A 57,236-nucleotide genomic window follows, 5' to 3' on the forward strand; every position below is an offset into this window, starting at 1 on the left:
ACCTCACGAGCGAAGCATCGACGCAGGCTTCGGCTCGCGCGCTCGAAGCGCAACTGCGCGACGACCCGCTCAAGCCCGAAGTTTCGGTCGTGCCGATGTACGACCCGGTGCGCGAGCAGCGCTCGCTGCGCGTGGAGCGCCGTCATCACGGCAACGTGAAGGTTTCGGTGATCGACGAGGAATTCCAGCTTACCGCCGACTATCAGCAGCTCGTGAACACGGCGAACACGTTCAAGGGCTTGATCGGCAAGAACGCCGTGATCAAGCGCGGCGAACGCAGCATGGCCGTGAACGACTTCAAGAGTGCGATGAAGTGGCTGATCGCGGACGCGGAGCGCAACGTGTCGAAGCAGCGCTACAAGGGTCTCGGCGAGATGAACCCCGAGCAGCTTTGGGAAACGACGATGGACCCGGCGGTGCGTCGTTTGCTGCGCGTGCAGATCGAGGATGCGATCGCGGCGGACGGCATCTTCACGACGCTGATGGGCGACGACGTGGAACCGCGTCGTGCGTTTATCGAAAGCAATGCGCTGCGGGCGGGGAATATTGATGTTTGATGGGGGATGGTGCTGCAGGGAAACGGAATTCGTGAGATTGGGGCGCCTTTCGTGAGACTGCGAAAGCGGAAATTGTGAGACTCCCCGGATCCGGACGGGAACCGGGGAATTGAACGGTGGGTCCTGACGATGCGGGCGGGAGAAACCCTGTCCGTATAATCACCGATCATGGAAACGACCATGTTCGGCTCGTTGTGGCCGGACAAACTCTCTAAGGTAACGATCGATATACGGCAGATCCGGCCAGTTGTTGTTAGGGCCATCACGACAAGGGGGATAGCACCGCAATGGCACGATGCACAGCACCAGTTCGAGGGCACCACTCGGCAGCCGCGCAAGCAGCCTGCCCTGCATGTAGTTCCCGCTATGGCGGGTACCGCAGCAGCTATGGTGGCGGGTACGACAGTGGCTACAGGTCGTCCTACTCCTCTGGCGGCGGGAGCAGCTACAGCAGCGGTGGCAGGTCCAGCGGAGGTGGCGGTTCAAGGCCGCGCTGGTCGCGTGCCGGTTCGTCCGTTTCGTACACGCCTGCTCAGGTGGCGTCTCTCACACCGGTTCGCGAGGCTGTTGAAAAAGAAGCGGCGGCGAAGCCGGACCTTCGGGATTGCTTCCTCTGCCACGCTTGGGATGACAGGCAGGGCGCCGCCAAGGAACTGCACGATTTGCTCCAGGCGGCTGGTGTCAAGGTTTGGTTCAGCGAGAAGGACCTTGGCCTTGGCGTGCCGATGATGCGAGCCATCGATAAAGGCTTGGCGGCCTCAAAAATTGGGCTCGTCTTGGTGACCCCTGCATTGTTGGCACGCCTTCCGAAAGAAGGCGTTGCCGATAAAGAGCTTTCGACCCTTCTGCAGGGTAATCGTCTCGTGCCCATCGTGCACGGCACTACGTATACTGCGCTCCGCGATGTCAGCCCCATGCTTGCTTCGCGAAGCGGACTTGACACGTCGGAAGACACGATGGCGGTGGTCGCAACCAAAATTGCCGAGCTGGTTGCCATCTGGAGCTGACAATTGGGGCCTTTCTTCGGCTGCTTACCTGGCAATGTTCACGTATGGGCCGAGAGCGTCAACGCTCGGCTCACAGCTTCATGAACGAGTACCGATTCTTTATGTTGGCATGAAAATACTTGCCCTTAGAATCTGCGTTCATAATGCCCTCGTACTCGCCAAGTGGAACGCCTGAGTACGAATAGACTGATCCACCATGGAACTCGATCTCCAAAATCTGACTGTCAACATCGTAGCCAATCGAAGAAATGTTGCTTGAGCTAACTGGTGTACGTTCCATGGTGTACCCGCCTTCCTGGTTGAAACACTATGTTTTCGAATTTGCCTTAGCCACGGCGTCATCCGCATTGGGATCTTGCTTACGCCAAGCCTCAACCAAAGGCTTGTAGTTTTCATTCGGCGCTGGCTCGGTCCAGCCGCCGCTTCTCACACGCTTCCCGTTTACGTCTTTTGGCACGACTACTACAGGATCTTCACTGTCCGGTCGATGGCCCTCTGAAGGACGGTCGATAATGGCTCGGATAGGCATATTGACTGCTTCGCCAACTATCAGGGCTTCTCCCGTGCGGAGGACAGGAAGCATTGAAAACAGCCCCTTAAGGTTGTCCGATGCACATGAAGTAACCTGCGCACGATCAGAATCATTCGTGAGGCGAAGTGCAATGACAGTACCGCATTGCGACAGAATCGTCGAGTCCACTTCCGATGGGCGCTGACTTACCAGCATCAAACCAACGCCGTATTTCCGTCCCTCCTTCGCTATACGCCGGGCGGCAGTGGCCGCGCGACTCTTCGATTGTGCGCTGAGATAGACGTGCGCTTCTTCCAAAACGACGAGTAAAGGTCTGCCGCGGCCACCTTCCTGCTTCAAGCGCCCCCAGAATATGGCGTCGTAGAGGATTCGTAGAATGGCTCCGACCATGTCGTCGACAATGGCCGTCGGAATGCCCGATAGATCGAAAACGGAAATGGGAGCATCAGCTCCGATCCAAGACGAAAGCAGCGTGTCGAGATCAGCCTGGGTCACCCCATCTTTAGACGCGGCCCACTCCCCCGGATTGAAAAGAAACTGCATGCGAGGATCACGAAGTTTGCCTTCCAACAGGTCAAGATGCGCCCTTGGTAAATCGCTGTAGAGTCCTTTGTAGACTTTGTTGGCACCAGCCTCCGTGGTTACTGGCTGAAATCGAGGGCGAACAAGACTGTCGGCATCACCAACGGCTTTCTGCGGGGGAGCACCATCTTCAATATAAGAGCGAGTAGCTTCTGTTTGATTTTGGTTGCTGCTAACCGTGTGAGTTGCGCAATGTAATGAATAGAGGTCATGCCAAAGCTGATACACGGAGAACGGCAATGGAGTGTCGACTGTCACAACAAGATCTGACAAGCCGTGCGGAGCACCGCCGGGCTTCGATGCCCTCTTCGCAGATAAAAGCCGATCCTGAAGCAGAGTCAGCGGCGTTCCAGATACCGGTCCCATTGCAATGGAAATGAATTCCTCTGCCGTCAAAGCCCAGAACGGAACGTGCAATTCCCGCTCTCCCGCTTGGGCATTTGCTCCCACGCGAAATACTCTAGCTTGATTGCCAAACGCTTTCGCATACTCACCATGCAAGTCGAACAGGACGACTCGCGTGGCCTTAAATTGCGTGGGCTCAGAAACAGCACCAAGAAGTTTGGCGACTGCGTTTGATTTTCCCGATCCCGTGCTGCCGACGACGGCCGAATGGCGACTTACAAGACGATTCAGATCTACATAGGCGCGAATAGATTCGGCGCTGGCGACACGCCCAACTGCAACGTAGCCATCGTCGTCACCCGGCGCGTAGACCGTCTTCAAGTCGGACTCTGTGACTACGTGTACGGAATCTCCAATCGATGGGTACTGCGCGATACCTCGCTCGAATTTTGTGCCGCGCCGTCCTTGCCCGACCAGTTCAACTCGCAACCACCGATTGCCAAATTGCGGCGCGAGTTCCGGGGGCCCTGGTGCGGCACCTGCTCCAACCTGCGATATCACTCCGTATAGATCAACGTATCCAGACGGAATCCGCACAAAGCCCCCGACTTGTCCCACGCGGTACGCTTCTCCGTTGACGAAAAGAAGGCCGCCCGGCGTACTGTCCGATAGCTTCACGCTGACGCTCGACCCGTTCACGTCCTCGACCGTACCAAGGCGAGACGGATCTGGATTAGGCGACTGGCTGTGTGTCATGACGATCTCCACCGCAAAGTTGTTCAAGGAAGAGACCGAAGTAGTGGAAATCTCCAAGACGACTGCGCGGGGACAGCATCTTTGAATCTCCTTCGCCCAATGCCTCTTCCAGTAGCCAGGGCGTATGTTCATTACCCCCAGTTGTCCCGGGTCGATAACCCCCGACACGCGTTCCAACTACAGCCCCATCCCAAGCGAGAACCGTCAGATTGCTCTGTTTCTCCGCGTACTCAACAACCCTCGGATGCTTGTCCAGTCCTGAATACATCAGTGCAAAGCATTGAGCATTGCGGTTACCTCGAAGCCCGTCGAGCAAAACTTCGTTCAGGTGGTCATCCAGGAAGGAATAGCCGCACACCACGAGCCTTGGTGCATCTTTCCCGTGGAAGAACGCCCGGAGTCGATCCAACATGGCGAGGTATGGCATCCGCCGGCTCTGATCATATTTGAGATGCGAAGGAAAGATCATCACTTTGCCGGCTGCCGCCTCGCGGGTAACGCGGACAACTCTGGTGACCTTGTTTCCGTTCACTATTTCTTCATTTTTTTCCCAATTGATCGAACCGTGAAGCTTCCATAGTCGCGTCCACCGCGCCGGTATCGTGTCATGTTCAATCGACGCCAGATCAAACCACGGCTCACGCGATCCTACGAAGCCGTCAAAATGCGGGAGCGAATGCTGCTCGAGAGCCTGTTCAAAGAGCAAATCATAGTTGGGCGTGAAAATCTCTGCGGGAGAATCCCTGTGAATGCCGCCAATCCACGACGCAAAACGATCGTATGCATTACGGTACCCCGGGAGCGATTTCTGCACTTCAACCAATATGAGGGCACACACTTTGTCGTCGAGTTCGCCCAAATCCTTCTTGCTCATCCCTAGAATTTCGGCACTGCCTCGACGATTGGCAAGTGTACGAAGCTCCGTCAGCACATCCTCGACGGTCGGATCTTGATCGTCCGCCGGCTTACATTCAGCGCAGAGCGCATCCCAATCGGCCTTGAACTTCGAGGTAGCGCCAGGCGCAGTGTCGACTGCATGGAGCCCATCCGCAACCCGCTTCGTTAGCTCGGCAACAGCAGGGATGAGAACGACACTTTTGCTACCCGCTGCGTCGTATACGCCAAGAGGGCACCCCGCACCTAAAAAGCAGCCGATGCGCTGTTTGTCGTCTTGAAGTACTTGCCGTAGGTTTCTCGCCTGTTGGCTGGCATCATGAATCGCAGGCAACAGAGGCGCTGCAGCAGGGGTAGCCGCCGCGGCTACCCCTGCGGTTGAATCTATACTTGCTTTGCTGGGCGTCACGGCGACTCGTCTCCTTGATTGTCCGCATCTGGTCGATTGCTCAATCTATTCGGTTTTGAGGGATTTTCATCCTTGAGTTCTGCAAACTTAGCTGCCATCGTTGGGTTACCCCGGGTCAGCCGCTTGATCGTCACGTCCTGTGCCTTGTCGTTCGCAAGACGAAGATTCCGATCGGTGCCGAGTAGAGCCTCCTTCGTCTTCTGCAGATGGTCGATTGATTTGTCGATCTCATCGATTGCTGTTTGGAATCGCCTGGAAGCAAGTTCGTAGTTTTTCCCAAATGCGGCCTTGAACGCCTCGAGTTCGGTTTCGAAGTTCGTGATGTCGATATTCTGCGCCTTGACGAGCGCCAGTTCCGACTTGTACTTGAGCGAGTTCATCGCCGCGTTTCGCAACAGTGTGATGATGGGGATGAAAAACTGCGGCCGGACTACATACATCTTCGGGTAGCGGTGGAACACGTCGACGATCCCAGTGTTGTACAGCTCACTGTCTGGTTCGAGCAGGGAGACCAGCACGGCGTACTCACAGCCTTTTTCGGTGCGATCTTTGTCCAGCTCTTTCAGGAAGTCTTCGTTCCTGTTCTTCGTCGCTGTGCGATCGCTCTCGTTCTTCATCTCGAACATGATCGAGACAATCTCCGTTCCGGCCTCGTCCGAATCACGAAAAATGTAATCGCCTTTGCTGCCCATACGCGCGTCGTTGTCTTTCTCGAAATAAGCACGCGGAAACGCTGTCGCCCGAATACGGTTGAACTCGGTCTCGCAGTGCTGTTCGAGCGTTTCGCCCACCATCTTTGTCGACAAGCGGGCTTTCATGTCGCGCAGGCGTTCGATCGCATCGTCGCGATCCTTGATCTGCGTCTCGTACTTGTCTTTCAGCGATTGCTCCGCGAGCTGCTTTTCAAGCGCAGCTCGCGCGAGGCCGCTTTTAAGGTCGTCGCGCTCCTTTTCGACGACGCTTAGGGCCTCAGTGATCGCGAGTTTCTTCGCAACTTCGACGGCGTCGAGCTTGGCCTTTAGATTTTGGATCTCCGCATCTTTCGTCGACGCAGTCCTCTGAAGTTCGCTCACGAGCCTCGCCTCGGCTAACTCGGACGTGGCAAGTTTGTCACGCTTGGCTTGCTCGAGCTCGTTCACGAGCGCGTCACGCTCTTTTTCTACGGCGCTTAAGGCTTCGGTAACGGCAAGCTTCCTTGCAACTTCTCCGGCATCGAGCTTGGCTTTCAATTCCTGGATCTCGGAGTCCTTGACTACGGCGACTTTCTGTAACTCGCTGGCGACCTTGGTCGTGGCAAGCTCAATGGCATTCCGCTTATCTTGCTCAGCCAACTCGAGTCGCTCGTGCAATTGTTGTTCGAACTCGGTATCGCGAACCTGCTTCAGGATGTCCGCGTACCCAGCCTCGTCGATCTTGAATGCTTTCCCGCAGTGTGGGCAGATAATTTCGTGCATGCCTACGTTCCTCTCGCTTTCCTCAGAATCTGCTTGTGTATCTCAGGCGCGGCCCTTTCGCGGCAAGCATCGCCACCTGGCGTCCGACCGGTCGGACCCAATATAAACCAGACCGTCGGGGCGGCAAACTAAATGCCTTATCTTGGCCCGCACAGGGACGTATGCGGTGCGTACACGTTAAAACAAATTAGGCCAACGTCCGACTGCCGCCGACTTCCAACGTCGGAAGTGACTTTCGAGCCTAAAAGTGAAATAAAGAAATTACTCTTTAAAATCAATTGGTTAAATGTTGACTCGATTCTGACTTTGATCTATGTTTGGCAAATCGTACGTCCATCCGCTGTCATTTCGCCATGTCAACGCCGATCGGAATTTACCTTCGAACCCTTCGACTGCAAGCTGGTTTGCGGCAGCAGGAGCTTGCTGACCGGCTTGGATATGACGCGTCACATGTTTCGAGCGTGGAGGTGGGGCGGAAAAACCCGTCTCAGGAGTTTCTGGAGCGTTTTGCTGCATCGCTTCAGCTTGCGGAGGATCAGAAAGCGGACTTGGAAAGGGAACTGTTGGATTCGCCGACGAGCATCCAGTTGATACCGGATTTGCCCACCGACGAGTACCGCATGTATGCAGAACTTGCCAGGAAGCTCGGGCGGCTGTCGCCCGGCCAAATCGCGACGATACGCAGGATTGCTGGGCTAGACGAGGAGATCAGGTCGCGCCCGACCTATCAGCCCTCCCGCATCAGACGTAGAACAAAAGAGGAGGCGCCAATGTAAAAACGGGACAAACCTCGCGGCCTGCCCCGTTGCGAGCCAGCGAACGACGCTAACTCGGTTGGCGCCTTTAGTATCGTTCGCCCCTCCGCGACAGTCAAGCCGCTTTTTCGCCGAAACATGGGAAGCGCGCGAGCTGCAAATGTCCGCGCAGGGACACTACTACGCCCGAATTTTGGCATTCCTCATGTGGACGTCGTAGAAGTGCGTCCCGGCGGATGCACTCGTCCTTCCCATGTCTCGCCACCCACAAGTCCGCTCGTCTTACGAGACGCGCGTGGCTTCTGTCGCAGGTGCAAACATGGACATCGAACCTCGCCTACGCGATACCAGCAGCAAAGCACGTACATCGGCCGCATCACGTCGTATCCCAGCGCGAAACCCTGTCACTCCATCCGGCCGTGGATTCCGGGCCAAATTCTTCTCAGCAAAGAACAATCGGCTTATCCGATGTGAAAGCCTTCTTGAATTCGACTGCCTTCATCTGTTTGAATTTGCTCGAGGCGTGGAGGGATTTGTCGAACAGCCGAAGACCATCCGATATCGACTAGGCAGCCAGTCACGAACGTACACGCCAGACTTCGCTGTCGATTGGACTGATGGCCGACGTTGGTTTATAGAAGTGAAGCCGGCTGAAGTACTCGCGGAGCCTCGCAACCAGGAAAAATTCGACCGGCTTTCGGATGTGTTTCAGAGCCACGGGGATAAATTCGTAGTTCTTACAGATCTCCAAATTCAAAGGCCAGTGAGGATAAAGCAAGTCAAGCGCTTACTCCAAGTTCGTTACGCGAAATGGCTGGATGGAACGGCCGATGCCGCCACTCCACTGCGCTTAGCGAATCGAACCATCGCTGAAGCATTGCGCGCTGGATCGTCCGGACGAGCGATCTTACATCGGCTTGCGTCGCGCGAGCTTGTGTGCTGCTTGGACGAAGAGATCATAGGTACGACGCTCTTGCTTCCCTTCGAGGAGAGTCACGATGCCGCGCTATTCGCTTAAGGTCGGAGAATTTTTCTCGCTGGAGCAGAAAACCTACCTGATCGAACATGTTATCGGAGAAGTTGTTCACGTCGTAACGGCAAATGATGGCAGCAAGTCGACCTACCTGGCTGACCTCCTGCTATTGCACTTTGCGGAAGGAAGGCTGAAGTTTCTAACCCGTGAGGAACTCGAATGCGGCGCGGCCGACTCGGCAACCAGACCAACAGTCGAGCGAAGCCTCTCAAATTTTCCATCAAGGGTCCAGCAACAGGCGCTCAGAAAGTGGAAATATCTGAACGCAATTTGCCCAGACGGTCGGCTGGGCTTCGCACGTCAGGAGCTTGCCGAAATGCTCCGTCGAGCTTGGACCGCACTCGGTCCGAACGACGGCGGCACATGCCCCCCATCTGTGCAAAGCTTCTACAGATGGAGAGCCAGGTGGGTATGGTCGAACTTCGATGTTCGAGCACTCATCGACAAGTGGGAATTACGTGGCCGCCGGCCGGAGGCCTTGCCCGACAAACTGTCTGAGCTAATCGATCAGGGTATCGAAAAGGTCTACCTCACCCCCCAGCGCGAGTCACTTCGTGAAACACTCGACTGGATCCAGTTGCAGATCGAACAGGAAAACAGGCGCCGAGCGCCAGTAGATGCTCTGCCACCTGTTAGCCGGCGAATGTTGAACCGAGCCCTTTCTCGCATCGACCGATACGCCGTCCTCAAAGCCCGTTATGGCGAGCGGTATGCACGAGAGGCAACGCGTATCTACGGGAAAGGTCCAGCGTGCACTCACCCTCTTGAGCGGGTAGAAGTCGACCATACGCCTCTCGATGTTCTGGTGGTTGACTCAGCGACGGGGCTGTTGCTGGGTCGTCCGTGGATCACGGTAATGATCGACTGTTATTCGAGGATGATCGTAGGCGTACATATCTCGTTCCGACATCCGAGCGTTCGCTCAGTACTTCGTTGCCTCAAGCACGCGATCTTGCCGAAATCGTATATGAAAGAGCGATTCCCAAAGGTCAGCGGGGAATGGAGCGCGTACGGTCTCATCCATGAACTTGTGTGCGACAACGGTCTTGAGTTCCATGCGCGAGATCTGGAGGCGGCGTGTGCAGAGCTTGGGACGCACGTTATTTACTGTCCCACTCGCTCGCCTCAGATGAAGGGCCGCATAGAACGCTTCCTGAAAACACTCAACTACGGGTTCGTCCATTTACAGCCTGGAACGACGTTCGCGAAATACGACAAGCGACACGCATATGATTCCGACTCAACGGCTGCTCTAACCTTGGAAGCTCTGCAAGAGTTTATTCATCGTTGGATTGTTGATGTCTATTCAATGACGTTCCATCGCAGCATCCAATGTACACCAAAGCAAAGGTGGGACGAGGGAGTGCAGATTTTCCCGCCCCGCCTCCCCCCTTCAGCAGATATCGTCAATGTGTACCTCGGGAATTGTCACAAGCGACGGCTTACCAAAAATGGAATTGAGGTTCACTCTCTCCAGTACACATCGCCGGCACTTCAAGATCTCCGCCGTCGGTGCGGCGACATAGAAGTTTCCATTCGAACGGACCCAGACAACCTAGGCTCCATCTTTATCTTGGACGAAGAGGCCCAGCGATACATAGAAGCAAAATCCACCTGGGCGAAGTACGCTGAGGGCCTAAGTGCCGAGCAGCACCGCTGGATATTGTCGAAGGCGCGCGGGGATTACGAGACGTTGCCAGTACGATTTGGGTTGATCGCGGCGAAGGATGCGTTGCGCGTCGACATGGCGCAAATCGTGGAGGCCGGGCGCTCAAGAAAACCAAAGCAAGCAAAAGCTCCCAAGGCCGACCGCGAGCTTATGGTCCAGCGTGAGGAAACAAGGCAGATACAGCTTCCTCTTGAGCCTGAATCAGACGAATCGACTCACGAGGAACGACCGCCTGAGGAAGTAAATGGAGATGGTGAGGTCCCGCTCTTTCCGGTCCGACGCGGGCCGGCACCGGCGCAAGTCCCGGAAATTGCCACTCACCCGATTCAATCCCCCGACCGACCAACAGTCACATCCTCACAGGAGAGCGCCCGATGAGCGAGCCCATGCATGTTGATGTGGACGACTGGCATCAGCCACTATCGCTTGTGCAGTCACCGAATACCGGTCTGGCTGATGGCACCCCGGAGCTTGTAGCTGGCGTTCGAAATACGCTTATCGAACACCCGGCGTTCGCGTCTGGAATCACAGCGATCCAACGATGTCATCGCATGGGGCGATTTGGCCTTGAGGAACCTGGGTGTCTTCTCATTACGGGTGTTGCAGGAAGTGGAAAATCAACGCTTCGGAAGGAATACGCAAGGCATTATCCGCGCCGGGAGGCCGACGAAGGGACGGAAATCCCAGTCCTGCACCTCGAGTTACCGGCGCAGCCCACGATTAAGAACGTCGCCGAACGTATTCTTCTAGAACTGGGAGATCCTCTATTCACGCGTGGGTCTGCCGAAGCGATGACATCGCGTATCGTGACATTGTTCAGGAACTGCCGTGTCGAGCTGGTGATGCTCGACGAGTTCCAGCATTTCATTGACAACTCTAGCGAAAAAATTGAAGCGCGAGTTGCCGACTGGCTCAAGCACCTCGTGAATATCACGAAAGTCCCATTCGTGCTCATGGGCTTGCGTCGTTGCCACCGCATTCTGCAAAGCAACGAGCAGCTGCGTCGCCGATTTTCACGGCAGATCGAGCTTAAGCCTTTCGGGAATTCGGACAAGAGATCGAGACGCATTTTCGACGGGCTGATGCGCTCAATCTGGACGAACCTACCCGTTTCACCGGCGCCGGAGCTGGTGGGCGATGGCGACCATCTCGACAGGATCCATTTTGCAACGTATGGCCTGATGGGATACATCATGACGCTTGTGAGCACTTCAGTCGAAATCGTGCTGAATGAGAAGCGTCCCTGTATCGATCAGGATGTGCTCTCGCGAGCCTTCGTTGAGTCCATCTGGCCGGACGCGTGTGGACATCTCAATCCGTTTCATCCTCGCTTCGTATGCAGGCCGTTGACCAACGACAAGGAGCCGTTCTGTGGCTACGCGTGCTGAACTCCACGGTCGGTACTTTGTCTTCCGTCCTCGCCCGGCCCATGATGAGCATGTGTTGAGCTATCTACTCCGACTTGGAGAGATGAACGGCTATACGGGGCGAGATACGCTTGGGCGGTTTACCAGATCCATTACACGGCATCTTCAGAAAAAAGGCCAGATAGAGGTCATCGCACAACTCGCTGGCCTCGGCGAACACGATCTGCTTGAGCTTCTCCACCGGCATCGGCGTATCCCCAATGTTCACGCACGTCTCAGTGGCTTCGTAATAAACAGCTTCTTTCGCGAGCCGTACACAGCGTATTGCCCTGCATGTATTCGCGAGCGAGGAATTTTCAGGGCAATCTGGAATTTCCGCGCCGTTGCGATTTGCGAGTTGCATGGACAGTGGCTTCTCGAAAGCTGCCCTCGATGTACCGCGTTAGTAGGATGGGATCGACCTGCTTCCATATCATGCGCGTGCGGATTCAACCTTGGTCTAGCGGAAACGACATCGGCGCCGGTCGAGGCGGCGCTCATCAACCAACTACTCACGTCCGCTGTTCTTGGCGTTGGCGAATCGGATCTTCTTGCAGAGCAACACTTTTGTGCCCATGCCCGACGAATGAGTGGCCTGGACTGGCTAGCCGTCGCCAACTTTCTGGCCACGTTTGTCGGGCGATCCCCTCGGTTCCATCCGATAGGTAGAGCTGGCCTCGACGCCGAAAAGCGTGCGACGCTCCTCGCTGCGAAGTGGTTCGCCGAGTGGCCGGCGAACGCGATGCAGGGGTTGAACGGGATTGCTCAGCGATCAACAGATGGGTGGAAACCGCCACTTATCTCGATACAACAATTTAACGCGCGAGCGCCGGCCTGTTACACGAGGTACCGTCACGGCGCGTTGGCCCTTCCGGATTTTATGACCGTATTGATTCGGAGTTATTCTGAGCTTCTCACTGTACATCGAGACGGGCTCGGACTCGCCGTCAATCCGGACAGGTTATCACCAGGTGCGGATGGAGGACTCGGCGTATATTTACCGCGTGCGGCCGCCGGTAATGTGTCAGGTAGCGCCAGCGATCTGGAATTCCTTCCGCTATCTCGCCTCGTCGAGGGAATTCGTGGATCGAATATCGCCCTTTACTCCAAACACGAGGTGGAGCGGCTCATCGGCGCGACAAGCCGGCAGCTTGCTGCACTGGTTCGCGATGGGCTCCTGCGTAGTGATCGTCACAAGCAGCGCAATCGTTGTAAGCAGCTCATGCTGTCGACAGAGGTGGACCGATTTCGACAGTGGCTAACAGACATGAGCTCAGTAGGAGAGATTCGGGCTGATATGGTGCCGCTCAGCCGACTGTCGGCGAGCGGGCGTGCAATGCTCCTACGCGTGCTCAGGGCTGCGATGGCAGGACATGTGTCTCTATTCCGCGAGAGGCAGGACCACGTGAGTCTAGACACGTGCTTTATAAAAATGACGTCTGTTGTCGCACTCACGAGGTGGCAACGTGGCTAGACTCCTCGTTCGCCCGCTTCCGATACGAGACGAAAGCACCGCTGGCTATCTGCTTCGCGTTTCCGAGGCCAACGGATTCACATCTTTACTTGATCTTGATCTTCTGGCCTCCTGTGACAGCGGGGGTGACGCTTTCTCGAGGGTCGGCACTATGCTTCCCGGCGTCTCATTGCATCAGCTCCGAGGGCATGTCACTCGCTTTCGTAACCTCAAGATCGCTGATCCGGGGGGCATTGACATGAAATACTGGAACGGTCGGAGACCCCGTTTCTGTCCAGCATGCCTGGCGGAGACACCGTATTGGCGCTCAGCATGGGACCTTACGCTGATGGTGGCGTGCCCGATTCATCGTGCTCGCCTGCACGACTCCTGTCCCGGTTGCCACAGACCACTATCATGGAAGCGTGGTCATATTTCGCGATGCGATTGCGGCCAGCTGTTGAAGGATACACATCTCGAAAACGCCACCGAAACGGCCGTGGCTGTCAGTGCCTACCTGACCGCGGCGATGACAGGGAAGCCAGTTGTCGACCGGGTTCCTCAGCAAACTCACATTCAGTGTCTTTCACTCACCGACCTACTTGCTGTCTGCATCCAGCTCGGTGGATATGCATCAGACCATGGGGCGAAACCGACCAAGATTGCGCATCTGGACGACGTGTCCGTGGCAACTGTCGTGGTAAACGGTGCAGGGCAAGCATTGATCGACTGGCCTAATGGATACCGCGAATTACTCCGCAACGTAGGTCGACATGGGCGAGATGAAGATTCATCGGGATCATCGGGGCGCCTGACAGCGCGGTTTGGCTACTTTTATACTGCCTTGTATCGGCGCTTCGGTGCCAGGCAGTTTGACTTCCTCCGAGAAGAGTTTGAGGCGTACGTTCGAAGCGAATGGGTTGGTCAACTAGCGGAACGGAACCGCCGCCTGTCAAAGGCGACCCGATGTCAGCATGCATGGATTCCCATCACTGGGGCGGCGAAGCTACTCGGGATCAAACGGACTAGCGTTTCAGCTTTGATCGAAGTTGGCGCACTGAAAGGGCAAACGCACAAGAGTCCCTCTGGTCGGACTTCAGGTACGGTAAGTAGGAGGAGCGTGGACGAATTCCAGATGGAGAAAGCGAAGTGGTGGACGCTGACGGAGGTACGAGAGACGTTGAAGATCTCACGGAAGCGCGCTCATGCCTTACTGCGCTCAGGTGACCTGCGACCTGTCCGCGGGCCGTCTGTGGACGGTTCGCCAGTATGGAGATTTTCGGCGCAAGAGGTAACGGCGTTGATGCGGGGATTGTTCAACGCGACGTCGGTCGGTGCACACCGTTCACCATAAGGCGGGAGACAACGTGAAAGAATTGGAAGACGACACCCCTGACACCTTGCACCAGTGCGATTCACTGCGGCCGGTCGATTCGCTTTGCGAAGCCGACGTTCGAAACGGATTCTTCTCTCGGAGGAATGCTGACACGGGTGAGATCCGGCCGGTGACCGCTTCCGACCACATCTCAGATGTAGCGTTGTTTACCCTCTCCGTAGATGTCCCGAAGTCGATCCGAATTCACTTCGAGACAGCGAAGAATCTCTACGCCTACGCGTGGTTCGTCTATCGCTTCTATCCGGTAGCGGAGCAGCAAGCGCTGACGTCGCTCGAGTTCGCGCTCCGCGAGAGGCTAGCCGCAGAGGTCTCGCAATCGTTGTCGGCGAAGGCCAAACCGCCAAGCGGTCTTAGCGCCTGGCTGAAGGAAGCGCTGAAGCGAGGGGTGATCGCAAACGACAGATTTTCATGGCGCAACGAGCGAGCAATGCAGCGTGCCCGGCAGCGAGCTGAATTTCAACAAATCGAGGCGATGCAGTGTCTAGGGCTGACGACGGCCAGAATCGACTACTCGAATGTAAAGCTATTGCCTGAGGATTTTGACGAAGATTGGATCGGCACATTCATCGACACCCTGCCTGCGCTTCGAAACACTTACGCCCACGGCTCGGATCTCCTTCATAACACGGTATTGCACACATTCGAGATCGTCAGTGAACTGATCAACCAGCTATTCGGTCCAGCGCGGTGGCGGGACTAACGACTCCTGCGCTTGATTGCCAGAACGCCGGAATACATCTTGTTGCCCTGCACGAGCGATTCGGTGCAACGCAGTTCGATTCGGGGGTTCCAACGAGCAGCTTGGACGAGTGGGCGAACCGAGTCGGCAGGGTCGAGGGCAGAGGCGGCTACGACACAAAAGTGAACCAGCGCTGCTATCGGAATGAACCTGCGCCTATGGCCAGCTCCTAAGATGTGGTGTTCTGCACATCGAGGACGATCACAATTTCGTCAGGAACGAACGGCTCATCGCTGAGTGGATCGCGACCTTCATACCTGGCGTCCGCCATCGACATGGCGGGTACGCGTCGGACCGGCTCCGGATGGACTGACGACAGATCGCAAAATCCGCCATAGAAATGCGGTAAAACAACACGCCCATCTGCGGGCAGTCGGCCGAGAATCTTGATCAGTTCGGACACGTTCATCGATTCTCCTTGATGTGTTACAGCGATGCAGAGTGACTCGGGATCTGGGAAGGCACGCTGGCTTATGATGCATTTTATGCCCGGCTGCCCCGTGAAAACTGGGCCGCGGCGAAGATCGGGGAACCATCCGTAATGTATAGGTTATTCGCGCCAAAGCGTGGCAACCATTTGATGAACCGTCGATGCAGCCGAACTTGCCCCGCTTTTTCTTGCGTAAGAGGTGTGCCGAGACCTACAATACGTCACTCCGCTGATTGACGAACAAAGGGGTGTCTATGTCTGCGCCAAGTACTTTTGGACAGCAGATCTCGCAAAAGCGAAAAGAGCTGGAGATGAGCCAGAAGGAACTCGCGTCCAGGGTCAAGCGAGAAGATGGCGAGTCTATATCTCCTCAATATCTGAACGATATCGAGCACGACCGACGGAGCCCGTCGTCGGACCTGATAGTCCGACAATTCGCCACGGTTCTCGCTCTGAATCTCGACTATCTTTTTTACCTTGCCGGGAAGTTTCCGACTGACGTAACCGATAGAAACTTGCCTCCGGAAAAAGTCCAGCAGGCTCTCGTTGCCTTTCGTCGAGCACTCGACCAGAAGAAATGAAACAGGTGCCAGATCGTACGGGGCGCTTCGCCCGTCGCCCGCACTATGAACCGCACGAACTTGATCGCGAGTGCGAGCAAATCATTTGTGCGTTCCTGAAGGGCAAGTACGGGACGGCCGATTACCCCGTTTCTACCGACGATCTCACAACGCTGATCGAGAGGCATGTGGATGATCTGGACCTTTATGCCGATCTCTCCGAATTCGGGCAAGGTGTCGAGGGCGTAACGATATTCAATCCGGGCGGGAAGCCGTCCGTTCGCATCTCCGAAGTGTTATCTGGGGATTCGCGTCGCGAGAACCGACTCCGTACCACTCTTACTCACGAGTTCGGCCACGTCCACTTCCACTCTTATCTGTGGGATCCCCAGGCGATGACGCTAGATTTTGGGGATGAATCAGCCTCGCAGGTTGCAGACGGCGACAGGATTCAGGTCTGTAAGCGAGAGACGATCGTAAACGCTGCGGCGTCAGATTGGATGGAATGGCAAGCTGGCCACGTCTGTGGTGCGTTGTTGATGCCGGCTACGCACGTCCGGAATTATGTCGGCGCCGAGTTTCCTGATGTCGGACCGTCACCGTGTACTCCCTCATCCACGCTGGGTGCAAAGGCAATCGAGGCGGTATGTGAACGCTACCAGGTGTCGCAGGACGCCGCCCGTGTGCGGCTGTTGCGGCTTGGTTTGCTGGCCGAGCCGGGCCGAACGGCATCACTCTTCTGACAATTCCGCCGGGGCTTGCGCCCCGTCTTTTTCGTGCTAATATACGCACATCCGCGTATCCGCATATCTGCGGTTTGCCGTGAACTGGAGGGTGCCATGTCTGATCAGCAGCGCATTTCGGCAGTCGACCACGAAGCCGAAAACCGGGAGTTAGCCGAAGCTTTGGAAAAGGTCGAAGAAGCCGAGGCGGAGATTGTGAGGGGAGAGGCAGATCTTCGTGAGGCCGTGCGCGAACTCGATGAAATCGAGCAACACAGCGACCATCACAAACCGGTGGATATTCGCGTCAATAACAACCCGGTAACGATGCCGGGTCGCTACGCCACCGGCCTAGAGATTAAGGAGGCCGCTATTCGGGATGGCGTGGACATCAAGATCGACTTTGTTCTTTTCGCTGAGCTTCCGGACGGAAAGGAGAAGGTCGTGAAGGACGATCAGACCGTCGACTTGCATCACGATAAGTGTTTCGAGGCAATCGACAATGACGACCACTCCTGATCTGACGGGACTCAAGCCTGCGGTCGCGCAAGCGATCATCGAGGTTCTTGCGCAATTCGAGCCGAGCGACATCAGGTGCGAACCCGACGGACAAGGTGGCGCGCGTATCACCTTCGGGCCGGTGCAATTGAGCGATACATACGAGCAACGGGAGACGTGGATCGGCGCGCATGTTCCTCCGCTAGTCCCTTACTGTGACGTCTATCCCGTCTTTCTCCGCGGTGATTTACGTCGCAGCGATGGCAAAGCACTGACGACTCCACTGACGCAAAACCACACGTTTATGAGCCAAGCGGCGACGCAGGTGTCGAGGCGCTCCAATCGACGCGACGCTACGCGGGAAACTGTCAGCATGAAGTTCCTCAAGGTTCTTCACTGGGTGAACGGCCAATGATCAACAAATGCTCGCTCATATTGCCTCAACATTTGCAGGAGGCGATTCTTACTCATTTGTTTCCGGGTGACGGGGATGAGCACGCGCTGGTGATCCTTGCCGGTGTCGCAGACTTCGAAGGTCATCGCCGACTGTTAGCTCGCGAAGTGATCGTTGCCCGGGACAATGTCGACAGCGTTCCGGGCCGTTATGGCTACAAGATGATAAAGGCCGAGTTCATACGGCCTTTGATACGACGATGCAGGAAAGAACGGCTCGCCTACATCGCAGTACATAACCACGGAGGAACCGACAGCGTTGCGTTCAGTCGCGATGACCTTGACTCTCATGAGCGAGGATATCCAGCGCTACTTGACCTTACGGAAGGAATGCCGGTTGGAGCAGCCGTATACGCGCGCGATGCGGTCGCTGGGGACATCTGGATGCCGGACGGGAGTCGACTGACCCTTGCCGAAATCCGGATCCTCGGTGCAAACATCGATCGAAAGTACGATTCACCTCGCGAGATTGCCACAGGCGATTCGCCTTTCCACGATCGCCAACTGCTGATGTTTGGATCAACAGGTCAGGCGCGACTGGCGGGTGCAAAGGTAGGGGTAGTCGGTGCCGGGGGCGTCGGATCACTTCTGGTTGAATACCTTGCGCGCCTCGGCGTGGGCCATATTGTGTTGGTCGACGATGACCGGATATCGTTGTCAAACCTTTCGCGGGTCATCGGCGCAACACGCTGGGACGCTCGCTATCCATTTTCTCTTGAATGGATGCCCCAAATCATCCGCCGTACCGCCGAACGATTCTCGGTCAAGAAAATCCGTATCGCTCAACGCGTAGCAAAGCAGGCCAACCCGCACTGCGAAGTGGAGTGTATCGACGGAGATTTCTCAGCTCCTGAATCTGCGCAGCGCTTTTTGGGTTGTGACTTCCTCTTCCTGGCGGCAGACTCGATGCGTGCGCGACTGCTCTTTAACGCCATCGTTCAACAGTACTACATCCCTGGAATTCAGATCGGCACGAAAATCAAACCTCATCCCGAGACAGGTTCTCTGGAAGACGCTTTCAGCGCGGAGCGATGGGTACTTCCATCATGTAATTGTCTCTGGTGCTCCGGGATGATCTCTCCGCATCTGTTGGCGATCGAGATGAAGACGCCAGACGAACGCAAAGCGCAAGACTACGGGACCCACGTGCCGAATCCGAGCGTTATCACGATGAACGCCGTCGGAGCCAGTTTAGCCGTGAACGACTTCATGATGGCGTTCCTTGCGCTCCACGGCCAGGGGACTTCTCCGTGCCCTCGACGAATAAAGCATGTTTCCCGCAGGATCGTTGACGAGACGTATCCTCCCGATCCGGAGTGCTCGGAATGCTCGTTGGGCTCAGGGTCAAGATTCGGTATGGGCGATGCCATAAGCCTGCCGACTATTTGAAAAACCTGATGGTATGCAGTCGATAAGGTAGTAGAAGAACGTAGGTACCGGGCCTGAATCTGACGCGCTCTAGTGATAATCGCCATTTGCGGGTTCCAGAGCGATCAAGTAGTTCTCGGGCGACGCCGCCACGTAAAGCAATCAGACAGTACGACGAACATGGTGCGATCGGGATGCAAAACGCTACGACACTTTGATAGGAGCGCATGACAGTGAAATTGGGTGACGAAGAAACAGTACTCGAGGCGACGCAAGGGTTGTCCGAGTCTCAAGCGGCGGAGACGCCAAAAGAACCGGCGTCCAGCAAACCGGAGCTAACAATCGCCCCAGGCGAACTCGCCAGCACGCCTTCAACAGAGCAAAATCTCTCACGGATAAAGGATATCTACAAAGAGATCGTGTCAATGTTGAAGGACACGCTTGATGTCTCATGGAAAATAGCTCCGCTCGCATTTCTGCCAGCAGCGTTGTTCCTGTGGAGCTATCTAAAATCGATCCATTGGACATCCCTCTTTCAATACTCCGCAATGTCGGGTTCCGGTCTGATCTTTCTATTCGCCGCAGCGATGCTATTGGCTGTCGCTGCAGTTTTGCAGTTTGTCTTGCCGTCAATCATGCTAATCGGTACGTTGTCGCACTACCGTCTTGATCGTACGATACCGAAGGCGGTACCTCGGTTGTACCACTGGGCCATGGGTGGATGGCTACTCGGATTCGCGATCATCATCGGATCTGATTCCAGTCAGGCATGGATCATATGCGCTCTAACGTTCGCCTCTGCGTCGATCTTTGCGTTGGCGCGGCGTGACGATCTGAATTTGCGGGCCAAACCCGGCGTATGGCGCCATATGTCGGTCCTGTATTCTCTTTTCTTTGCTGGCGTCACCATGGTAACAATGTGTATGACGTCGGTACCACTGTTACTAGCGCTCCACATCGCTGAGAGATACGTTGATGGCGGGTTTTCGGAAAAGTTGATCGGGTTTGGTGTATGCCTTGCAACTACTATTATTAGCCTGCTGCCAGGCTATATGTACATGAACGCGCGCACGTGGAAGGTCGGTGTCTATCAACCGACGAAGCTAGCATTGCTGGGCGTGTTCTTCCTGTCATACGTTGTTTTGGCGGGAGCCGCGATGTTCTTGCCGGTATCCACCACCGTGCTGCGACTAGCTGGTGTCTACAGCAACGAAATGCAGACCTTTGAGGTTCTTCAGCCAACTTTGGTGGGTGCGGCAAACGCGGCTGGGCTGTCTGTGAATGACGATGGAAAGTTGACGTTGCTTCGCGGATACGTTCGGTATGATTTTGGTGGAACACGTCTGCTTTGCAGCAAACCCTTTGATCCGGCGACGGTAACGATCGACGCGATAAAGTTCGCCCGTAGGCACAAGCTGCCCGACCCGGGAGTCCTTGCCGGCGCCGGTTGCGTGCAAGCCTCGTCGACGGAACTTCGTTCTCTGCACCTGCCAATATGAAGCAGTGGAGCCTTGACGCCGGAACGCGCTCTGCAGCGTTTTGGGCCCGACTTGCCGAGTAGCCGGGATCGGTTCGCAGGCCCTTGTGCTGTCAGGCCCAACGACAAGCATTTTGCTCGCGCTGCATCGTGCGATTGCGTTCACAACAGGTTGGATGCATCTCGCGGTAACGCCACCAGTAGTCAGGGTGCCGGCTGTGCCGTGTGGCCTAAGCCCAGGCCTGATTTGCCCAGTATTCGGCATTGACGCGCATGCGTTCGTGCTGCTACGCCCGTCGCCGCGCGAGCTGCCGGGCCTATGACGAGCAGCAGCGTTGATTCGGAAGGTGTGCGAGCGGGGTGAAATACGCGCCGCAGGCGGCGCAAGTGCGGACCAGCATTATGACGGGGATCAACGCAGGTATCGCGAGAGGGGCGGCCCCCTCAGGCGACAGGGAGCAGCCGAAAGCCAAGGGCCGTGCCGACCTACCCGGAACAATTTTCCGTTGCTTGCAATGCTCGCGCGTTTCATGGCTTCGGATGCCGGAGCGTCGGCGCAGCGCGATAAACCCGGTGTAGTATGCATTAGTGCTCGGCGCCGCCGTAGGCGACGTCGCAGAACTTTGATGCCGACAGTCCGGTTAGTCGAGGCCCATCGGTGCGTCCTATGCCGCGATGACCAAATGGAGATTGCGAGTGGATTCCCCGAAGCGTTGGACCTGTAAGATCCACGACGCCCATGATGGGAGCGGCGACGGCGTTGTGCAGATTCCTGACGAGCTTTGGGACGAACTGGCGGCCCAAGGATGGCAACCCGGGGACGTACTCGAAATTGATTCGGCTGCGGAGTCCGGCTCAGTGGTCATTCGAAATCGCTATGCGGAGTGCCGTCGGTCTTCCGCGCCGCCCAAGTCATAACGGGATACCTGCAAAGTCTACTCATTGGCGCCACACTGTGGCGGTTATTCCCTTCCGACTAGATTGGTCGCGCGAACTCCGTTGCACCCGACGAGTTGCTTGGGGTGTGACTTCTTGTAGGCCCGAACCGCAGTCCAACGAATTCGCGCGACAAATCCGCTCAATCCAACGAATTCAGTTCGGATGGGCTGGCGCTGACTACCGAATTCGTTAGCAAGTTATTGATTTTTCGAGGAGCGCTGTCTAACGAATTCGAGATCCCTGCAGGTGCAGCGCCGCCTGACCCTCGCCGCACGCACGAAAAACCCGCTCGAACGAGCGGGTTTTTTTTCGTCTGCACGCCACGCAGAACCGTCTTTAGCACGGCAGGCGGCGCCAGGGAAATTCCGCCGAAAACCATTAGGTATCCCTACCAATCATGCGTTTTGTATAACGAGATAAACAAAATCGAGATGCATGTAACATCCCCGCCCTTTCACGCTGTCCGCCGCACCGGTATGGCAGTGCGCGTCAACATCGGCTTGCAACAGCCTTACCGCAGGACTCACCCATGACCGGCCTTTCGCGCCGAAGCTTCCTCAAAGCCAGCGTTATCGCGGGCGTTTCGGTTTATGTCGCGCCGTTCGGCAGCCGCGCATTCGCCGCACTGTTCGAAGAAAAAATTCTCACGCCCGTCGACTGGGACGCCGCGAGCGGCCATCCGAAGTCGCGCATCGACGGTATCGCCAAAGTCACCGGCGCGAAGGTGTTCGCGCGCGACATGCGCGCCTTCGACATGCCGCATTGGCCGCAGCAGCAATCGCATGCGCTCGTCCTGCGCACGACGCTCGCCGATCGCACTTACGACGGCTTCAGTCTCGACCTGCTCGGCGACGCGCTGCAACCCGATCGCGTGGTGACCGCCGACGATCTCGCGCGCGACAACCTGCGCTTTCCCGCGTTCTACGGCGACGACATGCTGCTGCCGCGCGGCAAGACGCCCGCGTATCTCGGCCACGCCGTCGCGATCCTGATCTATCACGACTTCGCGCGCTTTCGTCTTGCGAAGGACCGGCTGCAATTCCGCGAGGGCGTGATTCGCTACGGCGCGCAAACGGGCGCGCTCGAACGCGATCCGTGGGGCACGTTCCGCTTCGTGCGCGTGGGCGGCGCGACGCCGTTCGACGACGACGTGTTTTCGAGCCTCAAGAACGCGCCCGTGTTTCCGGCCGCGATGCGCAAGCATCAGCCCGTGTGGCCCGACGGCAAGGATCACGGCAAGCTCGACGAACAAGGCATGTTCCACGCGGGCGACATCGCCGACGAACTCGACACGCCGCCCGCCGGCTGGCTCGTGTTCGAGCGCGACTACAGCACGCAATCCGTCGATACGGCGGCGCTCGAGCCCGACAACGCCAACTGCTGGTACGACGCCGCCACGGCTTCGCTGCATTTGATCGTGCCCACGCAAGGTCCGGCCGAAGTGGCGCAGAGTGTCGCGGAAATGACCGCGCGTTGCCGCATGCCGGTGAAGAACGTGTTCCTGCATCCGTGCTACACGGTCGGATACGGCTCGAAGGATCACTACAACGTGCCGTTTTATGGACTTGTCGCGGCACTGTACGGCGACGGCCGCCCGGTGCGTTTCGCCAACGACCGCTACGAGCAGTTCCAGACCTCGCTCAAGCGCCACGCGTTCAACATGAAGTACCGCATCGGCGTGGACCAAAGCACGGGCCTGCTTCAGTCGTTCAAGGGCGATTTCGAAGCGAACGGCGGCGGGCGCATGAACTTTTCGCCTTCGGTGGCGATGGTCGGCGCGACGGCGGCGCAGTCAATCTATTACTTTCCCAAGAGCGACTTCACCGCGGTGGCCATCGCGTCGCGCGCCGTGGACGCGGGTTCCGCGCGCGGCTACGGCACGCTGCAAAGCATGGCCGCGACCGAGATGATGATCGACGAAATCGCCGCTGAACTGAGACTCGACCCGATCGAATTCCGCCTGAAGAACGTGTTGCGCTCGGGCATGAAGAACACGCAGGGCGCGATTCCCGCCGGCGCCGTGCGCGCTGCCGAAGTGCTCGAAAAGGCGCGGCTGCATCCGTTGTGGACGGAGCGCGCGAAGAACAAGGCGTCGTACGAACTCGCGCATCCGGGCAAGCGCTACGGCGTGGGTTTCGCGTGCGTACAGAAGGACTTCGGCACGGGCGCGGAAGCGTCGTTCGCGAAAGTCGAATTGAGCGAGAGCGGCGCGATCGCGCTGTATCACTCGGGAGCCGAAATCGGCACGGGCATGTCGACTTCGCAGGCGATTGCCGTGGCGAAGTGGCTGGGCATGCCGGCGGGCGAAGCCCGCTTCGCGCTCAACGAATGGCCCGACTTGCCCGTGGTGACGAGCGGCGACCCGTATCTGATGTCCCAAGCGGAACAAGACCGGCTCACGCGCAATCCGCGCTGGTCGCCGGCTTTCATGTCGCCCGCGAGCGCGACCAATTCGGCGTTCTACTTCACGCACAGCACGCGCGAGGCGGCGCGCGTGGTCTTCCTGCACGGCCTGTGGCCCGCGGCGATGTCGATCTGGACACAGGGCATCGGCGGCGGCCAGGCGGCGTCGTTCGTCGTGCGCGCGGAAGACGCGCGCTGGGTGAACGGCAAGCTTTCCGCCGACGGCCTGGAGCCGCTGCCGCTCGCGCGGCTCGCGAAGCGCGCGCACGAACTCGGCCTCGTGACGGGCGCGGCCGTACACGTGTTCAACCGCTGGCAATGGGCCGAAGCCGAATTCGCCATCGACGGAAAAATCGAGCGGCTGCCCATCGACGGTCTCTCGCTGCGTTACGGCAAAGGCGCCGGCAAGGATGCAGGCGAAGGCGCGCAAAAAGACGCCGCGAAGCGCGCGAACACGCCCAGCGGCTATCGCGTGCTCGACCGCAAGCAAGTGTTCATTCCGCCTGTGCAGCGCAACAACGCGACCGTCACGTATTACAGCGCGGTCGGCACGCTGGTCGAACTCGCGGTGAGCACGGCGAGCGGCGAAGTCGAACTGCTCGCGCATCACTCGGTCATGGAGTGCGGCAATCAACTCTCGCCGCAGCTCGTTTCGGGGCAGTTGCAGGGCGGCATCGCGATGGGCATCGGCCACGCGCTGCACGAATATCTGCCGCTTTACGAAGACGGTCCCGGCAACGGCACCTGGAACTTCAATCGCTACAAGCTGCCCCGCGCGAGCGACGTTGCCGTGTGGACGCAAACCGGCGACGTGCTGCCGCCGCTTACCGAAACCGATCCGCCGAAAGGCATCGCCGAAGTCGTGATGATTCCGGTCGTCGGGGCGATCGTGAACGGACTCGCGCACGCCATCGGGCATCGTTTCCGTGACCTGCCCGTTACGCCCCAAAAGATTCAGGAGGTGCTCGCATGAACGCGGCTGCATCGAAACCCGCTTTGCCATCCGATTCGAAGTCCGCTTCGAATCCTGCTTTGAATCCCGCTTCGAATCCCGCGTTGAAGTCCGCTTCGAATCCCGCTCCGCAGCCGCTCGTGCGCTACGAAACGAAAGCGGTTTCCATGACCGTGAACGGCCGCGCGGTCGGACCGGTCGAGGTGCCGTCCACGCTCATGCTCGTCGATTTCCTGCACGAGTATCTCGGCCTCACCGGTTCGCGGCTCGGCTGCGGGCAGGGCGTCTGTCACGCATGCGTCGTGATTCTCGACAAGACCGACGGCGCGAGCGAGGAAGTGCGCGCGTGTATCACCGGCGTGCATTTTTTCGACGGCAAGAAGATCCGCACGATCGAAGGCCACGCGAAGCGCGATGAGCACGGCGAGATCGTCGCGCTCTCGGCGGTTCAGCAGAAGTTTCTCGAACACTTCAGCTTCCAGTGCGGCTACTGCACGCCGGGCTTCGTGAATGCGGCCACGGTGCTGATCGAAAGACTGCAACGCGAGCCGGTCGAGCGTGCGGACGTCGAGGCCACGATCACGGCGGCGCTCAACGACCATTTGTGCCGCTGCACCGGCTACGTGCGCTACTACGAGGCGGTGAAGGATCTCGTGCTGGGCACGCCCGGACTCGTAAAGGGCGGCGCATGAAGAATCGCATGATGACGGCATGGGTCGGCAGCGCGTTGCTCGTGCTGGGTGCGCTCGCGCTGAGCGCGTGCAATGACAATCGCGGCAGCCGGGACGACTACGCGGGCGCACGCGCGCACGGCAGCGAAACCGCGCCGCTGCAAAACGGCGACGCCGCGCAGATCGCGCGCGGCCGCTATCTCGCCAAAGCGGCCGATTGCGCGGCCTGCCACACCGCGCCCGACGGCGCGCCGTTCGCGGGCGGCGTGAAAATCGAGTCGCCGTTCGGCAGGTTCTACGGCACGAACATCACGCCGGACCGCGAGCACGGCATCGGCAACTGGAGCGCCGACGACTTCTGGCGCGCGCTGCACGACGGCGTCTCGCCGAACGGCCAGCTTTATCCGGCGATGCCTTACACGTCGTATCGGCAGATCACCCGCGACGACAGCGACGCGCTCTACGCATACTTGATGTCGCTGCCGCCCATACCCGCCAAAGATAAGGAACCCGAACTATCGTTTCCGTTCAACCAGCGCTTCGGCGTGTGGTTCTGGAAACTGCTGTTCCTGAAAGACGCGCGGCCGGACGCTTCCACGGGCAACTCCGCCGTGTGGCAGCGCGGCCGTTATCTCGTCACCGCGCTCGGGCATTGTGCCGAATGCCACACGACGCGCGGCGTGTTCGGCCAGCTCGACGATGCGAAGCCGCTGGGCGGCGGCACGCTCGGCCGCGTCACCGCGCCCGGCATCACGCCCGCGCTGCTCGCGCAACGCGGCTGGACGGCCGCCGACCTGCGCGCGTTCTTCGCAACCGGCGTCGCGCCGCAGGGTTCGGCGTTCGGGGAAATGCATCCCGTCGTGCAATTGAGCACGCAGTATCTTTCCGACGACGATCTCCACGCGATGACGACGTATCTGCTTGGCGATCGCGCGCCAGAGCCGCAGCCGCAGCCTTCGCCGGCGCAATCCGCCGACGCCGCGCAATTCGCGGCGGGGCGCGGCACGTATCTCGCCGTGTGCGCGGGATGTCACGGCGCCGAGGGCGAGGGCAAGCCGCACGTCGCGGTGGCGTTGCGCGGCAATTCGACGGTGCGTCAGCATGATGCGCGCAACCTGATCGTGAGCGTGCTCGATGGCGTCGAGGCGCAGCGCTTTCCGGGCCTGGAGAGCATGCAGGAGATGCCTGGTTTCGCCGCCACGCTGTCCAACGAGGAGATCGCGCAACTCGCGAACATGATGCGCTCGCAATGGGGCAATGCGGCGGGCAATGCGGCGGGCAATGCGGCGGGCAATGAGGGAAATGCAGCGGCCGAGGTGAGCGCCGCGCAAGTCCAGGCGCTGCGCCGCTAGCACGCCAGGCATGGACAGCGTCGATCTCGAAGTGTTGAAAACGGCCGCGCATTGGCTCGATGCGGGTCATCGCGCGCTGCTCGTGACGGTGGTGAAAACGTGGGGCTCGTCGCCGCGGCCCGAGGGCTCGATGCTCGCGTTGCGCGACGATGCGCGCGCGGTCGGCTCGGTGTCGGGCGGCTGTATCGAGGACGATCTGCTCGAGCGCGTGCGTCGCCACGGCATCGCGCTCGCGCGGCCCGAAGCCGTGCAATACGGCGTTTTGGCCGACGAGGCGCATCGCTTCGGCTTGCCTTGCGGGGGCACGATCGAACTCGTGCTCGAACCGCTGAAGGGCGAGCGCGAGGCGCGCGGCCTGCGTGCCCTGCTCGATGCGATCGAAAGCGGTCAACTCGTCGCGCGCACGCTCTCCATGGCCACGGGCGACGCCACGCTCGGCCCCGCCCGCGCCACCGACGGCGTGCGCTTCGACGGCGCGCATCTGCGCACGGTCCACGGCCCGCGTTACCGGCTGCTCGTGATCGGCGCGGGCCAGCTTTCGCGTTATCTCTGCGAGATCGCGGCGGGGCTCGATTACCGCGTGATCGTGTGCGATCCGCGCGAGGAATACGTCGATACGTGGAACGTGCCCGGCACGACGCTCGTGCGCACCATGCCCGACGATACCGTGCTCGACATGAAGCTCGACGCACGCAGCGCCGTGATCGCGCTCACGCACGACCCCAAACTCGACGACCTCGCGTTGATGGAAGCGCTCAAGACGCCCGCGTTCTACGTGGGCGCGCTCGGCTCGCGGCGCAACGACGCGGCGCGTCGCGAGCGGCTGCGCGAATTCGACGTGAGCGACGCCGAAATCGCGCGCCTGCGCGGTCCGGCGGGCGTTTATATCGGCAGCCGCACGCCGCCCGAAATTGCCCTATCCATACTTGCGGAATTGACGGCCGCGAAACACGGCGTGCGCTTGCCCGCGCATTGCGATATTCGCGAAGCAAAGACATGGCGCGGCGGAGAAAGCGCGGGTTGCGCGACGCCGTTCGCCCGCGCGTGAGCTATCCACAGGCACTTGCGGATAACCGGCGGAAAAGCCCTGGAAATCGTTGTGCATGAATCGGGGATAACGTCGGCGGCGCGCAAAACGGCGAAAAGTTACTCAAAGTCCCGGCGCCTTGTCCCCGCGCGACCCAAAACGTTATCAATCCGCCATGCGATTGTTTACTCAATGCTTTTACCGGGTTATCCACAGAAAACCCAGGGGCTTGTTAACTACTACTACGTTTACATATACATCGCTTAAAAAACCTTAAAGACATCGCGCCGGAATGGCGCACGCGTCACAACAACGGAAGATAAAGCTCGGTTTTGAGCGCTTCGGGCGCGACTTCCTCGGGCGTGTTCAGATAAACCTCGAACGACGGCGCGGCGAAATCCGCTTGCTCGCCGGACCCGGCCAGCCAGTCGCCGTAAAACCAGTTCCACGCCTGCATCAGCCCTTCGTACGGGCCGGCATGAAGCAACCGCGCATGCTTGCCGCCGCGCAGTTGCACGCGCTCCACAGGACCGCCCACGGTGACGTCCTGCGGTGGATCGAGATGAATGGCCGCCTTGGCGCGCAGCTTCGCGGGCTCGACCGTCTCGGGATCGTCGTAATAGATGCCGACCAGCCGGCCGCCCGACGTGCGCACCTGGCGCTCGCCGAGCCATTGCGCGAGCGTGTAGAACGCGTCGCCGATCGACATGTACGGTCCCGTGTGGCCGACGGCAAGCAGATCCATCGGTTCGAGGGTCAGGAGTTCCACTTCGCGGGATGACATGACGGCTGCTCCTTTCGCGGATCAGGGCGTTTCACGATAGCACCGCGCGCATTCGGGTGTTCGCTGCGCGCGCGCAAGGCGAGCCGCTTTTCGGAGCATCTTCGAGCCGCTTTTCGGTCCGCTTTTCGGTCCGCTTTTCGATCCGCTTCCCGGGCCGCTTTTCGGAGCGCTTTCCGGTCCGTTTTTCGTTCCGCTTCGGACATGCTTCCAGGACCGCATCGCGCGCCGTCAGGAAGTGACCCGTGCGACGGGATGGGCTTCGAGCCAGGCGTTTTCCTCGTCGTCGTACAGCCGCGAGCGCGTGAGAAAGCGCAGCCCCGTGGGGCGTTCGAGCGAGAACATGCCGCCGTTGCCCGGCACGGCGTCGATGATGAGCTGCGTGTGCTGCCAGTATCGGTATTGCGCTTCGGTCATGTAGAACGGCATGCCGCCGATCTCGCCGAGATGCACGTCCGCGCCGCCGACGATGAATTCGCCCTGCGCGAAGCACATGGGCGCGCTGCCGTCGCAGCATCCGCCCGATTGATGGAACAGGAGCGGGCCGTGTTCGCTCGCGAGACGCTCGATGAGCGTGCGTGCGGCCGGGGTTGCAATCACGCGTTCAACCATGAAGCTTTCCTCCACGACGTGCGGAAACGGAACCGCGAAAGCCGGCGAAAAAAGCGCGCCGCGCCGGGGCACGGCGCGCCTCTCTCGAACCCGGCGCGCGAACGCCGCTCAGAAGAAACCGAGCGGCTTGTCGCTGTAGCTCACGAGCAGGTTCTTCGTCTGCTGATAGTGGTCGAGCATCATCTTGTGGTTCTCGCGCCCGATGCCCGACTGCTTGTAGCCGCCGAACGCCGCGTGCGCCGGATACGCGTGATAGCAGTTGGTCCACACGCGGCCGGCCTGGATCGCGCGGCCGAAGCGATACGCGCGCGTGCCGTCGCGCGTCCACACGCCGGCGCCAAGGCCGTAGAGCGTGTCGTTGGCGATATCCAGCGCTTCCTCTTCGGTCTTGAACGTGGTGACGGACACCACCGGCCCGAAAATCTCTTCCTGGAAGATGCGCATCTTGTTGTGGCCGCGGAACACGGTCGGCTTCACGTAATAGCCGTCGCCGAGTTCGCCCGCCAACGCGTTGCGCTCCCCGCCGATCAGGCATTGCGCGCCTTCCTGCTTGCCGAGATCGATATACGAGAGGATCTTTTCGAGCTGCTCCTGCGAAGCCTGCGCGCCGATCATCGTTTTCGTGTCGAGCGGATGGCCTTGCTGGATTGCCGCCACGCGCTCGACCGCGCGCTCCATGAAGCGGTCGTAGATTTTTTCGTCGATGAGCACGCGCGACGGGCACGTACACACCTCGCCCTGATTGAGCGCGAACATCGCGAAACCTTCGAGCGCCTTGTCGAAGAAACTGTCGTCGTGATCGAGCACGTCGGCGAAGAAGATATTCGGGCTCTTGCCGCCCAGTTCGAGCGTGACCGGAATGATGTTCTGGCTCGCGTATTGCATGATCAGGCGGCCGGTGGTGGTTTCGCCCGTAAACGCGATTTTCGCGATGCGCTTGTTCGAGGCGAGCGGCTTGCCGGCTTCGAGCCCGAACCCGTTGACGACGTTGAGCACGCCCGGCGGCAGCAGATCCTGAATCAGCTCGACGAGCACGAGCAGCGAGGCCGGCGTCTGCTCGGCGGGCTTGAGCACGACGCAGTTGCCGGCCGCGAGCGCGGGCGCGAGTTTCCACGACGCCATGAGGATCGGAAAATTCCACGGAATGATCTGGCCGACCACGCCTAGCGGCTCGTGAAAGTGATACGCCACCGTGTCGTGATCGACTTCCGAAATGCCGCCTTCCTGCGCGCGCACGCAGCTCGCGAAGTAGCGGAAGTGATCGGCGGAAAGGGGAATGTCGGCGGCCAGCGTTTCGCGCAGCGGCTTGCCGTTGTCGATGGTTTCGGCCACGGCGAGCGTATGCAGGTTCTGCTCGATGCGATCGGCGATGCGGTTGAGGATGTTGGCGCGGTCGGCGGGCGAGGTCTTGCCCCACGCGGTTTTGGCCTTGTGCGCGGCGTCGAGCGCCAGTTCGATGTCGGCTTCGCGCGAACGCGGAATCGACGTGAACGGGTGGCCGGTGATGGGCGAGAGGTTGTCGAAATACTCGCCGCCGAGCGGCGCGACCCATTCCCCGCCGATGAAGTTGCCGTACTGCTTTTTATACGGGAATTCCGTGGTCAGGAACTGCATGTCCGCGTGATTCATCTGCGTGCTCCTCGCTGTTCTCGATGTCGATATGAACGGATGCGGCGTAACACCGCCGCCGCGACCGCCATGCGGCAACGCGAGAAGCATGCCAATGCGCCGGCGGCGCTGCTCGCCGGGCCACGCGAGGCCGCGCGAGGCCGCGCGAGGCCGCGCGTGGGGCGGGGCAGGCCGCGCCGCGCGACTGTCTGCGCGCGTCGATCGAACCGGCGCGAGCGATTGTGCCGATGCGGCACAGCGCGCGTTGGCCAGTGCGCAAAGAATGAACACGCCGGACGAAAGGCAGTGCGCGAACGCGACGAAATCGGCGCAAAGCCGATAGCGGAAAGGGAGAATTGCGGCGCTCCGGCCTCACATGCGGTAGGCTTGGCACCCGTAACAGTCAGGAGAGTTCGATGTCGAGCACATTCGTTTGCCGCAACCAGTCGTGCGAAACCCCGTGGGAACAAAGCGAGGTGGAGATCCGGAACGAAGGCCAGGGGCCGTTGTTCCGCTGCCCCGTGTGCGGCGCCCGCAATTATCTCGAGCAGTTCGAAGACGACGAAGGCAACGCCGTCTACGAACAGGTGGACGGCAAGCCGTTTCTTTGATCGAGCGATCGGTTAGAGCAGTTGCGTGACGAGCGTCACGCCGAAGAAGAAGCCGCCGACCACGCCGAGCGCGCGACCGACGAGCAGCAGGTTCAGGTCTTCGTCCAGCAGGGTGGGGTCGCGGCGGTCGCGCCAGATCGTCTTGAGCAGCAGCGGACGAAACAGCAGCACCACGGCGGAAATCACGACAGGCACGGCGAGCCGGATTGCCAGACTGACTTTCTTTTCGGGCGGAATATCCAGCCAGATCAAAACGAGAACGAGCGCTGCCGTGAAAATCGCGCCGACGATCGAACCGGCCACGAGCCGGTCGGTAGGATGGCCATGCATCTTTGATTTACCTCGAAAAACTGTTCGATCGGACTATGATCGGACACGCGTCAGATAATCCCTATCGGAAGAATCTGAAAAGCGCCGACGTTGCAGTCGATTGGGATTTCGATTAAATCGGCCGAATGTCGCGAGCGGCGCATCGGGCGGTTTATGTGGTGTTGCGTCCCCTTTTCTGATGGATATCAGAGTTTCCTTACCTATTCACTCGGGTAGGCTGGCGCACGCCGCCAGGCGTCCTACAGTACTTCATACGAAAAGAAACTAGGGCAGTCCGAACGGGGGAACGCCATGACATTCGTCGAGCAGGAAATCGCGCACATTGCGCGGGTGATGCCGCCGTCGCTTTCGGGAGAGTTCGAAGTGCCGGTGATGGGCGTCGAATACTGGCGCAAGCGCCTTTACGCGCTCCTTCGTCAGAATCATCTGACTCACATGCAGCTTTCGACCGTCGATACGCTGCTGCGCCAGCTCGACGGCTTCGAGTCGCTCGGCCGCTGGATGCCGCGCGCTCGGGTGCGTTCGCGTCGCGCGAGGTAGGCGCGTGCGTGCTGGGGCGGGGATTTATTCGGGCGGGGTTCGGCTAAAAATGCCGCGCGGAAATGCCAAAAAGCCCGATCGCAAGGATCGGGCATTTTGGCTGAATTCACTGGTGGGGCGTGAGTGACTCGAACACTCGACCTACGGATTAAGAGTCCGAGAAACATCGCACTCATCCATGTGGATTGATATCCATGTAGGCACCAAAAATCCTGTATAGATAAGGCTTCTGGCCTTAACCTACGGATTTTCTCGTTGACTCATGTGGACTGATTTCCCTAGTATTTGCCTACATGGTGCCTACATGGGAAATGGATGAGCAAACAGAACTTCACGGCGGCTCGGGTCGATAGCTTCGAATGCGAGCCCGGCAAGCTGCAAACAATCTACTGGGATGCGAAGACGCCTGGTTTCGGATTGCGCGTGACTACGGCCGGCGCGCGGGCCTACATCTTCGAATCTCGACTCTTTGGAAAAACGGTGCGGGTGACGGTTGGGGATGCTCGGGCGTGGGATTTGGGGCGCGCCCGCACTGAGGCCGCGCGGCTCAAGACGCTTATTGATGATGGGAAGGACCCGCGCGAGGTACGGGCGGAGCAGCAGGCCGCGCATGAGGCACGTCGCGTGGAGGCCAAGCGGCAGGACGCGATGTTTGGTGTTGTGTGGGACGAGTATGTCGAGAACCGGAAGGCATTCTGGGGTGAGCGCCATTATCGCGATCACTTGCAGCATGCAGACGAAGGGGGCCAGCCGAAGAAGCGTGGCAAGGGCGTCACGCAGCCTGGTCCGTTGGCCCCACTTCGTTCCCTGAAGCTGTCCGAGTTGAGCAGTGAGCGGATCGCCGAATGGCTCGCGGCCGAATCGAAAGAGCGGCCGACGATGTCGGCGCTATCGTTTCGTCTGCTGCGGGGGTTTGTCCGCTGGGTGGATGACATGCCAGTCTACAAAGGCATCGTTCCGGCTGATGCCTACAAGGCCCGGGATGTCCGTGACGTTGTTCCGCGCGTCAAGGCAAAAGACGGCGATTCATTGCAGCGTGAACAATTGGCCGTGTGGTTTCGCGAGGTTCGCCTGATCGCGAACCCGGTGCATAGCGCCTACCTGCAAGGGTTGCTGCTTACCGGCGCGCGCCGGGAAGAATGGGCGGGGTTGCGCTGGGAAGATGTCGATTTCCGCTGGCGCAGTCTCGTGCTGGACGACAAGGTCGAGGGCACCGGAGGACGAACGATCCCGCTGACGCCGTACCTGGCGATCGTGTTGATGAACCTGAAGCGGCTGAACGAGATACCCCCGGGTCGCAGGGAACTCGCTCGCTTGACGGAGAGGGGGGAGTTGTGGACACCATCGGAGTGGGTTTTTTCCAGCAAGACGTCGGCGGATGGCAAGATTGCCGAGCCGCGTATCGCGCATAACAAGGCGCTGGCAGCAGCTGGTTTGCCTCACGTTACGCTGCATGGCCTTCGGCGTTCGTTCGGTACGCTGTCCGAGTGGGTCGAGGTTCCGGTCGGCGTCGTCGCGCAGATTCAGGGGCACAAGCCGTCCGCCATCGCGGAGAAACACTATCGCCGTCGCCCGCTCGACCTGCTGCGTCTCTGGCATGACCGGATCGAGGCCTGGATGCTGGAACAGGCAGGGATTTCATTTACGTCACCGTCGGCCGCTGCCGGTGCAGAAGGTTCCTGAGTATGGAAACGGATACCGCAAACAAGAAGGTCATCATCATTGCCGGTCCCAACGGAGCCGGCAAGACAACATTCGCACGGTCGTTTCTGCCGGCCGAGGCACAGCTTCCCCGTTTCGTGAACGCAGATCTGATCGCGGCCGGGCTCGCCCCGTTTGCGCCGGAAACCGCGGCGATCAAGGCGGCCCGGCTGATGCTGGAAGAAATAGCGCAGAATGCCCGACTCGGCGAGAGTTTCGCCTTCGAAACCACTCTGTCAGGCTTGGCGTATCTCCGGCACATTCGGCTATGGCGAGCGCAGGGCTACCGTGTTAGCCTGTTTTTCCTATGTCTGCCCGATGCGGAAACCGCTATTGCGCGCGTGGCCGAGCGGGTGCGCCAAGGCGGCCACGATATTCCCGAACTGGTCATCCGCCGGCGGTTTGCCGCCGGCCTGAAGAATTTCGAGCAGCATTACCGTCATGCTGTGGACGACTGGGCACTGTACGATAATTCCGGCAATACACCCATCATGCTAGAGTGGGGAGAGAACTGATGAAGCAGCAGGACCTATCCAAGGCCAAAAACCCGGATTTACGCGCATCGCTTGCCGCCATGCAACGTGCGGCCGAACTCGCGCGCCGTACTGCCGTGCAGACCGATACGGCTATCGTCGTGGTGCAGAACGGGAAGCTGGTGCGTATTTCGGCCGAGCAATTGCGCAATGGGCAATTGACGTAAATTGCATTCTTTTCGTGAGCGGTACTGTTGCCTGCCAGCGGCACCCTCGCTGATTCTTGCCCTTCTCTATCGCGCATAGCCTTGTGCGCGCCGTCCCGGCACACTTCGCACCGTCCTTTCCGATTCAGTCGCTATGTTTCTCGCTTCCTAATGAAGCGTCGCGGTAACGCACGCCATTTTCTGATGACTGACACATCAGGTCACACCATCGGCTGATGGATTGGGCGTCGGCTAGAATGATTGCCGCTTGCCATTCGAACGAAACCCCGGGCTATGACTGAACGCGATTCACCACCAGAACGCATCGCTGCCGCAACGCGGCTTTATTCCGTGTTGAAGGCGTGTCTTGCTCGCGCGACTTGGACGCCCATTGAGGGGGCGCTCGTCATGTCGGGCGTTCTCGCGCTGGAGGGCTGCGAGGAAATGCCGGACGGAGGGGTGGGACTTGATGGCGAGCAGCTGGTTAACGGTGGACATAAGCGCTTTCATTGTGCGCGCCGGATCATGCGCGAATGGCGTGAATGGGCCGACGAGGAAGAAGAAAACGGAAAGGCGACGCCTACAAAGATGACGCCGCACCAGTTCATTGACTGGTTTGAGCGTGAAGAAATCGATACGGACTGGTTGCCACTGTTCATCGATGTCATTGTCGGCAAGCCGGCCTCCGGACAGGTCGACTTCATCCCGTCACAGATTGTCGAATATGCCGCGCAGTCGATCGCGATAGTCGATTCGATGCGGATGGTGTTAGCCGCTGCATCGCCGAACGCATTGCCACCATCCGTACTGGAAGTTCCTGCTAGCCCCCGGAAGTCGGCGGCGCGTGTACCGATGCCGATTCCCGAGAATCGGGATTTCCTCTCGACGGAAGAGTTTGCGGCAGTGATGGCCGTTGATCCCCAATCCATTCGCAAGCGATATTCCAGCGAGGGAAGTTATCACGGAGTGCGGCCAAGCAAGTTGGCGAACCGCCGGGTGCTCTGGCCTGTAGAGGCTGTTCGACGGCTGCGCAATGGCGATCCTATCGATGAGTAGAGGCTTAGCGCGTACTTGCTTACGGCTGCTCCAGCATGCTGCATACCCTGAGTAACGATCGTGATTTTTTCCGGAGAGCGCAATTTCCAGAAGTTGATGTCGAACAACCCAATCATCGGGGCGCTTGAACGCATGGGTTATAAAGGGCGCATGATTGGCCACGGGTTCCGAGCAAGGCTGGCCGCACGAGCATATCTGGCGCTACTGATTCACCAGGTGCGCACCGATGTCAGCGGCGCGTATAACCGTGCGCTTTATCTGAAAGCCGCGTGCCAAGATGATGTAGTGGTGGTCGGACTATCTTGATCGATGCGTCTCCGGTGCGTCGGTAACTCATTTACACAGTGCGTGATTGGCCAATGGGAGGTCGAAATCACGATAATGTTGCTTCGCAAGAAAATTTGTGGTCTCATTCGCGTCGGGCTTGGTTGACGCACCAACCAGCTTTCGCATAACTGGCATCTCTCGCCGGTTGTCCGGGTAGTGTTTTGTACCCCTGACTTGAGCAGCGGAAACTTAATCGTCGCCGACGTGCGGTCGTACTGCGACCCATTACCACATCCTTTAACTTGGATGCTGGGTGGTGGGTGCGCGCGTTTGCTACGACCCATCACGCAGCTACGACCGTCTGCTCAGAGGTTACATGAACACGATCAAGCCGCTCCACCTGCGGGGCGCCGAAGTCGATACCTTGATCGGTATCGGCAAAACGACCCGATTCAGTTGGCAAGACCCCAAATCCCCTTACTACGATCCGACGTGGCCGTTGCCGATTCGGCTTGGCACGCGCAAAACCGTCTATATCGCCGACGACGTTGAGGCATGGCTGAAAGTACGCCCTCGCACTCGTGAGATTCACAACGAGTCCTCGATGGGCGTATACACCGAGCAGCATTTCGAGACCCGCAACCGGATTGCGACGGGGGTGACGAAATGATTGATCTGCCGAAACCCCACTCGGTCGCTCGTTCGATCATGCCGCTGGAATTGTCAATCCAGGACGGAAAAATAGATGAGACGCGCTTTGGCACCTTCGCGGTGAACACCTTTGTTGACATCAATATCGTCGGGCTCCTTGTGCGCTATCCCCAATGGTGGATTCTCGAGAAAATCGGTGCCAACAACCCGAATCTTCATGACGCGAAGTTTCCTACCCCTGTTTGGGGGAGTGGAGTGAATGGTCGCTGGATTTTGGCCGACATCATTGAATACATGGAAGCTCGCGTCGAGCGGAATCTGATTGGCGAGCTGAAGGGCACTGAGGTGCCGATGGGTGACGAACCCCGTTTTCGTAAACGCTACGCGTTCGAGGGGGTGTGATGGCTTCTAACTACGAAAGCGCCACTTGTGCGAACAATTCGCCCAGCGTAAGCAAACACGACATTTGCATCCAGCAAGCGGGTATCGATTTCGGCATTGCTCATTGCCTCGACGGCACCACGCATTGGTTTAGGGACGATTACTCCCGAAGCCTGCGCGCGGGGGTCAAGACTACGGCACAGATTTTCAATGGGCGTCGCATGGTCTTTAGCGACCATGAGCAGGACGACCTCACCAGCCGCCTGAAACTGTGTCGGAGCCTTCCGAGTCCGGATCGTGAGGATGTCCCTGTCATCGACGTTCTCTTGCGCACGTTGCTCCCGAGCCATTTCAGCCAACTCGTGAGCACGATTGCCGATCGCGGAGAAATGGGCATGTTTAACCGCGAACTGTTCGAACAGGTTTGCCATGAAGGAGCGCGCACCCAGGCCGTTAAGCGCGCAATTCAATGGCAGCGCAAGAGCAGCGCCGATGGAATGCGGGTGACGCATGCCGTGGAAGCGGCATTTTCGAGTGACGAGTCGGTCCTCGCGTACAAGGTTGCGCTCCTGCGCAGGCCATTCGTCCCCGCAAACAAAGAGGCCGCGTATGCGCTGCACGAGCACGCGAAGGGTAACGAGCTGCTATTCCAGCAGAAAATGTCGGGCGAAAAGGTGCATCGCCAGCCCGACACACCGGACCGGCCCAGCATCGCGTTGATCCAGAACGACTTGCATGCCCTGCAAAATGGGCTCGATCGTGAGGAATCCATCAAGGCCCGGTTTCGAGGTGGTGTTATCACGGTCAATTTCTCGCGCGTTCATGGCCTCTATCTCGGTGCCGTTTTGTTGGCAGATGGCCGCACATCGGCAGACCTCGCCAACGAGGTGGCTCGCCTGTGGGACGAGGTGACCGATGGTGATGGCCATGTTCACCAGCAGCGCGAGCCGCAATGTTCCTGGGCTGGTCTGATCGAGCCTCACGACACCGCCAGAAAAGACGCTCTCCTACTCGAACTAGAGTGCCGCGCCTTGCGCGAGAAGTACGTCCGCGCTAAGGGTTCCGAGGTGCTGCCGACCTTCACACTCATTCAGCCAGCCTCGGCAGGCGTACAGAGCCAAGAGAATCGCCATGCATAACGACTCCTATACGCCGCCCCCGAAACGCAACGGTCCGATTATTGATCGCGCCAGCGACATTGCGCTACTGGCAGTCGATTGGCTTTGGCGATTCTGGCTTGCCATCGGCAAACTGCACCTGCTGGTCGGCGAGCCGGGTTCCGGCAAAACCACCTTGCTGGCCGATTTGCTCGCGGCGTTCTCGACGGGCGGGTTGCTTCCCGATGGCACTCGCGCGCCTAAAGTGTTTTGCCTGTACTGGACGAGCGAAGACAGCATTCAGGAAACGGTCATGGGTCGTCTCATTGCCGCAGGTGCCGACCTAGAAAATGTCCTAGTTTTGCGGGGCATGGCAGAGCATGGCAAGAAACGATACTTCTGCCCCTCGGACATGCCTGAACTGGTCAGCGAAATCAAGCGATTGCGCGCCGATGGGATCGATGTTCGCATCATCGCTATCGACCCGCTGCCATCGGGTTCCGGCAACACGAACAATAACGATGCCGTGCGCAAATATCTCGAACCCCTAATTATGCTTGCTGAACAGGAGGGCCTTGCCGTCATCGGGGTGCGTCATCTGGCGAAAGCCTCGTCGAAGAAGAAGTTGGCCGATCGCATCAATGGCAGCGTTGCCTACCTGGCCGTATCTCGCGTCGTGTTGTTCGTCAGCAAGATCGCCGGTACTGGAACGTCTCGGGATAATCCCGTTCGTGGTGTGCTGGTTCGTGCTAAGTCCAATATTGGCCTCACCGATGGCGGGCATGGATTCAGGATCGAGTCTGTCCGCCTCGAAGCCGAAAACGGCATTGCTGATGCAACGGCGTTGAAGTGGGACATGCAAGACCTAGTCGGCGACCCGGAAGCCATAGTTCGCGCTGCCGAGTTGAAATCAGCTACCATCGAAGATGAACTGGCGGCTGAATTGGAGTTCGTCGGTGACCTGCTCCGTGGAGGCCCGGTGCTGGCCAACGAGGCAATCGGCAGTGGGCAGACTCAAGGCTATACCCCCGAGAATCTGCGCAAGGCTCTGGCGGAGCTGGGCGGGAAGTCGACGAAGGAGCCAGGGTACTCGCGTGGCCCTTGGTACTGGGTGCTCTCAGTCTCGGATTTTGACAATCTTCGTGACCGTTCGCGTGATGACCACCAAGAGGAGCGCCGTATCCGTCGTCGCGATGAGTCTGATCGGCCGAGAAGCCGCTACCAGGAGCGTGGCTCGCGTGATGAGGGGCGCTATGACGATGACATCCCCAAAGTCGAAAAAGACGAAAAACACGACCAAGACGAAAAGTCGGAAGGCTCGGCACAGTTTTGGGTGGAAGAACGTAACCTGCCTGACACTGACAACAGTAGCCCCCCTGAACACGCTCCCTTCTGGCGGGACGAGATGAACCTGCCCGACCAGAATTCGCGGGAAATATTCGTGGGTTACATGCGCAAGGGTGGCGCTCATGATTGAACGCTTTGCTCGGCGTGGTATCACGAAAACATGAATGGGAAATGGCGCGATGAATTCGCGCTATTTTTTTTACCGTCAGTTGCATATTCGGAGGATGGAGTTAATTTCGGAAATGCAATGAATCGTTGATGCTCAATAGCTCATTCATCGTTGTTTTGTTCCGGTGTAGATCCTCATAAGTTGCAGTCCCTATGTAATAGGTTTTAAGGGCGCGATATTTCGATGCGGATTGATGGTGAGCTAAGGTAAGAAAAGAGGATGAGAATTCAACATGCCTCAAGGGCATGTTTAATGATTGATATCTGAAAATAAATTTCTACTGCATGCGTTGATTCATTGGAGCAGCAACCAATGAGGTCAGTCATGGCAGATAGAACGGAACAATACTGGTTCGACAGAAACGATGATTGCCGTACACAGAGACGCAAGAAGCAACGCTTTCGGAGGAATCAGGCAAGAGGGCTAAGCCTTGCGGCTGTGATGTTCGAGCTACGCAAGAGCTATCAGGTACTCTTCATTACTCTGAACGTCGATAAACGATATCGTGACGATGTGAATTTCTTCACGATGCAGGGCATGCGTCGCACTCTATTTCAACGTATTAAAGATGCTCATGCCTATGAGCGTCGTCGTAGAAGTATAGGTAGGCCACTCGAAGACGATGAACGTACTATCTTTCACGATATTCGAGGACTGGTTTGGCGACAAGAAAGTGGGTATGACGGTGGCTCTGAACACGTTCATTTGATCGTATTCGTATCGGTCAGCAGACGAGACCACGTTCGAGCGTGTGAGGAATTGGGAGTGGCCTGGAATCGCATTACGAAATGGGGCGGCTTTGATAATGCCAACCGCTATGCGCATTCATATCGAAACAAATGGGGAGTAGCCATCGGCTACGTTCATCGAAACGATGACGAAAAGCGAGAGGCGTTGCGCAAGCTCATTGGTCTATACATGAGCAAGACGGTGCAGGAGCCGCTTGATCGTGACGAGGACGATAAGCTGTTCGGCGTGAGGTATTTCGGCTGATTGAGTTAGCCAGAGTGACTGAATCATCTCGCGTACGTGCCCGGACTCGTCATGAGCGTTTTGCCGACTGGCCGAGCTTACCGGACGTAACTACCTGTCACGAGAGATGTCTGTTCAAGTTTTTCAACAGACTCCCGGTCGGGATGGGGGGAGTTTGCATTGCTCGCCGAGAAGTATCAAAAATTCCTCGCCGTGTAGATCGATCTGACGGATTTAAACCTGCCTGATTAGAGCGGCTATTTCACTTGCCACGATGATTCAGAGCGTGATACTCGATGCCGCTTTATCGCAAATTGCATGGCAAAGACCAATCAGGTGCCGAGGACGACAAGCTGTTTGGAAAATGGTTTCTTAACCAATAGCGCAGGTTGCTATGTATGCGCGCCGCATAGCACGACAATCTCGGCAATGGCTCGCGCATCGTGTGCGTCAATAGCCGGTTTCGCCTCTTCTTTTTCTTGGCTCAACGGCTTGGCGCTCGCCGGCCACCGCCTAGGATTTATTCGGGGGCACGGGTGTGGCAAACTTCCCCCTTTCCGCCACTCGGAGGCGGGATCACGGCTGGCAATTGGCGGTTGGAGCAGTTGCTATAGCCAGCATTTCACTGCATGGAAGGCATAGTGCGGCTGCGGTATCCCGTAACGCTGATGAAGCAACTAAGCTTTGAACACATATTCGCCTGACCACGAGACTCATAAATGAACCGAGCCGCTCTGGATTTAGAACTTGCTCGCGTACGAGCGAGCCTTGACGCGAAGGAGCCAGTCCCAAATGTGTCTGTCCGCGAACTGCTGCGGTGGGCCGGTGCCGAGCGTCGCGGTGCTAATGTCGTGTACGGGATTCGGCTGTCGCTCAGAGAACATGGCATTGACACACTTCCAAATTTCAACTTCCCAGATCTTGATCGAGAGCTTCGGTTCGTTCTGGCTGCGGAGGTACTTGAGCCGGAAGCCGAAGCGGCCGGGGTCAATGGGGAACGAGTCGCAGCTGGTGCAGTGACGTTGGAGGTCATCGCAGAAGCGCGGGCAGACGATCCGAACGCGGCAGTCGGCGTCGCGGAAGCAATAGCAAAGCAGCAGTTTGTCGTCGGGGGCATGGCCGAACCTGCTTTCCGGGTCAGCCGACTATTGGCTGCGAGTACGCCTCCGCGCTATGTTGCTCCAGACTGCTCGGTGGCGGAAGCCATGACAATAATGATGCTACGAGACTATTCTCAGCTTCCGGTGATGACGACGGAGAGGGAGGTCAAGGGTATCGTGACGTGGTCTTCAATTGCTCACCATTTGCAGTTTGATGGGGAGAGACCGGTCACAGTACAAGCTTGCATGCAGCAGGCGGTGGAAGTGCCGGAGTCCGCCTCACTATTCAATGTCATCGGTTTGATTGCAGAGGAATCGTACGTACTGGTCCGCGGTAGTGACAAGAAAATTACGGGCATCGTCACCGCCACCGATCTGAATGAACAGTTCCAACAGCTGTCAGAGCCGTTTCTCCTTCTCGGAGAGATCGAGAATCACATCCGCTCATTGATTGACGGCAAGTTCACCCCTGACGAATTGAAGGTATTGAAAGATCCGGCGGATGCTAACCGGACGGTAGAGTCCGTTGCGGATCTAACGCTTGGCGAATCAATCCGTCTCCTTGAGAGCGAGGACAACTGGAAGAAGATTGATGTTCCGCTGGACCGTGCAGTGTTCACCGGAGAGCTAAATGAAGTGCGACGTATTCGAAATGACGTTATGCACTTCGATCCGGACGGAATAACCCCTGAAGACCACGATACGCTACGTGCTTTCGTCCGCTTTCTCCATCAAATCGGTCGTCTGCATTAAGGCAACCGAAGAGCCTTGGGGATGCAATAACAGGCGAAAGCTTGAACGTCGAGTTCATGAGGTCCGGTAGCGCGATCAATCGCTTCATAACAACTTTCGAGTGTGAAATTGTCAAGCGCAGAAAATCAACGAGTTCACCTGGTGAATCACTCACCTAATTATTTTGACTGTGCATTGCGTTCTCGCGATGGCCTTATGACTGCTGTTCTGGCAGTGGCATCGATTGAAGCCCTAACGCACGACCTTGCGACTTGGCTAGGTTGGCTCGATGATCACGCAAAAGAGTGCCACCTCAAATCCGATTCGGCTTCGGCGGCGGCACCGTTTGGCAAACCGCACGTGTGGTGCTTTTCCGAACTTGGACATCAGCTAACAGAACCCGAAGCTCGGCTCCTTAAAAGGCTTGATGATCTCGAGTCTGATCAAAAATCTGTCTCACTCAAAATACACGGCATTTTTGATGTATTGGGTGAAGGCAAGCAGGTCACGGCAACGCCCGATCTGAAGGATTTTGATTTCTTGGTTGCGCTCCGAAACGAGATCGTTCATCCCAAAGGTGAGCGCCTTACGCAGCGGTTGAAGTCGAGTAAGACGAGCGGCAACGTCGATGGTCACATAAAGGCGGTACGACGACTTGAGGCCGAGAGGTTGATTGACCGCGTGCAAGTGCATGAAAGTTGGTTGAACAAGCTGAAAAAGCCGTTTATCGATTGGTGTCTGGTAACAACATCCAACGTAGTTGAAGATGTATTGGCCGTTTTGCCTGCCACCACCCTAATGAAGTCGTTTCGGCGCGAAGCGTCGATTGGGCGTTACTCGCCGCTTGGCGCTAGGCTCGAACCTAGTGAGCCGGGGAACTGAGGAGAAGTTGGCGGTGGCGTAGATTTCGGCTCAGCATCATCGCCATGGTGCGTGGAAAAATCACGCTGCAGCGCCATCGGATTTTTCTGTTTGACTCTGGAACGTCCGATGGTAAGTGCGAAGCAGCCTTTCGAGTTTCTCTGCACGTACGGAGGCGAGTATCCGAAACTGGCCGAACGCTGACCGATGATGCGAGCGGTTCTGCGAGGAAAAAATAATGCCGCCGCGAATGGGTACATAGATGCTCCGGCCCAGCCAGATAACTGGCGCGGACCGGATTAGTACTTTCGTCGTTGCGGTTGCTGACTCAGCTTGCTGAAGCTTGCCGCCCGGGGACGATATCGTCGGGCACATCGAGCACAGAGTGAACGTGATCGTCGCCCCGGTGGCTGAGCAAGTCCCACAAGGTCTGCTGCCAGCCTCGATCCTGACGTACGGCGCGGCCATCCTGTTTCGTCAGTTCGACACCCGCCCAGGCCGGCACGACATCGCTATCTCGAACGTACCACTGGAATACCTCGCTAGCGCCGGTCACACCGCCGTAGGTCTTGTCGATCTGCGCGAGCGCATCTTTCTCCTGGTGCTCGAAACGGGCACGTTCCTGCTGCACGCCGGTCTGGTTGCTCCGCGCGTCGTCCAGTTCGCGCTGTGCTCGCGCGACGACGGATTGGGCCGCTTCTATCGCGCTTGAACGGTTGACTATGCCCTGTTTCAGTGCCTCCGGCGTATCTGCCGGCGGCACGCTATTGGCCTGTAACTGCGCGAGCTGGCTTTGGGCGTCGGCGAGCTGCTTCTCCAGTTGCTCGGGATTCTGGATATTCGCGGCGGTCTGGTCGAGGCCGTTGGAATAGCCCTGGAAGTCGTGCTGCGTATCGGCGATCTTCTGCTGTCGGAACGCGGCAAGAAGTGCTGCACCGTTCTTGAGATCGCAGCGGTACTCCACGACCGTGCGGTTCGTGTCGTCTTTGAACGTGCGCCAGCTATCCTTCTCACAAGAGGCTCGGTTCGAGAGCGCCGTCTCGTAGGTATGGGTCGAATCCTGCGGAACGATTGCAGCCTTGACCGTATCGATTTCGAAATGGCCGCAGCCGGTCAGTCCCGCGCTCAGGAATGCTGCCGAGGCGAACGTGGAGAATTTCGTTTTCATCGAAAAAAAATTGAGCTGACGTGGCTCATAGGGACGCGCCCGTCGGATAGAGAAGGGCGCAGCCGGCTCGAACAGGCCGCCGCTGCGCCGGGGAGAATGCCGCCGCACTCCGTGAAGCATCGGGGTGGCCAGCAGAAAGCTTACTGGGACAGGCCGATCGTGATGTACTTGGTATCGATGTCGAACACGAGAGGATCGTCGTTCGTGCCCGGCGTGGCCGTGCTGTTCACGGTGATGTAGACGTACTTCGTGACGCCGTTCGCCGTGTATCGGTACGCTTTGGCGTGCTCGACCGAATGATCTTTCGTATCCGCAAGGCCATCAGCCGTGAACGCCTGGGCGATGTTGCGGATCGGCGTGTCCTGGCTGCCGTCGCTGTCCGTGAACGTCACCGCCCCATTCGCGAACACCGACGTACCAGACTGCGTACAGTCTTCATATTCGGAAAATTTCTGGCCGTTCAGCTCGTTCGGATCGGTCACTTCCGTCAGGTCGCTCGACACGTAGGCGTACTGTCCCGGTTGGCCCGCGACAACACCTCCCGCGCCATTGGCCGTGCAGAGCTGGCCGACCCGATTCCCGAGCAAGGACACGATCGCCGTGAATTTCCCGGCATCCGTGAACGAAGTCACATTGCCGTCCGCATCGATCCTGGCCTTGGCCGTGTACTGGCCGCGATTCGGATCGGCGATGGCGATACCGAAGGTGCCGTCCAGATTCACGGACGAACCCATCTGGATCGAGACGGGATCGGTCGTGTAGCTGGCTCCAGTCGTATAGGCCGTCGCGGAGTACGCGGCCTGCGTCAGCGCCGTGCCACTGGCTGTTTTCGCGGCCGCGTCAGATTGCGACAGCCCCGCCGCCGTCAGCGCCGCGCCGTAGCTCTCAAGCAGGTTGTCGCCCGCATCACCCTTTTCGGCCTTGAAACCGCTCGTGAGAGGATTGAAGTTGTCGGGGAGCGCCGGTTTGCCCGGCAGAGTCGAAAGCGCTGTCGTGAGCTTCGCCAGCGCGTCGGTCAGATTGTCGCTCGTGATCGCTCCAGACAGGTCGCCGTTCTTCGCGCCGTTGAACCACGTTTCCGGATCGCCCTTGGCGAGCACGCCGACTTCGAGATCGGTCAGCGGAGTGATGTTGGTCGTACCCGGAGCCGGAGCCACCGAATGCAACGGCGCAGCCAGTGCCGTCCCGTTCGCCTGTCCATCCGATACGCGCACGGCGCACGGATAATCCGTGCTCTTTAGCGAGAGAGACCAGCTACCGTCCGAACCCGTCGTGGCCGCGGCCGTCGTGCCCGACGCACACTTGAGCGAAACCGAGCCGCCTACGATCGGCGCGCCAATCGCGGCCGTGCCACTCGTGGTGACGGTTGGCGTGTTGCCAGCGGAGTTGCTGGCCGACGAATCGTCGCCGCCACCGCCTCCACATGCGGCGAGTGCCGCGCACAGCGATGCGCCAAGCGCGAGACTGGTGATTCCCATGTTGAATTCGGTTTTCTTCACTACGGGTTTTCCTTTCTGGTTGAGGTGGTGGATGGATTTCGGGACATCGGCGGGCCGATGCAGCGGGTCCCGTTATGTCGTGTTTACTCGTCAAAAATGGGCGCGTGACCGGTATGTGGTCATACCTGCCTTACTCCTCTATAACGGCAGTAAATTCAGTTTATGAAGTGTAAACACGACAGAAATTGTCGAATTTATAGCGTCGTGAATCAGTCGTCAGGCGGGCATCCTGCCTGGCATGACTTCCCGACGCCCAGAACCCGCTACCCGCACGCCGGCACCGATCACGGTGGCGCTCGGCAGGCGTATCAAGCAACGCCGGCACGAAGTGGACAAGTCGCAGGAGACGCTGGCCTTCGAGGCACACGTTGACCGGACGTACATTTCGGCCATCGAACGCGGTATCGCCAATCCCTCGGTCGAGACGCTGGCGAATATCTGCCATGCGCTGAATATCACGTTGGCTGGCCTGTTCGAGCCACTGGACGGCGTATCACTTGCACCGACCGGCGAACGCCGCGCCAATGCGGCGACCCCGCCAGAGATCAGGCGCAGCCGGCTCCGGTAGTACAGGCGTCCAGCAACCGGATCGACACCGCGCCGTCCACGCCGGCCGGCATGCTCCCTTCGGCCGTGATGTACGAGGCGTGCGGCTTCCTGAATTCCAGTCGCGCATTGCACACGGCCAGTACCGGCGCGGCCCCGGCTGGATCGAGCAACAGGAGTGCCGTCAGGATTGCATCGTGTTCCTCAATCCCGACAACCAGTGCGGCATGCCGTTCGTCAGTGCGGCGGTTGACGATCCAGACGACCACTGGCCATCCGGCCGCGAGTTCCTGTGAGCAGGCGTGGGCGAGTTCGTCGGCAGGGTCTTCGAGCTGAACAGGCTGCGCACCGGCATCGAGTTCCCAGACGAAAGCAGCCAGTTCCGAAGGCGTCAGGCCGTGCAGATAATGCGGCCAGGCCCGGTCCCAGAAATGCGCGACGGGACCGCTCGAATAGCCCCGCACATCGACGGGATCGAACAGCTTGCCGAGCATCGCGAGCGCCATCGCTGCGCAATGCAGGGCGCTACCGGCATCCCAGTCGCCCTGCTGGCTGAAAACCGGACGGCGGGTGTCGTCCAGCATCAGTCGCGCGCCCGGATACAGCGCCGGGTGCAGCTTCTGGATCAGCGCGGGCATCAGTAATCCTCCGGCAGCAGGATCGTCGTTATCGAGCGGTCGGCTTCGGTGATGATCCAGACCGTGCCGCTGCCGGGTATCACGTAGCTCGACAGCAGACGTTTGCCGCTCAGCAGCGCCAGTTCATTCCGGGCCCTGTCGGCGGGCTCAAGCTCCCCCCAGTCTCCACGCACATGCCGGTCCAGCAAGGCAACAGGTGAAAGTCCGGCTTGTTCCAGCATGGCCTGGGCGGCCGGCGTGATGGCCGTCGTACCCATCGGAAAGCGGGCGCGATGGTGTGCGGAGTCCTTCATGCCGCGATCCTCGCTTGATAGGTTACGACAGGCCACACCGGATAGCTGTGATGGGCAGCCGGCTGTGGCCGGGAAATGCCACCCCGTACGGTTTTCTTCACCCGTTCGATGGTGGTCTGTGAACGATTCCATTCGGTGACGACGAGAATGCGGGCGCCGTCCGGTAACGGATAGAGCGAAATCAGGCGCAGCCCTGCCTTGATCGACAGATCGTTTTCGCGCCTGTCGTCATCGGACACGCAGCCCCAGTCTCCAGCGATGTGCCGCAGCAGGACGCTGATGACGGGAATACTGTTCTCGCGCAGCGCTGTGAGCGCGTCGGGCGTGACGAGCAGGCGCCCGGGATGGAAAAGCGGCTTGAGCCGCGTGGATTCGTTCATGCTCAATATCTCCAGAAAAAGGGCGAGCACTGGCCTCCGGTCGAGCCGGATAACCTGGTCGTGAAAAGAAAGTGGAATACCGCGTGGACGGCGGCGTTACGGCCCGAGTTGCCGGCGCAGCGCAGCGGCTCTGGTCTGCGAGCAGCGCAGATGACGGCGGATGCCGGAAACGGTCGGTTTCACGATGCCCGCCTGAATGTCGCGGACGAGTTTCGTGAGGTCGGTTTCGGGTTTCGCCGTGACGGGGACAGCGGACGGCGATTCAGGCGGATCGGCGGGCGTGACCGGCGTAGCAGGTTCCAGTCGTTCCGATGCAACCGGATCGGCATGGGCGTGATTAACGGCAGTCACGGGAGTAGCACGTGGCAGTAAGGCGAGCCACCAGAGCAGGCAGGCCGTGCCTTCGAGTACCGCTGCGAAGGCCAGCCCGGCGAGCAGGTCGAGTTTCGTGCCCGCCATGCCGAAGATCGCCGCGAGGCGTGCCGTGACTGGATCGGCACGGGCCGCATCGTGACGGGTTTCGGCGCGATCCTCGTTAGACTGATCCCGCCGGATGTCACTGGCCTCGGCATCCAGCGCATCCAGTCGTGCGGTCAGTCCGGCACGACGCCCGCGCAGTACCGGGCAGTCAACGGTACAACGACGCGCATTGGCCTGGGCCAGCTGGGCCGTGACCGATGCCCGATCGGCCATGACCGCAGTGAGATTGCGGTGAATGGGCGTATTGGCGTCCCTCAAAGCCGATACCCGGACGTCACCCGCATGTGACTGCGACAGCAGGAAGAACGTCGCATGCCCGAACGATGCTGCCGCCATGCAGCCGAGCCACAGCAGCATCCCGACACTGCGCACGGCGAGCGGTGCCGACCGACACAGCGCGGGAAGCAGGTGCGCGCCAGCGACCAGCACGACGCCGACCGCAATCCACGCAAGCCGTTCCGACAGCCATCCGCCGCGCTGCCAGCCGGCCAGTATCGACATACAGATCGCCGTACTGGTTGCCGCGATCGCCAGAGCGAGTGCGACCGGGCGAATCACGCTGCCTTCCCGCCGAGCAATGCGGCACGCTGGTCAAGGCGGTCTTTCAGGTTACCGGGATGCGTTGCGCGAGTAGCGTCATGACCCTCACCGTGACTATCGCCATTACTGGAGTCCGCCGGATAAAACTCCTCGGCGACCGCCGCGCTTTCCTCGATGCTGTCCTCGAACGCACCATTGGCGAACCCAGCGCGTGCGGCCGCATCGAGCGCGGCCTGATCGAACCCGGCCGATCTGCGCCGAGCATCCAGCTCGCGCGCCTCGATGATCGTCGCTTCGAGCGTGCTGCCCGAGCGCACGCCGAGATCGACGTAGTAGATCGCCGAACGGTAACTTTGAATTGTACTTTTGCCCCGAAGTTTCAGTTCGAGCGGCAGACAGGCCAGCAGATTGCCAGATACTGCCGAGAAGTAATGCAGCCGTGCTGCCAATGTCCTGATCGAGTTATACGAGGTCGTGCGGAACAGAAAATTTTCCATCTCACCCGTGTCTCCAATCAGTACGTTGAGGCGGCCATAGGGCTTGCACGCTCCACCGTGGCCAAACGAGCAGCCATCCGGCGACGGACACGGCATTTCCTCGATACCGGCATCGCTAACACGACGGCAGGTTTCGCCATTTCCCACACAGACCGGGCGTCCCGTTTCGCGGTCGAAGCACGAGTATTCGGCGCGAAGGTTCAGATCGGGATCGTTGAACAGGAACCGTACGGGAATCGCGCGCAGCTTGCCGGTCGTCGCCTTGCGCAGTTCGTCGTTGAGCGGGTGAAGCAGCCACTCCCCACGCTGCTGCACCTGGGTCGTGATGGTGAACGCATCGTCTTTCTCGGGCAGCCGCTTGCCGTTCTTCTCGACAATTCTCCCGATGGAGATTCTTCCTACAGTGGGTGGCGTAATCGCCAGTCCTTTGAGCATGACACTCTCCTATATGTAAACGGTGGGGGAAGGCGAAGGGGGGCAGAAAACCGGATCAGGTCGAAACGAGAAACCGGCGCGAGCCGGGCTTCGTAATCGCATACTGAGCGGCGAACTCGGGGTGATCGGCAAGCAGCCGCTTCAGGTCGATGCTGGTGCCGTCCTTGCTGCGTTTGAATGACACCGACCCCGTCTCGAACTGCGCGCGGTCGGCCTCCCGCATGGCCTGCGCGATGGTCTGTTTCAACCGGGCTTCGACGGCCTGCCGGGATTCGATCTCGGCCCGCACGGCCACCAGATCGGCAAACGTGGCCGACAGCGTCCGGTCGTCCGTGAAATCGACCGTGCCGCCTGCGCCCGGATACAGGCAGCGCAGCGCGCGATCCGCCGAGTCAGAACCGTCCGCCGGCGGCGGCGTATCGGTTTCGACGTATTGCCAGAACGCGGCTTCGAGTTCGATCAGCCGTGCGATCAACGCGTCGTCGCGCTCGATGCGGTATACGTCGAGCTTCTGGCCGCAGAGCAGTACGGCCACATCCGCGGCTTGCTTGCCGGACACTGCAAGCTGATGTTGAACCTGCAACTGCACGTATTCGGGTACGCCGTCGCGCCAGAGTCGTGCGCCGAATTCGCCCGCCGTCTTGCATTCGAGAATCTGGACGTCCGGCACGCCGACGACTTCGCGGTCGAGATTGGCGAGCATCCACGGGATCGTCGGATGCCGGAGCACGGCATTGATGCGTCGGACACGGTTGCCGGTCTGCTTGGTGTAGGACGCGGCGACGATGGGTTCGAGCAGCGTGCCCCAATACACGGGTTCGGTTGTGTCGTCGGGATTGGGTTTCGGCAGGTCCGTGTCCCGATTGGTTTTCTCAAGCCACAGTTCGAGCTGAGATTTGTACGGGTTGAGTCCTACGGCAGCGGCTACGTCGCTTCCGCCTATTCCGTTTTTTCTCACCTCAAGCCAGTCTTGGCGCGAGAGCGATTTCGTATCGACAAGCCGTAGCGCAGGTCGATGCCGGCCACGCCCGGCTGATTCAGGTAAAGGCATTTCGATCCTCCAGAAAGCAGAAAGGCCCGGCGGGAGTGATCCCGGCCGGGCCGTATGCAGTGTTGATGGAGCGGTGGGCATGGCGTCAGCCCAGGTCTTCGTCGCGTGGTTCGGTGGCGAGCATGCCGATCGCCTCGGACATGCGTTCGATGCCGATGTCCTCGATGACGCGGGCGCTTGCGCCGCGCAGTTCGTCCGGCGTCCACACGACGACGGCGTAGCCGCGCGAGCGTAGATGCGCGATTACGTCTTTCTCGTGGGGACGCATTCCGGTTTCGTCTATGACAATCTCCGTGCGTCATGCGACGAGCCGCAAGGCTTCGTCCCAGGCTTTCTGCTTGATGGCCGCACCAGTACCAAACCATGCGGCATCGCGTCGATGATCCTCGCTGCGTGCGCGGCGTCCATGGTCGACATATTCAGTGATCGAATTGACGAGCCCCCAGGCGGTGCCAGATGCGGAGGCGAGCGTTGCCCCCATGCCCTTGCCGGCATAGAGCGCCTGCACGGCCTTGATCGCGGAATCGTTGGTGGCCGGCACAAGCTGGCCGGAGCCGACTGGATAGGTCAGCACGCGACGGAAGAAGGTTTCGGCCGCAGTATCGTTGACCTTGCATTCGGACAAGGCCTTCATGCGGGCCATAAAGCCATCCCAGGCCGATACGGTGATGCCGAGCTGGCGCTTCACTACTTGCGCGTCGAACTGCGAACGGTGCGGCACCTTCACGGCACCGGCCGAATCGCCGAGCGCGATTTGCAGGGTGTTGTTGCAAACGACGCGAATACTCGTGAATTGCGCCGTCGTCGCCAGTGTGCCGTCGCACGCCGTGGCCAGCAGCAGATAGCCCTTTACCGTGTCCTTGCCCTTGAGCGCGATCGACTGGCCGGTACGAGCGAGCGCCCACAGTTTCTTGCCATCCTTGAGGACACCAGCGCTCTCCAGTTCGTAGCCCCCCGCGTCCACGAGGTCTCGATAGAACTCCAAGATTGTAAAAGGCTGCACGACCTGATAACGCGACGAGACGACGGAAAGAGGTGCTTTCGTGTCCGAGCGATACAGCACTTTCTGTTCGGGAAAAGCATGGATCGAGCCGAGATTCGTGCCGGCGCTGCCCGACACATAGCGCACGTCGGCGGATTCGATTTGCCAGTCCATGCCGGCCTGTTTGGCCCAGACTTCGATCGGCTGCTTCGGTGCGAGTTGATTGCCGAGGCCGTGCCACGGGGTTTCGCCGACGTAGGCCATGCTGGTGACGAGGTGCATGAAAATCTCCTGATAGATAACGGGAAACAGAAAGCAAAAATTCCTACAGCCCTGTGCGGCTGTAGGCATTGACCGTGAAAGGGGAGCAGCAAAACGTCGCGGTAGGTCAGGTCGCGTTTTACGCGCTGAAGGCGTGGCCGCACGCCGAGCACTCGCAGTTGTCGAATACGTGGGTGTCGATTTGGCTACCAGCCGCGGAGCCGACTGCGCACCCGGCCGCGCCAGCAACCAAGGCACCGAAAATGGCCCCGAAAATCGAGCCAATCGGTCCGGCAACCATACCAAGTGCGGCTCCAGCTTCGGCACTGCCAAAAGCGGCGGCAGCGGAGCTGGCGGCCCCGGTCGCAGCGCCAATGGCTCCTCCGACCTTGCGGGCGGTATCGCGAGTGGTAATGTGCTGCGAACCGCAGCGGGGGCAGGAAAGCGAATGGGTCATATCAGCCTCGTGAGGGTTCAGAGCAAGCGAGGTTGCTCAGCATTTTGGGTGGATGCTCACGTCGGTGATATATGTCTGAGATTTTTTACGACTTAGCCAGCAGCCGAACGCACATTGTCCAGAGCGTGCCGATGGCAACGTACATCGGTAACGACTCGGCTTGGGCATAGGAAATTTGATGAATTGTTATCTTCGGCGTGTTTGGCAGCTCGATCTGAGCGAAAGGCCATCGAACTTTGAAAATTTTGTACAATCCTGTCTCCGTTTGACTTGGGTTGATCATGACCATGCCTGCTAGTGACAGAGAGGGCGAAATCCTTACTATCAAGCAGGTTGCCGAGTACCTGAAGGTCACGGAGCGAACGATCTACAGGCTCGCAGCGGCCAAGAAGATTCCTGCCTTCAAGGTCGGAGGGACGTGGCGTTTCCGCAAGGCGGACATTGATGGCTGGATCGCGGCTCAATCCGGGTGCGTGGAGGGCCAAGCACGTTGATCTCCGCCTACCACGCCAAGTACTACGCCCACGAGCTTACGCGGCGTCATGCCGCTGACGGCGTCGACCGCCTGTCGCAATCGCTGTTCGATGCCAGCGTCGATCTGAATCCGCATCAGATCGAGGCGGCGCTGTTCGCCCTGCGTAACCCGCTACAGGAAGGCGTGCTGTTGGCCGACGAAGTCGGTCTGGGCAAGACCATCGAGGCCTCGCTAGTGATCTGCCAGCACTGGGCGGAGCGTCGCCGCTGTCTGCTGGTGATCTGTCCTGCGAGCCTGCGCAAGCAATGGGCACAGGAGCTCCACGACAAGTTCGCGGTGCCGACCACGGTGGTCGATGCGGTATCACTGCGCAAGCGAGCCGCAGGCGACATCCTCGCCACTTTGCAGAGCATGGTCGGCAAGGCAGTCGTCATCATGTCCTACCAGTTCGCCGCCAAGCTGGAAGCCGAGCTGCGCGCTGTGCCATGGGACGTGGTGGTCATCGACGAAGCGCACAAGCTACGCAACGCCCACCGGGCCAGCAACCGCACCGGCCAGGCGCTCAAGCGCGCCTTGGATGGCCGTAAGAAGCTGCTGCTCACCGCTACGCCGCTCCAGAACTCCTTGATGGAGCTGTACGGCCTGTCCACTCTGATCGACGAGCACCTGTTCGGCGACGAGACTGCATTTCGCAAGCAGTTCATGAATAGCAGCGCTGGCATGGACGAATTGCGCGCACGCTTGGCCTCCTTCGCCAAGCGCACGCTGCGGCGCGAAGTGCTGGAGTACATCAAGTACACCGAACGCAAGGCGCTGACTCAGCCCTTTGAGCCCACCGACGACGAGCAGTCACTTTACGAACGTATCTCGGCCTTTTTGCAGCGCGAGGATTCTTACGCTCTGCCGAAGCAGCAGCGCCATCTGACCGCACTGATCCTGCGCAAGCTACTGGCGTCCAGCTCACACGCCGTGGTGGCTACCCTGATAACGATCCGTGAACGGCTGGAGCGGCTGCTGGCAGGGACGGTGGCGGATGACGGCAGCCAACTGGTTGAGCAACTCATCGCTGAAGATGATCTTGAGCAGGATTACCTAGAAGAGGAAGCCGGTGAGGACGAATACTCGGCGGGCGACACGCAGTTCAGTGCTGAGAACGTGGGAGACAGCAAACTCAATCCCAACGCCGTGCGCGCCGAAATTTCAGAACTAACCGCTTTCATCGATGCCGCCGAGGCCCTGCAGACAGACACCAAGGCACAGGCGCTGCTTAAGGCATTGACGTTGGGTTTCCGCAAGATGGCAGAGCTGCGAGCCCCGCGCAAAGCCATCATCTTCACGGAATCCAAGCGCACTCAGGAATACCTGCACCGCTTTCTCTCGGCCAACGGCTACGTGGGCAAGCTGGTGCTGTTCAGCGGCACTAACAGCCATGAGGATTCCGCTGCCATCTACCAACGCTGGCTGGAGGAATTCAAAGGCACTGACCGGGTCACCGGCTCCCCGCAGGTGGATCGCCGAACCGCGCTGATCGATCACTTTCGCAAGGACGACGGCAGCGGTGCGGAGATCATGATCGCCACGGAGGCTGCGGCCGAAGGCGTGAATCTGCAATTCTGTGCGCTGATCATCAACTACGACTTGCCGTGGAACCCACAGCGCGTCGAGCAACGCATTGGCCGCTGCCACCGCTACGGACAACGGTTTGACGTGGTGGTCATTAACTTCCTTAACACCCGCAACCAAGCTGATCAGCGTGTGCTGGAACTACTCACCGAGAAGTTCAACTTATTCTCCGGTGTATTCGGCGCGTCCGACGAAGTACTGGGCCGCATCGAGGGCGGACTAGACTTCGAAAAGCGCATCTTGCAGATCTACGACACCTGCCGCCAGCCGGAGGAAATCGAAGCCGCCTTTAACGCCCTGCAAGCCGAGCTGGAAGAAGTCATTGCCGACCGCATCAAGGACACGCAGGCTCAGTTGCTTGAAAACTTCGACGAGGACGTCCACGACCGCCTCAAGCTGCGGCTGGACGAAGCCGAAGCCCGGCTAGACAAGCTCGGGCGCTGGTTCTGGGGCGTTACCCGCTTTGCCCTGAATGAACGGGCGCGTTTCGACGAGCAGGCTTATGCCTTCTCCCTGTCTCATCCACCCGAAGGCATTGCGCCGCAAGCGCCCGTGGGACGTTACCAGTTCATACGCGGCTCGGCGCAGCCCGACATGCTTGCCCAGGCTTACCGCCTCAGCCATCCGCTGGGCGAGTGGAGCATTGCCACCGGCCTTAATGCACCCACGCCCCTAGCTACGCTCAAACTCGACTATGGCAAGCACGGTGCGCGTGTTTCCGTCGTGGAAATGTTGCGCGGTAAGTGTGGCTGGCTCACGCTGGTGCGTCTGGAAGTCTGCGCCTTTGAAACCACAGAGGCCCTGCTGTTCTCCGGCATTACTGACGATGGCCAAGTGCTCGATCAGGAAGCATGCGAAAAGTTGATGGCCATTCCGGCGGCGGGCGAGCCCACCGCCATTCAGGATGCCGGGCCACGAAGCCTTGCGGCCAACAGCCAGCGTCTCGTGGAGGCCACCATTGCTGAAGTGCTGGAAGCCAACCAGCGCCTGTTCAACGAGGAACGCGACAAGCTGGAACGCTGGGCCGAAGACAAGCTGCTGGCGGCCGAGGAAGCCCTCAAGAACACCAAGGCGCGCATTGCCCAATTAAAACGCGACGCCCGCAAGGCTGCCACGCTGCAAGAGCAGGACGGCCTCCAGCGCGAGCTGTCCGAACTGGAACGCAAACAGCGTCGCCTGCGCCAGGAAATTTTCGCCGTCGAGGACGAAATCATCGAGAAGCGCGATGCGCTGATCGCGTCGCTTCAGCAACGGCTGCAAGAGAAAACCGAAACCCAAACGCTGTTCACACTCCGCTGGCAGGTGGTGTGAGGCACCAAGCAGAACATAACGACATCTAGACCCGAACAATGTCTACAAAGCAGAACGCCAAATTTCAGGAACTCGTCGCCAAGCTGCGCGAGATATTCCAGATCGACCGCCCGGAACTCGACTTCGGCGTCTACCGCATCCTCAACGCCCGCGCGGGCGAGATCAACGACTATCTGGAAAGCCGGCTGGCAGAGAAAGTGCAAACTGCATTGGCTGCGGGCAACACCGCCAGTGCGCAACAACTGCAAGCCGAATTGCAGGAGGCCGAAAAGAACGCACATGCGCTTGGCGTCAGCCCCGATGGCGTACCCAAGGTGCAGGAACTGCGTGCCAAGTTGAAGGAAGCCACGACCGGCGCCTCAGAACACGAAAACGCCGTGTTCTCGCACCTGTTGGCGTTCTTCTCGCGCTACTACGACAACGGCGACTTCATCAGCCAGCGCCGCTACAAGGGCGATACCTATTCCATCCCTTATGCTGGCGAAGAAGTCATGCTGTACTGGGCCAACAAGGACCAGTACTACACCAAGAGTGGTGAGAATTTCTCTAACTACAGCTTCAAACTCGATGACGAGCGACCCGTCCACTTCCGGCTTGTCGTAGCTGACACCGCCAAGGACAATCGGAAGGACAACAACAAGGAGCGCCGTTTTGCGCTTGTCGAGAAGAAGACCGTCACCCGAATTGACGAACAGGGCGACGAATATGAAGAAGAACTGCTGCCTGTCGAAGAAGTGGATAGTGAGAGTGGAAAGGAGCTGATCGTCCGCTTCGAGTACAAACCCGTCGCCAAGGGTGCCAAGCAGGACGCGCTGGTGGAAAAGGCGGTTCAGACCGTATTGGCCGATGATGTTGTCAAAGCCCGCTGGCTGGATTTGGGCGGGCGCGCGCCGACCGAGAAGAACCCGCAGCGCACCCTGCTGGAAAAACACCTTTCCGACTACACCACCAAGAACACCGCCGACTACTTCATTCACAAGGATCTGGGCGGCTTCTTGCGCCGGGAGCTGGACTTCTATATCAAGAACGAAGTGATGCACCTAGACGATGTGCAGAATGCCGGTACGTTCAGCAACATCGAGAATTCGTTGCGCATGATCCAGTGCCTGAGAAGTATTGCACTCGATTTGATTACATTTTTGGCGCAATTGGAGGACTTCCAGAAGAAGCTGTGGCTGAAGAGGAAGTTCGTTGTGTCTAGTCACTACTGCATCACCTTGGACCGTGTGCCGGAGGTGTTTTATCCGGAAATCGTCGAGAACGAAA

57 protein-coding genes (2 of these 57 running past the window's edge) are annotated in these 57,236 nt (G+C 58.9%); 38 read left to right on the forward strand and 19 right to left on the reverse strand.

Translation table 11 applies throughout. The features are described 5' to 3' along the window. A protein-coding gene (gyrB, locus tag U5805_RS13190; protein WP_322103913.1) for a DNA topoisomerase (ATP-hydrolyzing) subunit B crosses the window boundary here: on the forward strand, window positions 1-557 show its end. The gene continues 1,915 nt to the left of window position 1, outside the view; 557 of the gene's 2,472 nt are visible here — the last part of the coding sequence; the start codon falls outside the window, past its left edge; it ends in the stop codon at window positions 555-557. Between the two features lie 536 nt (window positions 558-1,093). Next, entirely contained in the window at window positions 1,094-1,564 is a 471-nt protein-coding gene (locus U5805_RS13195; protein ID WP_322103914.1) for a toll/interleukin-1 receptor domain-containing protein, read from the forward strand. A gap of 70 nt (window positions 1,565-1,634) precedes the next feature. Here U5805_RS13195 and U5805_RS13200 read toward each other — a convergent pair whose 3' ends face one another. From U5805_RS13200 to U5805_RS13215, 4 genes are all read right to left on the reverse strand, one after another. Then, complete coding sequence (locus tag U5805_RS13200) at window positions 1,635-1,844, reverse strand: KTSC domain-containing protein (protein ID WP_322103915.1); 210 nt, start codon at window positions 1,842-1,844, stop codon at window positions 1,635-1,637. 27 nt (window positions 1,845-1,871) lie between these two features. Beyond that, window positions 1,872-3,404: an ATP-binding protein gene (locus tag U5805_RS13205; protein WP_322103916.1), complete on the reverse strand. Its 1,533-nt coding sequence runs from the start codon at window positions 3,402-3,404 to the stop codon at window positions 1,872-1,874. 352 nt (window positions 3,405-3,756) lie between these two features. Further along, entirely contained in the window at window positions 3,757-5,082 is a 1,326-nt protein-coding gene (locus U5805_RS13210; RefSeq protein ID WP_322103917.1) for an SIR2 family protein, read from the reverse strand. Next, window positions 5,079-6,536, reverse strand: a complete 1,458-nt coding sequence (locus tag U5805_RS13215; protein WP_322103918.1) for a DUF2130 domain-containing protein — start codon at window positions 6,534-6,536, stop codon at window positions 5,079-5,081. The genes U5805_RS13210 and U5805_RS13215 overlap by 4 nt, the downstream gene beginning before the upstream one ends. A 353-nt stretch (window positions 6,537-6,889) precedes the next feature. On the opposite strand from U5805_RS13215, the gene U5805_RS13220 reads away from it, so the two are divergent. From U5805_RS13220 to U5805_RS13245, 7 genes are all read left to right on the forward strand, one after another. Then, on the forward strand, window positions 6,890-7,312 hold the full coding sequence (locus U5805_RS13220) for a helix-turn-helix transcriptional regulator (protein WP_322103919.1): 423 nt from the start codon (window positions 6,890-6,892) through the stop codon (window positions 7,310-7,312). A gap of 298 nt (window positions 7,313-7,610) precedes the next feature. Beyond that, window positions 7,611-8,309 (forward strand): Tn7 transposase TnsA N-terminal domain-containing protein, encoded by a 699-nt coding sequence (locus U5805_RS13225; RefSeq protein WP_322103920.1) that lies wholly within the window; start codon window positions 7,611-7,613, stop codon window positions 8,307-8,309. After that, the gene (locus U5805_RS13230; protein WP_322103921.1) at window positions 8,290-10,371 is read left to right on the forward strand and encodes a DDE-type integrase/transposase/recombinase; all 2,082 of its coding nucleotides are present in this window, start codon (window positions 8,290-8,292) and stop codon (window positions 10,369-10,371) included. The genes U5805_RS13225 and U5805_RS13230 overlap by 20 nt, the downstream gene beginning before the upstream one ends. Continuing rightward, complete coding sequence (locus U5805_RS13235; protein ID WP_322103922.1) at window positions 10,368-11,381, forward strand: TniB family NTP-binding protein; 1,014 nt, start codon at window positions 10,368-10,370, stop codon at window positions 11,379-11,381. The genes U5805_RS13230 and U5805_RS13235 overlap by 4 nt, the downstream gene beginning before the upstream one ends. 82 nt (window positions 11,382-11,463) lie before the next feature. Then, window positions 11,464-12,873, forward strand: coding sequence for a TniQ family protein (locus U5805_RS31795; protein ID WP_415914587.1), 1,410 nt, complete (start codon window positions 11,464-11,466; stop codon window positions 12,871-12,873). Further along, window positions 12,866-14,206, forward strand: a complete 1,341-nt coding sequence (locus U5805_RS31800) for a TniQ family protein (RefSeq protein ID WP_415914588.1) — start codon at window positions 12,866-12,868, stop codon at window positions 14,204-14,206. The genes U5805_RS31795 and U5805_RS31800 overlap by 8 nt, the downstream gene beginning before the upstream one ends. A gap of 13 nt (window positions 14,207-14,219) precedes the next feature. Next, window positions 14,220-14,948, forward strand: a complete 729-nt coding sequence (locus tag U5805_RS13245) for a hypothetical protein (protein WP_322103924.1) — start codon at window positions 14,220-14,222, stop codon at window positions 14,946-14,948. A gap of 208 nt (window positions 14,949-15,156) precedes the next feature. Here the strand turns inward: U5805_RS13245 and U5805_RS13250 are convergent, their stop codons facing one another. Continuing rightward, complete coding sequence (locus U5805_RS13250) at window positions 15,157-15,396, reverse strand: hypothetical protein (RefSeq protein ID WP_322103925.1); 240 nt, start codon at window positions 15,394-15,396, stop codon at window positions 15,157-15,159. A 275-nt stretch (window positions 15,397-15,671) separates the two neighbouring features. Here U5805_RS13250 and U5805_RS13255 point away from each other — a divergent pair, with 275 nt between their 5' ends. From U5805_RS13255 to U5805_RS13300, 10 genes are all read left to right on the forward strand, one after another. Further along, window positions 15,672-15,998, forward strand: a complete 327-nt coding sequence (locus U5805_RS13255; protein WP_322103926.1) for a helix-turn-helix transcriptional regulator — start codon at window positions 15,672-15,674, stop codon at window positions 15,996-15,998. Beyond that, window positions 15,995-16,720: a hypothetical protein gene (locus tag U5805_RS13260; protein WP_322103927.1), complete on the forward strand. Its 726-nt coding sequence runs from the start codon at window positions 15,995-15,997 to the stop codon at window positions 16,718-16,720. The genes U5805_RS13255 and U5805_RS13260 overlap by 4 nt, the downstream gene beginning before the upstream one ends. Window positions 16,721-16,816: 96 nt before the next feature. Further along, window positions 16,817-17,218 (forward strand): multiubiquitin domain-containing protein, encoded by a 402-nt coding sequence (locus U5805_RS13265; RefSeq protein WP_322103928.1) that lies wholly within the window; start codon window positions 16,817-16,819, stop codon window positions 17,216-17,218. Next, complete coding sequence (locus U5805_RS13270; protein WP_322103929.1) at window positions 17,202-17,612, forward strand: hypothetical protein; 411 nt, start codon at window positions 17,202-17,204, stop codon at window positions 17,610-17,612. Before U5805_RS13265 ends, U5805_RS13270 begins: the two co-directional genes overlap by 17 nt. Then, window positions 17,609-19,039: a ThiF family adenylyltransferase gene (locus U5805_RS13275; RefSeq protein ID WP_322103930.1), complete on the forward strand. Its 1,431-nt coding sequence runs from the start codon at window positions 17,609-17,611 to the stop codon at window positions 19,037-19,039. The genes U5805_RS13270 and U5805_RS13275 overlap by 4 nt, the downstream gene beginning before the upstream one ends. Before the next feature lie 206 nt (window positions 19,040-19,245). Continuing rightward, a complete protein-coding gene (locus tag U5805_RS13280; RefSeq protein WP_322103931.1) occupies window positions 19,246-20,517 on the forward strand; it encodes a hypothetical protein in 1,272 nt (423 codons plus the stop codon). Between the two features lie 1,446 nt (window positions 20,518-21,963). Further along, on the forward strand, window positions 21,964-24,810 hold the full coding sequence (locus U5805_RS13285) for a xanthine dehydrogenase family protein molybdopterin-binding subunit (RefSeq protein WP_322103932.1): 2,847 nt from the start codon (window positions 21,964-21,966) through the stop codon (window positions 24,808-24,810). Then, the gene (locus U5805_RS13290; protein WP_322103933.1) at window positions 24,807-25,481 is read left to right on the forward strand and encodes a (2Fe-2S)-binding protein; all 675 of its coding nucleotides are present in this window, start codon (window positions 24,807-24,809) and stop codon (window positions 25,479-25,481) included. Before U5805_RS13285 ends, U5805_RS13290 begins: the two co-directional genes overlap by 4 nt. Beyond that, on the forward strand, window positions 25,478-26,812 hold the full coding sequence (locus U5805_RS13295; RefSeq protein ID WP_322103934.1) for a cytochrome c: 1,335 nt from the start codon (window positions 25,478-25,480) through the stop codon (window positions 26,810-26,812). Before U5805_RS13290 ends, U5805_RS13295 begins: the two co-directional genes overlap by 4 nt. A gap of 10 nt (window positions 26,813-26,822) precedes the next feature. Further along, complete coding sequence (locus U5805_RS13300; protein ID WP_322103935.1) at window positions 26,823-27,860, forward strand: XdhC family protein; 1,038 nt, start codon at window positions 26,823-26,825, stop codon at window positions 27,858-27,860. A gap of 283 nt (window positions 27,861-28,143) precedes the next feature. On the opposite strand, the gene U5805_RS13305 is transcribed toward U5805_RS13300, so the two are convergent. The 3 genes from U5805_RS13305 to adh form a co-directional block, all read right to left on the reverse strand. Continuing rightward, window positions 28,144-28,623: a GyrI-like domain-containing protein gene (locus tag U5805_RS13305; protein ID WP_322103936.1), complete on the reverse strand. Its 480-nt coding sequence runs from the start codon at window positions 28,621-28,623 to the stop codon at window positions 28,144-28,146. A 228-nt stretch (window positions 28,624-28,851) separates the two neighbouring features. After that, the gene (locus U5805_RS13310; protein ID WP_322103937.1) at window positions 28,852-29,232 is read right to left on the reverse strand and encodes a DUF779 domain-containing protein; all 381 of its coding nucleotides are present in this window, start codon (window positions 29,230-29,232) and stop codon (window positions 28,852-28,854) included. A gap of 108 nt (window positions 29,233-29,340) precedes the next feature. After that, window positions 29,341-30,861, reverse strand: a complete 1,521-nt coding sequence (adh, locus tag U5805_RS13315; protein WP_322103938.1) for an aldehyde dehydrogenase — start codon at window positions 30,859-30,861, stop codon at window positions 29,341-29,343. A 395-nt stretch (window positions 30,862-31,256) separates the two neighbouring features. Here adh and U5805_RS13320 point away from each other — a divergent pair, with 395 nt between their 5' ends. Continuing rightward, complete coding sequence (locus U5805_RS13320; RefSeq protein ID WP_322103939.1) at window positions 31,257-31,451, forward strand: hypothetical protein; 195 nt, start codon at window positions 31,257-31,259, stop codon at window positions 31,449-31,451. Window positions 31,452-31,463: 12 nt separating this feature from the next. Here U5805_RS13320 and U5805_RS13325 read toward each other — a convergent pair whose 3' ends face one another. After that, on the reverse strand, window positions 31,464-31,781 hold the full coding sequence (locus U5805_RS13325) for a hypothetical protein (protein WP_322103940.1): 318 nt from the start codon (window positions 31,779-31,781) through the stop codon (window positions 31,464-31,466). A 291-nt stretch (window positions 31,782-32,072) separates the two neighbouring features. On the opposite strand from U5805_RS13325, the gene U5805_RS13330 reads away from it, so the two are divergent. The 13 genes from U5805_RS13330 to U5805_RS13390 all read left to right on the forward strand — a co-directional run bounded on the left by U5805_RS13330 (window position 32,073) and on the right by U5805_RS13390 (window position 43,355). Continuing rightward, the gene (locus U5805_RS13330) at window positions 32,073-32,321 is read left to right on the forward strand and encodes a hypothetical protein (RefSeq protein WP_322103941.1); all 249 of its coding nucleotides are present in this window, start codon (window positions 32,073-32,075) and stop codon (window positions 32,319-32,321) included. Window positions 32,322-32,636: 315 nt separating this feature from the next. Then, window positions 32,637-34,004 (forward strand): integrase family protein, encoded by a 1,368-nt coding sequence (locus tag U5805_RS13335; protein WP_322103942.1) that lies wholly within the window; start codon window positions 32,637-32,639, stop codon window positions 34,002-34,004. 2 nt (window positions 34,005-34,006) lie between these two features. Then, on the forward strand, window positions 34,007-34,537 hold the full coding sequence (locus tag U5805_RS13340) for an AAA family ATPase (protein WP_322103943.1): 531 nt from the start codon (window positions 34,007-34,009) through the stop codon (window positions 34,535-34,537). After that, on the forward strand, window positions 34,537-34,722 hold the full coding sequence (locus U5805_RS13345; RefSeq protein WP_322103944.1) for a hypothetical protein: 186 nt from the start codon (window positions 34,537-34,539) through the stop codon (window positions 34,720-34,722). The genes U5805_RS13340 and U5805_RS13345 overlap by 1 nt, the downstream gene beginning before the upstream one ends. 273 nt (window positions 34,723-34,995) lie before the next feature. Then, entirely contained in the window at window positions 34,996-35,757 is a 762-nt protein-coding gene (locus U5805_RS13350) for a hypothetical protein (protein ID WP_322103945.1), read from the forward strand. Between the two features lie 60 nt (window positions 35,758-35,817). Further along, window positions 35,818-36,063: a hypothetical protein gene (locus U5805_RS13355; RefSeq protein WP_322103946.1), complete on the forward strand. Its 246-nt coding sequence runs from the start codon at window positions 35,818-35,820 to the stop codon at window positions 36,061-36,063. 337 nt (window positions 36,064-36,400) lie between these two features. Then, on the forward strand, window positions 36,401-36,694 hold the full coding sequence (locus tag U5805_RS13360) for an AlpA family phage regulatory protein (protein WP_322103947.1): 294 nt from the start codon (window positions 36,401-36,403) through the stop codon (window positions 36,692-36,694). After that, window positions 36,691-37,077, forward strand: coding sequence for a hypothetical protein (locus U5805_RS13365; protein ID WP_322103948.1), 387 nt, complete (start codon window positions 36,691-36,693; stop codon window positions 37,075-37,077). Before U5805_RS13360 ends, U5805_RS13365 begins: the two co-directional genes overlap by 4 nt. Further along, a complete protein-coding gene (locus tag U5805_RS13370; RefSeq protein WP_322103949.1) occupies window positions 37,077-38,195 on the forward strand; it encodes a hypothetical protein in 1,119 nt (372 codons plus the stop codon). Before U5805_RS13365 ends, U5805_RS13370 begins: the two co-directional genes overlap by 1 nt. After that, window positions 38,188-39,630, forward strand: a complete 1,443-nt coding sequence (locus U5805_RS13375) for an AAA family ATPase (RefSeq protein ID WP_322103950.1) — start codon at window positions 38,188-38,190, stop codon at window positions 39,628-39,630. The genes U5805_RS13370 and U5805_RS13375 overlap by 8 nt, the downstream gene beginning before the upstream one ends. Before the next feature lie 363 nt (window positions 39,631-39,993). Next, on the forward strand, window positions 39,994-40,662 hold the full coding sequence (locus U5805_RS13380; RefSeq protein ID WP_322103951.1) for a hypothetical protein: 669 nt from the start codon (window positions 39,994-39,996) through the stop codon (window positions 40,660-40,662). 698 nt (window positions 40,663-41,360) lie between these two features. Continuing rightward, window positions 41,361-42,494, forward strand: a complete 1,134-nt coding sequence (locus tag U5805_RS13385; protein ID WP_322103952.1) for a CBS domain-containing protein — start codon at window positions 41,361-41,363, stop codon at window positions 42,492-42,494. Between the two features lie 195 nt (window positions 42,495-42,689). Next, a complete protein-coding gene (locus U5805_RS13390) occupies window positions 42,690-43,355 on the forward strand; it encodes a hypothetical protein (RefSeq protein WP_322103953.1) in 666 nt (221 codons plus the stop codon). Between the two features lie 307 nt (window positions 43,356-43,662). On the opposite strand, the gene U5805_RS13395 is transcribed toward U5805_RS13390, so the two are convergent. After that, complete coding sequence (locus U5805_RS13395) at window positions 43,663-44,502, reverse strand: hypothetical protein (RefSeq protein ID WP_322103954.1); 840 nt, start codon at window positions 44,500-44,502, stop codon at window positions 43,663-43,665. 140 nt (window positions 44,503-44,642) lie between these two features. Beyond that, window positions 44,643-45,716 (reverse strand): hypothetical protein, encoded by a 1,074-nt coding sequence (locus U5805_RS13400; protein WP_322103955.1) that lies wholly within the window; start codon window positions 45,714-45,716, stop codon window positions 44,643-44,645. Between the two features lie 88 nt (window positions 45,717-45,804). Between U5805_RS13400 and U5805_RS13405 the strand changes: the two genes are divergently transcribed. Both U5805_RS13405 and U5805_RS13410 read left to right on the forward strand, forming a co-directional pair. After that, window positions 45,805-46,167 (forward strand): hypothetical protein, encoded by a 363-nt coding sequence (locus U5805_RS13405; protein WP_322103956.1) that lies wholly within the window; start codon window positions 45,805-45,807, stop codon window positions 46,165-46,167. 60 nt (window positions 46,168-46,227) lie between these two features. Then, window positions 46,228-46,569, forward strand: coding sequence for a helix-turn-helix transcriptional regulator (locus tag U5805_RS13410; RefSeq protein WP_322103974.1), 342 nt, complete (start codon window positions 46,228-46,230; stop codon window positions 46,567-46,569). On the opposite strand, the gene U5805_RS13415 is transcribed toward U5805_RS13410, so the two are convergent. The 8 genes from U5805_RS13415 to U5805_RS13450 form a co-directional block, all read right to left on the reverse strand. Further along, window positions 46,547-47,185, reverse strand: a complete 639-nt coding sequence (locus U5805_RS13415) for a hypothetical protein (RefSeq protein ID WP_322103957.1) — start codon at window positions 47,183-47,185, stop codon at window positions 46,547-46,549. The genes U5805_RS13410 and U5805_RS13415 overlap by 23 nt on opposite strands. After that, the gene (locus U5805_RS13420) at window positions 47,185-47,478 is read right to left on the reverse strand and encodes a hypothetical protein (RefSeq protein WP_322103958.1); all 294 of its coding nucleotides are present in this window, start codon (window positions 47,476-47,478) and stop codon (window positions 47,185-47,187) included. Before U5805_RS13420 ends, U5805_RS13415 begins: the two co-directional genes overlap by 1 nt. Beyond that, window positions 47,475-47,858 carry a hypothetical protein gene (locus U5805_RS13425; RefSeq protein ID WP_322103959.1) on the reverse strand — a complete coding sequence of 128 codons (384 nt, stop codon included), beginning with the start codon at window positions 47,856-47,858 and terminating at the stop codon, window positions 47,475-47,477. The genes U5805_RS13420 and U5805_RS13425 overlap by 4 nt, the downstream gene beginning before the upstream one ends. Window positions 47,859-47,954: 96 nt before the next feature. After that, entirely contained in the window at window positions 47,955-48,839 is an 885-nt protein-coding gene (locus tag U5805_RS13430) for a hypothetical protein (protein ID WP_322103960.1), read from the reverse strand. Between the two features lie 53 nt (window positions 48,840-48,892). Continuing rightward, window positions 48,893-49,810, reverse strand: a complete 918-nt coding sequence (locus tag U5805_RS13435) for a phage capsid protein (RefSeq protein ID WP_322103961.1) — start codon at window positions 49,808-49,810, stop codon at window positions 48,893-48,895. Window positions 49,811-49,865: 55 nt separating this feature from the next. Continuing rightward, window positions 49,866-50,861 (reverse strand): lambda-exonuclease family protein, encoded by a 996-nt coding sequence (locus U5805_RS13440; protein ID WP_322103962.1) that lies wholly within the window; start codon window positions 50,859-50,861, stop codon window positions 49,866-49,868. An 85-nt stretch (window positions 50,862-50,946) separates the two neighbouring features. Next, on the reverse strand, window positions 50,947-51,129 hold the full coding sequence (locus U5805_RS13445; protein ID WP_322103963.1) for a hypothetical protein: 183 nt from the start codon (window positions 51,127-51,129) through the stop codon (window positions 50,947-50,949). Between the two features lie 30 nt (window positions 51,130-51,159). Next, window positions 51,160-52,125 (reverse strand): DUF932 domain-containing protein, encoded by a 966-nt coding sequence (locus tag U5805_RS13450; protein WP_322103964.1) that lies wholly within the window; start codon window positions 52,123-52,125, stop codon window positions 51,160-51,162. 723 nt (window positions 52,126-52,848) lie between these two features. On the opposite strand from U5805_RS13450, the gene mads1 reads away from it, so the two are divergent. The 3 genes in view from mads1 to U5805_RS13465 are tightly spaced (at most 38 nt apart) and all read left to right on the forward strand, a layout consistent with a single transcriptional unit that may run on beyond the window. After that, window positions 52,849-53,055, forward strand: a complete 207-nt coding sequence (mads1, locus tag U5805_RS13455; protein WP_208835529.1) for a methylation-associated defense system helix-turn-helix domain-containing protein MAD1 — start codon at window positions 52,849-52,851, stop codon at window positions 53,053-53,055. After that, window positions 53,052-55,970, forward strand: a complete 2,919-nt coding sequence (locus tag U5805_RS13460) for an SNF2-related protein (RefSeq protein WP_322103965.1) — start codon at window positions 53,052-53,054, stop codon at window positions 55,968-55,970. The genes mads1 and U5805_RS13460 overlap by 4 nt, the downstream gene beginning before the upstream one ends. A gap of 38 nt (window positions 55,971-56,008) precedes the next feature. Continuing rightward, window positions 56,009-57,236, forward strand: the 5' portion of a protein-coding gene (locus U5805_RS13465) for a site-specific DNA-methyltransferase (RefSeq protein WP_322103966.1). The gene runs 1,892 nt beyond the window's last position; the window shows 1,228 of its 3,120 coding nt (coding positions 1-1,228); it begins with the start codon at window positions 56,009-56,011; its stop codon lies beyond the right edge, outside the window.

The organism is Paraburkholderia sp. J41 (assembly GCF_905220235.1).
GTDB lineage: Bacteria > Pseudomonadota > Gammaproteobacteria > Burkholderiales > Burkholderiaceae > Paraburkholderia.

Bases quoted from the DNA above. Each gene is read 5' to 3' on its own strand.
- U5805_RS13200 (WP_322103915.1), bottom strand. From the start codon at position 1,844: ATGGAACGTACACCAGTTAGCTCAAGCAACATTTCTTCGATTGGCTAC.
- U5805_RS13215 (WP_322103918.1), bottom strand. From the start codon at position 6,536: ATGCACGAAATTATCTGCCCACACTGCGGGAAAGCATTCAAGATCGAC.
- U5805_RS13220 (WP_322103919.1), top strand. From the start codon at position 6,890: ATGTCAACGCCGATCGGAATTTACCTTCGAACCCTTCGACTGCAAGCT.
- U5805_RS13225 (WP_322103920.1), top strand. From the start codon at position 7,611: ATGGACATCGAACCTCGCCTACGCGATACCAGCAGCAAAGCACGTACA.
- U5805_RS13230 (WP_322103921.1), top strand. From the start codon at position 8,290: ATGCCGCGCTATTCGCTTAAGGTCGGAGAATTTTTCTCGCTGGAGCAG.
- U5805_RS13235 (WP_322103922.1), top strand. From the start codon at position 10,368: ATGAGCGAGCCCATGCATGTTGATGTGGACGACTGGCATCAGCCACTA.
- U5805_RS31795 (WP_415914587.1), top strand. From the start codon at position 11,464: ATGAACGGCTATACGGGGCGAGATACGCTTGGGCGGTTTACCAGATCC.
- U5805_RS13250 (WP_322103925.1), bottom strand. From the start codon at position 15,396: ATGAACGTGTCCGAACTGATCAAGATTCTCGGCCGACTGCCCGCAGAT.
- U5805_RS13255 (WP_322103926.1), top strand. From the start codon at position 15,672: ATGTCTGCGCCAAGTACTTTTGGACAGCAGATCTCGCAAAAGCGAAAA.
- U5805_RS13260 (WP_322103927.1), top strand. From the start codon at position 15,995: ATGAAACAGGTGCCAGATCGTACGGGGCGCTTCGCCCGTCGCCCGCAC.
- U5805_RS13265 (WP_322103928.1), top strand. From the start codon at position 16,817: ATGTCTGATCAGCAGCGCATTTCGGCAGTCGACCACGAAGCCGAAAAC.
- U5805_RS13270 (WP_322103929.1), top strand. From the start codon at position 17,202: ATGACGACCACTCCTGATCTGACGGGACTCAAGCCTGCGGTCGCGCAA.
- U5805_RS13275 (WP_322103930.1), top strand. From the start codon at position 17,609: ATGATCAACAAATGCTCGCTCATATTGCCTCAACATTTGCAGGAGGCG.
- U5805_RS13280 (WP_322103931.1), top strand. From the start codon at position 19,246: ATGACAGTGAAATTGGGTGACGAAGAAACAGTACTCGAGGCGACGCAA.
- U5805_RS13285 (WP_322103932.1), top strand. From the start codon at position 21,964: ATGACCGGCCTTTCGCGCCGAAGCTTCCTCAAAGCCAGCGTTATCGCG.
- U5805_RS13290 (WP_322103933.1), top strand. From the start codon at position 24,807: ATGAACGCGGCTGCATCGAAACCCGCTTTGCCATCCGATTCGAAGTCC.
- U5805_RS13295 (WP_322103934.1), top strand. From the start codon at position 25,478: ATGAAGAATCGCATGATGACGGCATGGGTCGGCAGCGCGTTGCTCGTG.
- U5805_RS13300 (WP_322103935.1), top strand. From the start codon at position 26,823: ATGGACAGCGTCGATCTCGAAGTGTTGAAAACGGCCGCGCATTGGCTC.
- U5805_RS13305 (WP_322103936.1), bottom strand. From the start codon at position 28,623: ATGTCATCCCGCGAAGTGGAACTCCTGACCCTCGAACCGATGGATCTG.
- U5805_RS13310 (WP_322103937.1), bottom strand. From the start codon at position 29,232: ATGGTTGAACGCGTGATTGCAACCCCGGCCGCACGCACGCTCATCGAG.
- adh (WP_322103938.1), bottom strand. From the start codon at position 30,861: ATGAATCACGCGGACATGCAGTTCCTGACCACGGAATTCCCGTATAAA.
- U5805_RS13320 (WP_322103939.1), top strand. From the start codon at position 31,257: ATGTCGAGCACATTCGTTTGCCGCAACCAGTCGTGCGAAACCCCGTGG.
- U5805_RS13325 (WP_322103940.1), bottom strand. From the start codon at position 31,781: ATGCATGGCCATCCTACCGACCGGCTCGTGGCCGGTTCGATCGTCGGC.
- U5805_RS13330 (WP_322103941.1), top strand. From the start codon at position 32,073: ATGACATTCGTCGAGCAGGAAATCGCGCACATTGCGCGGGTGATGCCG.
- U5805_RS13335 (WP_322103942.1), top strand. From the start codon at position 32,637: ATGAGCAAACAGAACTTCACGGCGGCTCGGGTCGATAGCTTCGAATGC.
- U5805_RS13340 (WP_322103943.1), top strand. From the start codon at position 34,007: ATGGAAACGGATACCGCAAACAAGAAGGTCATCATCATTGCCGGTCCC.
- U5805_RS13345 (WP_322103944.1), top strand. From the start codon at position 34,537: ATGAAGCAGCAGGACCTATCCAAGGCCAAAAACCCGGATTTACGCGCA.
- U5805_RS13350 (WP_322103945.1), top strand. From the start codon at position 34,996: ATGACTGAACGCGATTCACCACCAGAACGCATCGCTGCCGCAACGCGG.
- U5805_RS13360 (WP_322103947.1), top strand. From the start codon at position 36,401: ATGAACACGATCAAGCCGCTCCACCTGCGGGGCGCCGAAGTCGATACC.
- U5805_RS13365 (WP_322103948.1), top strand. From the start codon at position 36,691: ATGATTGATCTGCCGAAACCCCACTCGGTCGCTCGTTCGATCATGCCG.
- U5805_RS13370 (WP_322103949.1), top strand. From the start codon at position 37,077: ATGGCTTCTAACTACGAAAGCGCCACTTGTGCGAACAATTCGCCCAGC.
- U5805_RS13375 (WP_322103950.1), top strand. From the start codon at position 38,188: ATGCATAACGACTCCTATACGCCGCCCCCGAAACGCAACGGTCCGATT.
- U5805_RS13380 (WP_322103951.1), top strand. From the start codon at position 39,994: ATGGCAGATAGAACGGAACAATACTGGTTCGACAGAAACGATGATTGC.
- U5805_RS13385 (WP_322103952.1), top strand. From the start codon at position 41,361: ATGAACCGAGCCGCTCTGGATTTAGAACTTGCTCGCGTACGAGCGAGC.
- U5805_RS13390 (WP_322103953.1), top strand. From the start codon at position 42,690: ATGACTGCTGTTCTGGCAGTGGCATCGATTGAAGCCCTAACGCACGAC.
- U5805_RS13395 (WP_322103954.1), bottom strand. From the start codon at position 44,502: ATGAAAACGAAATTCTCCACGTTCGCCTCGGCAGCATTCCTGAGCGCG.
- U5805_RS13415 (WP_322103957.1), bottom strand. From the start codon at position 47,185: ATGCCCGCGCTGATCCAGAAGCTGCACCCGGCGCTGTATCCGGGCGCG.
- U5805_RS13420 (WP_322103958.1), bottom strand. From the start codon at position 47,478: ATGAAGGACTCCGCACACCATCGCGCCCGCTTTCCGATGGGTACGACG.
- U5805_RS13425 (WP_322103959.1), bottom strand. From the start codon at position 47,858: ATGAACGAATCCACGCGGCTCAAGCCGCTTTTCCATCCCGGGCGCCTG.
- U5805_RS13430 (WP_322103960.1), bottom strand. From the start codon at position 48,839: ATGTCGATACTGGCCGGCTGGCAGCGCGGCGGATGGCTGTCGGAACGG.
- U5805_RS13435 (WP_322103961.1), bottom strand. From the start codon at position 49,810: ATGCTCAAAGGACTGGCGATTACGCCACCCACTGTAGGAAGAATCTCC.
- U5805_RS13440 (WP_322103962.1), bottom strand. From the start codon at position 50,861: ATGCCTTTACCTGAATCAGCCGGGCGTGGCCGGCATCGACCTGCGCTA.
- U5805_RS13445 (WP_322103963.1), bottom strand. From the start codon at position 51,129: ATGCGTCCCCACGAGAAAGACGTAATCGCGCATCTACGCTCGCGCGGC.
- U5805_RS13450 (WP_322103964.1), bottom strand. From the start codon at position 52,125: ATGCACCTCGTCACCAGCATGGCCTACGTCGGCGAAACCCCGTGGCAC.
- mads1 (WP_208835529.1), top strand. From the start codon at position 52,849: ATGCCTGCTAGTGACAGAGAGGGCGAAATCCTTACTATCAAGCAGGTT.